Source organism: Mumia xiangluensis, from assembly GCF_010994095.1.
Lineage (GTDB): Bacteria > Actinomycetota > Actinomycetes > Propionibacteriales > Nocardioidaceae > Mumia > Mumia xiangluensis.
In genome coordinates this window covers 400,824-455,837 of sequence record NZ_WJYO01000002.1, presented here as the reverse complement: position 1 = coordinate 455,837, position 55,014 = coordinate 400,824, and the positions used below count along the sequence as shown (strand labels likewise).

Sequence of the window (55,014 nt, the reverse complement as noted above, 5' to 3'; positions counted from 1 at the left end):
CGGAGACGATCGGGGTCGCGACGAACAACGTCGCCGAGTACTCCGGGCTCATCGCGGGCCTCGAGCTCGTCGCGGAACACGCCCCGGGTGCTGAGGTCGAGGTGCGGATGGACTCCAAGCTCGTCATCGAGCAGATGGCCGGCCGCTGGAAGATCAAGCATGCGTCGATGAAGCCGCTGGCGGCGAGGGCCAAGGAGCTCGCGCCCGCCGGTGTCGTCTGGACGTGGATCCCGCGCGAGCGCAACACCGCTGCCGACGCGATCCTCAACGAGGCGCTCGATGCGGCGAAGCGTGGCGGGCCTGCCACTGCGCCTGCTGCCGCTGCGGGACGAGCCGTCGAGCCCTCCGCCGTGCCCGCGGACACGGGGGCAGACACGGGGACCCGCAACCCGATGGTCGGGTGGCGCGACCCGCTCGCGGACCCGCCGACGACGCTGACCCTCGTCCGCCACGGCGCGACCGACAACACGATCGCCAAGGTGTTCTGCGGGACCGGCGGCTCGGATCCCGGGCTGAACGACGAGGGTCGGGCGCAGGCGGCGCGAGCGGCCGCGTACGTCGCTGCCGAGGGGGCCGACGTCGTCGTGTCGTCGCCGCTGCGTCGGTGCCGCGAGACCGCGCAGGTGGTCGCCGACGCGTTGGGACTCGACGTCGTCGTCGACGGCGGCCTGCAGGAGACGGAGTTCGGCGAGTGGGACGGCCTCACCTTCGCGCAGGTGAAGGACCGCGACCCGGTGACCCTCGACCGGTGGCTCGCGTCCACCGCGATCGCACCGCCGGGCGGGGAGTCGTACGACGAGGTCTTCGCACGGGTCCAGCGTCTGCAGCGGCGCCTCGTGGCGGCGTACGGGGGGCGTCGTGTCGTGCTCGTGAGTCACGTGACGCCGATCAAGATGTTCGTCCGGCTCGCGCTCGACGCGCCGATGCCGGTCATCCACCGCCTCGAGCTGCAGCCCGCGTCGGTGAGCACGGTGCGGATCTGGCCGGACGGCATCGCGACGCTCCGCGCGTACGACGTCGTGCCACCCGCCTGACGCCGCCCCCGCCCGCCCGGAGGGGACGCTCAGACCTCGGTCACGATGACGTCGAGGCGGCTGCCGTGCTCCTCGACGGTCCAGCCGAGGTCGCGCAACGTGGCCGCGAGCCCGCCGACCGTCCGCGGCGATGCGCCCTCGGCGAGGAGCGCCCGCACGATCCGGCCCTTGGTCGCCTTGTTGAAGTGGCTGACGACCGTACGACGTCCGCCGGCCTCGTGCAGGACGCGCACCGTCGCGAGCCGGTCCGCCGGTCCGGTCGGCTTCCAGAGCGCGGCGTAGGTCGAGGAACGCAGGTCGACGAGCAGACCCGACCCTCTCGCTTCCTCGACCGCCGGGCCGAGCTCGCCGCGCCACTGGCTTGCGATCGTGCCGAGCCCCGGCAGGGTGACGTTGCCCGAAAGCCGGTACGCCGGGATCCGATCCGCCGGTCGCAGCAGCCCGAAGAGCGCGCTCGCGAACGCCAGCGACCTGCTCGCCCGGCGCCGGGCGGCGGGATCGAGGGTGTCGAGGTCGAGCGCGGCGTACAGGACGCCGTCGTACACCGCGTCCGCGCGTGCTGTCGGCTGCGTCCACAGTCCGGCGTCGCGATCGAGCGCATCGGTCTGGGTCGGCCCGAGACCGAGCACGTCCGCAGCCTTCTCACGATCGTCGACGCAGAGCGCCACGAGCGCCTCCGCGATGCGGCGCCGCGTGTCGGTCAGCGCCGGGAACGCGAGCGTGTCGAGATCGAGCGGGCGACCCCGCCGCGGGACGGACTTGCCTTCGGACGGAGGGAGGAGGACCAGCACGCAGCGATCCTACGGAGCGTACGTCGGCCCGTCCGCGTCGACCTGCACGAGCGCTGCGCTTCTCTAGGGTGGACGGCATGACGCGCGCGTACTTCTCGATCGCCCCGGAGGCCGTTCCCGAGCTCGAAGGCCGCATCGACGCCATCGCGGACGAGCTCGAGGTGCGCCAGGGCTTCTCGCCGGAGGTCCTCGCCGAGGCCGAGGCGGCCGCCGGGCAGGTCGACCTGCCGGCCCTCGACCGTACGGACCTGCCGCTGCTCACCATCGACCCGCCTGGAGCGAAGGATCTCGACCAGGCGATGTTCATCGAGCGCAGCGGCGACGGGTGGACGGTGCACTACGCGATCGCCGACGTGGTGTCGTACGTCCGGCCGGGCGGGGCCGTCGACGCCGAGGCGCACCGCCGGGGACAGACGCTGTACGCGCCGTCGCGGCGGATCCCGCTGCACCCGCCGGCGCTGTCCGAGGACGCGGCGAGCCTGCTCCCCGAGGTCGTACGTCCTGCCGTGCTGTGGTCGATCGACCTCGATGCCGACGGTCGCCAGCGTGACGTGCGGGTGGAGCGGGCCCGGGTCAGGAGCACGGCGCAGCTCGACTACGAAGGCGTGCAGGCCCAGGTCGAGGCCGGGCGCGGACCGGAGACGCTGGCGCTCCTGCGTGAGGTGGGCGAACGACGCGAGGCTCTCGAGGCCGAGCGCGGCGGCGTGAGCCTGCCGTTGCCCAGCCAGGAGATCGAGCGGGCTGCCGATGGCTCGTGGTCGCTGACCTACCGGCAGCTTTTGCTGTCGGAAGGCTGGAACGAGCAGATCTCGCTGATGACGGGGATGGCGGCGGCGGGGTTGATGCTCGAGGCGGAGGTCGGGCTCGTACGCACCCTGCCGCCCGCCGACGAGCACGGGCTGCGCCGGCTGCGGCGAGCGGCGCGCGGACTCGGGATCGAGTGGCCGGCCGACATGGCGTACCCGGAGCTCGTCCGCACCCTCGATCCCACGTTGCCGCACCACCTCGCGATGCTCGACGCGTGCACAGGGCTGCTGCGCGGTGCCGGCTACGTCGCGTTCGATGGCGACGCGCCGGCCGACGCCGAGGCCGAGCACAGCGCGATCGCCGCGCCGTACGCTCACGCGACAGCGCCGCTGAGGCGGCTCGCCGACCGTTACGTCAGCGAGGTGTGCCTGGCCGTCAGCGGCGGGAGCGAGGTCCCGGCCTGGGCGCGGGAGGGACTCGTGGCCCTCCCGGACGTGATGGGAGCGACGGGTCGGGTCGCCTCGCGCTTCGATCGAGCCGTCCTCGATCTCGTCGAGGCCGTCGTGCTGTCCGACGCGGTCGGCCGGTCGTTCGGCGGCGTGGTGATCGACGCTGACGACAAGGACCCCGCGAAGGGCTCGATCCTGCTGGACGATCCGGCCGTCGAGGCACCCGTCGTCGGGACGGCGCCGCTGCCGCTCGGCGAGCTCGTGCGCGTGACGCTCGAGGAGGCCGACGTCGACGCCCGGAGCGTCCGATTCCGCCTCGCGTAGACCGTCGCGTTGGTCAGTGCGTGGTCACCGTACGCGCGCCGGTGACTACGCAGGCACCGATGGAGCGGTGGCTCAGAGCCAGCCGACCCCGTCGGCGATCAGCAGCAGGCCGAATCCGGCGAACAGGAGAGCGGCGCCGTACCGGATGACCTTCTCCGGCAGCTGACGACCGAGCCACGCGCCGAGCAGGATGGCCAGGGCGTCGGCAGCGACCATGCCGAGCGTGCTGCCGATCCACGTGCCGAGCCAGTTCTCCTGCGTCGCCAGCGTGATCGTGGCGAGCATCGTCTTGTCGCCGAGCTCCGCGAGGAAGAACGCGCCGCCGACCGCCCACACGGCGGCGCCGGAGCTCCGCTGAGCCTTCGAGCGCTCCTCGACGGAGAGCTCGTCGCCGCGAAGCGTCCACGCGGCAAAGCCGAGGAAGGCGATGCCCGCGACGAGGGTGATCCAGTGCTGCGCGTCCGCGAACGCCTCACCGACCCAGAAGCCGATGCCGACGGATGCGAGGTGCACGACGGCGGTGGCGACCGTGATGCCGATCAGGACGTCGCGAGGACGGTAGCGAGACGCGAACGTCATCGCCATCAGCTGGCTCTTGTCGCCGAGCTCGGCCACGAAGATGACCACCGTGCTCAGCAAGAACGCGTACAGCATGAAAAAAAGCTCCTCGTCACCTGGACGAAGAGCCTGGGAGCGCCTTCGACCAGGCACGTCCGTAGGGTCGTGTCACTGGCCGAAAGTCTCGTCCGCGCCACCTGAGGTGACGCCTTCCGTACCGGACCCGAAGGTCAGTGTGTCGACACGGATGTTGGGGACTACTCCCTTTCGCGTGCTCGAGTCTACGCGGTGGGACGGCGGTCCACCAAATGAGGCTGGACTCCCGGCGGTCGGCTACCCTGTCGAACGCGGATGAGTCGGCCGGGCGGCCGCGTCGTCGTCGGTGCGCACCGACGATGCCGAGGAAGGTCCGGACTCCACAGAGCAACGGTGGTGGGTAACACCCACCCACGGTGACGTGCGGGACAGTGCCACAGAGAGCAAACCGCCAGCGGCCTCACGCGAGTGAGGTGCGGGTAAGGGTGAAAGGGTGGGGTAAGAGCCCACCAGCGCCTCGGGTGACCGGGGCGGCTAGGTAAACCCCACCGGGAGCAAGACCAAGAAGGGCCTCCGGGCCCGCGCAGGCGTCGAAGCTGCTCGCCGAGCCTGCGGGTAGGTTGCTGGAGCGTCGCGGCGACGCGGCGCCGAGATAGATGGTCGCCGGGGTGGGGAGACACCCTGACAGAATCCGGCCTACAGGCCGGCTCATCCGCCCCCTGGGGATTCCAGCTGCTGGCAGGCTACGGGCATGACGACTTTCAAGGTTGCAGACGCCATCGGGTCGGTCACCGAGTACACCGGGGACTACTTCATCAACGACGCCGGTGTGCTTGCCGTCAGGCCCGACGCCGGCCGGTCAGTCATCTACTCCCCGTCCGGCTGGCGGTCGTTGGTGGTCGTCGACGGCCCGGACCAGAACGTGGTCTGGCGCGAGTGAGTCCCGGGCAGATCGACAGTCTGATCTGCGCAGTTTAGACTGTCGATATGCCGCGCGATCAGTTCGCTCCCGTCTCTGCATCGGCCCAGCGTCTGTCCGTCGACCTCCGCGTGATCTTCGGTCGCCTTCGACGCAGGCTCCTCGAGGTCACCGACTCCGACGACCTGACGCCCTCGCAGGCCTCGGTGCTCGCGCGTGTCGGCAAGGGTGAGGCGGTCACTGCGAGCGGCCTGGCAGCCGTGGAGCGCGTGCGTCCGCAGTCGATGGCGACGCTCCTTGCCTCGCTCGAGCAGCGCGGGCTCGTCGTCCGTACCGCCGACCCGACGGACGGCCGCCGCCAGATCGTCGGACTCACCGAGGACGGTCGCCGGCGGGTCGACGGTGGCAGAGCTGCCCAGGAGGCCTGGCTGCCGCACCTGATGCAGGAACGCTTCACCGAGGCGGAGCGACAGACCCTGCTCGAGGCTGTGGCCCTGCTCGACCGGCTGACCGAGTGACATCACGGCCGTGACCGTCATCGCTGCGACCCCGTCGGCAACCTTCGACCGGCGGCTCCTGGCGCCGATCATGATCGGCGCCGTCCTCAACCCCGTCAACACCTCGATCATCGCCGTCGCGCTGGTCCCGATCGCCGTCGCGTTCGACGCGCCGACGTCGCAGGCGATCTGGCTCGTGTCGGCCCTGTACCTCGCGACCGCGGTCGGTCAGCCGCTCGCCGGCCGGCTCGTGGACGCGTACGGCGCACGCCCGGTCTACCTCGTCGGTGCCGCCCTGACCGCAGCTGCCGGGCTCGTCGGGACGTTCGCCCCGAGCCTGGCGGTGCTGGTCGGGGCACGGGCGGTCCTCGGGCTCGGCACCTGTGCCGCGTACCCGGCAGCGATGTCGCTCGTGCGCAGCGAGGGCGACCGGACGGGGCACCGGGCGCCCACCGGCGTCCTGACGATGCTCGTCGTGACGTCGCAGATCGTCGCCGTCGTCGGTCCGACCCTCGGTGGCGTGCTCGTCGACGTCGGCGGGTGGCGCGCGACGTACGCGGTCAACGTCCCGCTCGCGCTGGCCTGCATCGTGCTCGGCGCCGTCTACCTTCCCCGCCGTGACCGCGCGCGCTCGACCGGGCGCCGCTCGCTCGACGTCCTCGGGATGACGTGGTTCACCGTCGCCCTGCTCGGCGTCATGATCTTCCTGACCGTGCCACGGCTCTCGCTCGTGTGGCTGCCGGTGGTGGGTGCGCTCGCTGCGGTCGCGTTCGCCGTCCGTGAGATGCGCTGTGCCGAGCCCTTCATCGACCTACGGGTGCTCGCGGGCAACCGGCCGCTGCTGGCGACGTACGTGCGGACGCTCGCCGGCTACACCGTGTCGTACGCCTACATCTACGGGTTCGTGCAGTGGCTCCAGGCGGGGCGCGGCCTGACGCCGTCGCAGGCGGGGTTGCTGCTGCTCCCGACGTTCGCGACAGGGATCGTGGTGACGGTGCTGACCGGCCGGCGACGGGGGATCAGGGTCAAGCTCGTCGTCGGCGCCGTCGCTCAGATCACGGTCAGCGTCGCGATCCTGCTGCTGGCCGACGACCGGACCCCGGTGGCCGTCCTCGTGGGGATCGCCGTCGTGGCCGGTGTCTCGCAGGGGCTCGTGAGCCTGGCGAACCAGAACGCCCTGTACGACCAGGCGGACCCGCGGCGGATGGGTGCGTCCGCGGGACTGTTCCGCACCTTCGGCTACCTCGGCGCGATCATCACGGCGGTCGTGACGGGACAGCTGTTCGGCGACGGCGCCAGCACCACCGGCGTCCGCGAGCTCGCGGTGTTCATGACCGGCGTGGCCGGGGCATCCCTCGCGCTGGCGGTCGCCGACCGCTCGCTCGGCCGGGAGGTCAGGCTCAGCGAGCGGCGCGGCCGAGCAGACCGCGGCGGTCGGCCCAGACCTCGAAGAGGAGCGTGAAGAACGGCGGGATGCTCGACGCCAGCGCAGCGACGGCGACCTTGAATGACCAGCCGAACGACCGCCACGCCACGAGGCACATCACGACGTACAGGACGAAGATGCCGCCGTGGATGGGCCCGAAGACCTTCACGCCGACCTCGGTGGTCTCGAGGACCCACTTGAAGAACATCCCGATCAGGAGTCCGGCCCACGACACCGCCTCGGCGAAAGCGACGACGCGGAACGCCGTACGGGTGCGTGAGTGGCTGGTCTGCGGGGGCGTGGCGATCGTGGTCACGGCATCGACCGTACCGGGCGGCGAGGCGGAGTCCGTCACCGGCTACGACATTGCGTCGTAGATCACGGCAGGGTGAGGATCTCCGCACCCGTGCCGGTGACGAGGAGCGTGTGCTCGAACTGCGCCGTACGGGCCTTGTCCTTCGTCGTCGCCGTCCAGCCGTCGTCCCACATGTCCCACTCGATCGTCCCGAGGGTCAGCATCGGCTCGATCGTGAACGTCATGCCGGGCTTGATGACCGTGTCGTAGCGCGGGTCGTCGTAGTGGGGGACGATCAGCCCGTCGTGGAACGCCGGCCCCACCCCGTGGCCGGTGAAGTCGCGGACGACGCCGTACCCAAACCGCTTCGCGTACGACTCGATGACGCGCCCGACGACGTTGATCTCGCGCCCGGGCTTGACCGCACGGATCGCGCGGGCGAGCGCCTCCTCGGTGCGCTCGACGAGCAGACGCGACTCCTCGTCGACGTCGCCGACGAGGTACGTCTTGTTGGTGTCGCCGTGCACGCCGCCGATGTAGGCGGTGATGTCGATGTTGACGATGTCGCCGTCCTCGAGCGGCCGAGCGTCGGGGATCCCGTGGCAGATCACCTCGTTGACGCTCGAGCACAACGACTTCGGGTAGCCGCGGTAGCCGAGCGTCGACGGGTACGCGCCGTGGTCGACGACGAACGCGTGCCCGATCGCGTCGAGCTCGTCGGTCGTCACTCCGGGGGCGATCGCTGCCTCGACGGCGTCCAGCGCCTGCGCTGCGATCCGTCCGGCGACGCGCATCGCGGCGATCGTCTCGGCGCTGCGGACCTCCGGCCCGTCGTACGGCGTCGGCGCGGTCTTGCCGACGTACTCGGGGGCCTCCACGGACGGGGGGACGCTGCGGCGAGGGGACTGGGAGTGGGCGGTCAGCACGGTCACGGATCGAGTGTAGGTGGGGGCGCGCGTCACGGTCGGCACGTGTCGGCGCTCTCGGGCAGGATGGGGGAAGGAGGTCGAGATGGCGGACGGCACGTTCTACTACTGCATCAAGCACCATGCGGTCGAGGGTGAGGAAGGCTGCCGGGCGATCGATCGCCTCGGCCCGTACGCCTCGCGCGAGGAGGCCGGGCGCGCGCTCGAGATCGCCCAGGAGCGCAACGAGAAGTGGGACGAGGACCCCGACTGGAACGACGACGCGCCGGGTGGATGATGGGGCGTCGATCCCGCCGCGCCCCGAGGAGCCCGTGATGCCCGCTGCACCCCGCCCGTTCGACGACGTGAGCGCCGTCCACCCGTGCGGCGAGGGTGAGTACGCCGCGACCGTCGATGCACAGTGGGGTGTCTCCAACAAGCCCAACGGTGGCTACCTGCTGGCGATGCTGGGCCGCGCCGCCGTCGCTGGCGCGGGCCACGAGCACGTCGTCACCGCGTCGGCGCACTACCTGCACTCGCCCGACGCGGGCGCCGTGACGATCGAGACGACCGTGCTCCGCAAGGGGCGCAGCGCCGACCACGTGCGCGCCACCCTGCGCCAGGACGGCCAGGCGTGCGTCGAGGCGGTGTTCATGATCGGTCATCTCGACGAGGCGACGTCGCCGTACTGGGACGCCGGCGCAGCGGGCCGCCCGAGTGGCGACCGCGATGCCGCGGTGCGCGTGCCGAGCACCAGCCCCACCGGGATGCGCGTGCCGCTGATGGACCAGATCGACCTGCGGCTCGACCCGTCGTGCCTCGGGTTCGCGGTCGGCAGTCCCAGCGGCTCCGGCGAGCTGCGCGGCTGGCTCGAGCTGCTCGACGGTGCGCCGTTCGACACGACGGCGCTGCTGTTCGCGGTCGACGCACTTCCACCCGCGACCATGGAGGTCCGGCCGACGGGCTGGGTGCCGACCCTGGAGATGACGGCGTACGTGCGCGCGCTTCCCGTGCCTGGACCGCTGACGATCCTGCACCGCGCCGGTCTCGTCGAGGCCGAGCGCGTCGACGAGACCACCACGGTCTGGGACAGCGCCGGCCGGCTGGTCGCGCAGGCGACGCAGCTCGCAGGCATCCGGCTGGGCTGACCCCGATCGGCGGTGACCCTGGTCCCACCACGAGCGTGCCGGGTGGGACCAGGCTCACCGCTGCGGCGAGCGGGCGGGAACAGGCTCACCGCTGTGGGACTAGAAGGTGTGCTCCTCGCCGGGGAACGCACCGCTCTCGACGTCGGAGACGTACGCCCGAGCTGCGTCGAGCATCGTCGTCCGCAGGTCGGCGTACTTCTTCACGAAGCGCGGGAGCCGCCCCGCGTTGAGGCCCATCATGTCCTGCCAGACGAGGACCTGGGCGTCGGTCTCGACACCGGCGCCGATGCCGACCGTCGAGATGTGCAGCCGCTTGGTGATCTCGGCCGCGACGTCGCCCGGCACCATCTCCATCACCACCGCGAACGCGCCTGCCTCCTCGACCGCAAGAGCGTCGTCGATCGTCTTCTGCGAGGCGTCGCCGCGGCCCTGGACGCGATAGCCGCCGAGCGCGTGCTCGGACTGTGGCGTGAACCCGATGTGCGCGCACACCGGGACGCCACCCTCGACGAGGCGGCGGATCTGCGGAGCCATCTCTGCACCGCCCTCGAGCTTGACGCCGTGGGCGTGGCCTTCCTTCATGAAGCGCACCGCTGTCTCGTACGCCTGCTCCGGCGAGCCCTGGTAGGAGCCGAACGGCAGGTCGGCGAGCACGAACGCGTGTGGGGCCGAACGGGAGACGGCACGTACCAGCGGGATCAGCTCGTCGACGCTGACGGGGAGCGACGACTCGTACCCGTAGACGTTGTTCGCTGCCGAGTCCCCGACGAGCAGGACGTGCACGCCCGCCTCGTCGAAGATCTGCGCGGCGTACTGGTCGTACGCGGTGAGCATCGTCCACTTCTCGCCGCGCGCCTTCATCTGCGCGAGCGTGTGGGTCCGGACGCGCTTGCGCGCCGCCGGAGCGGTCGCTGCGTCCGGTGCGGACGGGCGGGAGCCGGTGCCGTACGGGGCTGGCTCCTCGGCCGGGCTGCCACCTGTGGTGGCGGAGGGGTTCTCGGACATGATCATCCTTCGTTCTCGCAGCTCCCCGATGGAGTCCACGGACCTCTTCAGGGTGCCACGGAGCAACCGGGCGGACGAACCCCTCAGGCTCGGCCCGCAGTGTGTGATGCGTTACACGGAGGTAAACGCCTCAGTCGTCGGCGAGGTGCTCGCGCCAGCGGTGCGTGATGGGCACCCGGCGGTCGCGACCGAAGTTGCGGCGGGTCACCTTCGGGCCCGGCGGGTACTGGCGGCGCTTGTACTCGGCGCGATCGACGAGGGTCACGACACGCTCGACCAGCGCGGCGTCGTACCCCTCGGCGACGACCGCCTCGGCGGAGAGGTCACGCTCGACGTACGCGTCGAGGATCCCGTCGAGGATCTCGTACGGCGGAAGGGAGTCGGTGTCGAGCTGGCCGGGGCGCAGCTCCGCCGAGGGCGGCTTGCTGATCGCGTTCTCCGGGATCGGCGGCTGCTCGCCGCGCGCCTCGGCGTACGCGTTGCGCCAGCGGGAGAGCTCCCAGACGAGCGTCTTGCGCACGTCCTTGATCGGGGCGTAGCCGCCGACGGCGTCTCCGTAGATCGTGGAGTAGCCGGTCGCGACCTCGGACTTGTTGCCGCAGGCGAGCACCAGGTGGCCCTCCTGGTTGGACAGGCCCATCCAGACGACGGCGCGCACCCGCGCCTGCAGGTTCTCCTCGGCGAGGCCGGTCAGACCGAGCGCACCCTGGAAGGCGTCGACCATCGGTGCGATCGGGACCGTGCGCAGGTCGAGCCCGGTGCGCCGCGCGAGCTCGGCGGCGTCGGAGCGGGAGTGCTCCGTGGAGTACTCGCTGGGGTTGGAGACGCCGAAGACCCGCTCCGGACCCAGCGCGTCGACCGCGATCGCGCCGCACAGTGTCGAGTCGATGCCGCCGGACAGGCCGAGCAGCACCGAACGGAACCCGTTCTTGTCGACGTAGTCGCGCAGTCCGACGACGAGAGCGCGGTAGATCTCCTCGAGGTCGCCCAGCCGCGGCAGGATCGGCGGCGTCACCGGGGCGTACGGAGCGACCGGCTCGCTCGAGATCACGGTGCGGACGACCCGCAGGCCGACGAACCGCGTGTCCGGCGGCGGCATCAGGCGCCGTGCGGCCGGGAGGTCGAGGTCGACGACGATCAGCTCCTCGACGAACTGCGCCGTGCGAGCGACGAGCGTGCCGGAGGCGTCGACGACCAGCGAGTCGCCGTCGAAGACCAGCTCGTCCTGACCGCCGACGAGGTTCACGTACGCGAGGGCGACGCCGCCCTCCACCGCGCGGCGGGTGCACAGGTCGAGGCGGACGTCGTCCTTGTTGGCCTCGTACGGCGAGCCGTTGGGGACGACGAGAAGCCCGGCGCCGGCGGCGCGGACCGCCGAGGCGATGCCGTCACGCCACAGGTCCTCGCAGATCACGGCCGCGACGTCGACGCCGTGGATCTCCACGACGTGCAGGACGTCGCCGGGGACGAAGTTGCGGATCTCGTCGCCGACGCCGTAGTTCCAGAGGTGGATCTTGGACTGGCGCGCGACGATCGCGCCGCCGTGCATGACCGCGATCGCGTTGAGCGGCGCGTTCTTCGGGATGCCGGGACCGTCGGGAACCCCCTCGGCCTGGTCGAGGAAGCCGACGATCGCGACAAGCTCGCCGAGGCCCTCCTCGGCCAGCTGCGCGGCGACCTCCTCGGCCTTCGCGCGCGACGCGGCGATCATCGAGGCACGCATCGCGAGGTCCTCGACCGGGTAGCCGGTGAGGACCATCTCCGGGAAGACGACGAGGTGCGCGCCCGCGGCGTGGGCCTCGCGACAGCGGCTGAGCACGAGCTCGGCGTTGAAGTCGAGGTCTCCGACGCGGGCATTGACCTGGGCGAGAGCGACACGCAGCTGAGGCACGCCCCGAGCCTAGCGTCCGCGATTTGTGGAGTTCGTCCAGGAATTGCGGACCGGATTCCTTGACCAACTCCACAAATCGGGGAGGGGCGGCGGACGCGGCGGACCCGGTTCACCCGCCCGTCACGATTCACGGGCACACTAGGCCCATGGGTAAGCAGGAAGACTTCGTGCTGCGCGCGCTCGAGGAGCGTGACGTCCGCTTCGTACGCCTCTGGTTCACCGACGTTCTCGGGCACCTGAAGTCGGTCGCCGTCGCGCCGGCCGAGCTCGAAGGCGCCTTCGACGAGGGCATCGGGTTCGACGGCTCGGCGATCGAGGGCTTCGCGCGCGTCCACGAGGCCGACATGCTGGCGAAGCCGGATCCGTCGACGTTCCAGATCCTGCCGTGGCGCGGCGAGACGCCGGCCACCGCGCGCATGTTCTGCGACATCCAGCTCCCCGACGGCAGCCCCTCGTACGCCGACCCACGGTTCGTCCTCAAGCGGACGCTCGCGAAGGCCGCCGAGATGGGCTTCACGTTCTACACGCACCCCGAGGTCGAGTTCTTCCTCTTCAAGGGCAAGCCCGCCCCGGGTGAGCGGCCGATCCCGGTCGACGACTCCGGCTACTTCGACCACACGGCGCAGGGCGGCGGCCAGGACTTCCGCCGCGAGGTCATCACGATGCTCGAGGCGATGGGCATCTCCGTCGAGTACAGCCACCACGAGGGCGGGCCCGGCCAGCAGGAGATCGACCTCCGCTACGCCGACGCGCTCACCACCGCCGACAACATCATGACGTTCCGTACGGTCGTCCGTGAGGTCGCGCTGTCGCAGGGGCTGTGGGCGAGCTTCATGCCGAAGCCGTTCACCGAGCACCCGGGCTCGGGCATGCACACGCACATGAGCCTGTTCGAGGGCGACGAGAACGCCTTCTACGAGGCCGGCTCCGAGTACCAGCTGTCGCGCACCGGCCGCTCGTTCATCGCCGGGATCCTGCAGCACACGCCGGAGATCACCGCGATCACGAACCAGTGGGTCAACTCGTACAAGCGCCTGATCTTCGGCGGCGAGGCTCCCTCGTACGTCTGCTGGGGCCACAACAACCGCTCCGCGCTGGTCCGGGTGCCGATGTACAAGCCGCACAAGGGCGGCTCCGCCCGCATCGAGCACCGGGCGATCGACTCGGGGTGCAACCCGTACCTCGCGTTCGCCATGGTGCTCGCCGCCGGCCTCAAGGGCATCGAGGACGGCTACGAGCTGCCGCCGGAGGCCGAGGACGACGTGTGGGCGCTCACCGAGGCGGAGCGTCGTGCGCTCGGCATCGCGCCGTTGCCGCGCAACCTGGACGAGGCGATCCGCGAGATGGAGAGCAGCGAGCTGGTCGCGGAGACGCTCGGCGAGCACGTCTACGACTTCTTCCTCCGCAACAAGCGCACGGAGTGGCACGACTACCGCACGCAGGTCACCCAGTTCGAGCTCGACCGGCTGGTCACGCGGGTCTGAGCGTGCCGGACGACCAGAGGCCCCAGCGCGTACGCACGACGTCGGGGTGGCTCGCCCGCCTCGGGTTCGCCGATCCCGACGAGGCGGCGACGCTGCTCGAGGAGTGCGAGCTGCGGTCGACGGCTGTCGTCGAGCGCGTCGCGCAGGGCGCTGATCCCGATCTGGCCCTGCGGCGCCTGTGCGAGATCGCCGGCGCGTTCGCGTCGCGGGCCGGGACGGGGGAGCACCTCGTCACCCACCTCGAGGCCGACCCTGAGCTGCTGACCCGGCTCGTGGCTGTGCTGGGCGGCAGCCACGCGCTGGGGGAGTTCCTGGTGCTGCATCCTGAGGCGGTGCTCGACCTGCGTGCGTCGACGATGCCGGTGGAGCCGCGCGACCAGGCGGCCTTCGAGCGTGTCCTCGGCGACGTGACCGACCGCGACTCGCTGCGCGTCGCCTATCGCCGCCAGCTCCTCCAGATCGCTGCCCGTGACCTGACGCGTCGGAGCAGCTACGAGACGACGGCGGCCGAGCTGTCCGACCTCGCTGGGGCGACGCTCGCGACCGCGTTGCGCCTCGCGCGCGAGGAGGTCGACGACTCCGAGACCGCCCGTCTCGCCGTGATCGCGATGGGCAAGTGCGGTGGCCGGGAGCTCAACTACGTCAGCGACGTCGACGTCGTCTTCGTGCATGCGGCCGCCGACGGCGCCGACGAGCAGAAGGCGACGCGGGTCGCGACGCGGCTGGCATCGACGCTGATCCGGATCTGCGGGGAGCACACCCGCGAGGGCACGATCTGGGAGGTCGACGCGAACCTGCGGCCGGAGGGCAAGGACGGCCCGCTGGTCCGTACGCTGCCCAGCCACGTCGCGTACTACGAGCGCTGGGCGAGCACGTGGGAGTTCCAGGCCCTCCTCAAGGCGCGCCCCGTCGCCGGTGACGCCGAGCTCGGCCGGGAGTACGTCGAGGCGCTCGCGCCGATGGTGTGGGACGCCGCGACCCGCCCGAACTTCGTCGCCGACACGCGCGCGATGCGTCGCCGGGTCATCGACAACATCCCCGCGCCACAGCTCGACCGGGAGCTCAAGCTCGGCCCCGGCGGGCTGCGCGACGTCGAGTTCGCCGTGCAGCTCCTCCAGCTGGTGCACGGCCGGACGGACGAGCGTCTCCGCGTGCGGTCGACGACGGAGGCGCTGCGTGCGCTCGTCGACGGCGGGTACGTCGCGCGTACCGACGGCGCCTCGATGACCGAGGCCTACACCTTCCTGCGCATGTTCGAGCACCGCATCCAGCTCGACGGACTCCGCCGCACGCACCTGGTGCCGAGCGACGACGAGACGCTGCGCATGATCGGCCGCACCCTCGCGTACCGCACCGATCCCGCACGCAACCTCCTCAAGGACTGGCAGGCGCAGCGGCGCGAGGTGCTGCGGCTCCACCAGAAGCTGTTCTTCCGCCCGCTGCTCGATGCGGTCGCCGCCATGCCGTCGGACGCGCTGCACCTCACGCCGGAGGCGGCGCAGGCCAGGCTCGAAGCCCTCGGGTACGCCGACCCGCGTGCCGCGCTGACGCACCTGCGGGCGCTGACGTCGGGGATGCGCCGGTCGGCCGCGATCCAGCGCCAGCTGATGCCCGCGATGCTCGCGTGGTTCGCCGAGTCGCCGAACCCCGACGGTGGTCTGCTCGCGTTCCGCAAGGTCTCGGAGAGCCTCGGCGGGACCCACTGGTACCTCCGCAAGCTGCGTGACGAGGGCAGCGGCGCCGAGCAGCTCGCGAAGATGCTCGCCGGCAGCGCGTACGTCACCGACCTGATCCAGCGTGCGCCGGAGTCGGTGGCGATGCTGGGTGACGACAACGAGCTCGAGCCACGGACGTACGACCGGATCGTGACCGAGACCCGCTCGGCCGCGCGCCGCCACGACGACCCTGCCGAGGCGACCCGCACCGTGCGCCGCGTGCGTCGGCGTGAGCTGTCGCGGATCGCGATGTCCGACGTGCTCGGCCGGGTCGACGTGGTCGAGGTCGGGCACGCGCTCAGCGACCTGACCACGGCGACCCTCGAGGCCGCGCTGGACATCGCGACGCGCGCGGTCGAGCAGCAGCGCGGCACGTCGCTGCCCACGCGCGTCGCGGTCGTGCTGATGGGGCGCCTCGGGGGCCGGGAGATGGGGTACGGCTCCGACGCCGACGTGATGTTCGTCCACGACCCGTTGCCTGGTGCGGACGAGTCGGCGGCGAGCCAGGCGGCGACGGCCGTGGCGACCGAGCTGCGTCGCCTCCTCGGCACCGCGGGCCCGGACCCGGCGCTCGAGGTCGACGCGGACCTGCGGCCGGAGGGGCGGTCCGGTCCGCTCGTCCGCACGCTCGCCTCGTACCGCGCCTACTACGCCCGCTGGTCGATGGTGTGGGAGGCGCAGGCGTTGCTGCGTGCCGCCCCGGTCGTCGGAGACCCCGAGCTGTGCGCCGCGTTCCGCGCGCTGATCGACCCGTTGCGCTGGCCGGGGGAGGGCATCTCCCAGGCAGACGTGCAGGAGGTCCGCCGGATCAAGGCACGCGTCGACGCGGAGCGGCTGCCTCGCGGCGCGGATCCGGCGACGCACCTGAAGCTCGGTCGAGGCGGCATCGCCGACGTCGAGTGGACCGTGCAGCTGCTGCAGATGCAGCACGCCCACGCGGTGGAAGGCCTCCGGACGACCGAGACGCTCCCGGCGCTGCATGCTGCGGCGGAGGCTGACCTGATCGGCTCCGAGGACGCGGCCGTGCTCGGAGACGCGTGGCGGCTCGTGAGCCGGATCCGCAACGCATACGTCCTGCTGCGCAACCGCGCCGGCGCGTCGCTGCCGGAGAACGCCAACGACCGTGCGGGCGTCGCGTGGCTGCTCGGCGGCGGCATCGACGGCGGCGAGCAGATGGTCGACGACTACCTGCGTACGACGCGACGTGCGCGTCAGGTCGTCGAGCGCGTGTTCTGGGGCTGATCAGCCGGGGCTGAGCCCCCTGCGTTGCCCTACGAGGTCCAGGTGACCGGGTCATGGTCGGCCGGTGCGGGGCCGGCCGACCATCTCGGTCGATCCATTACCCTGCGGACCGCTCCCCAGTGATGAGTGCGGCCCGTTCGCCTGTCGTCAGACCACCCCAGACGCCGTACGGCTCCTTCACCTTGAGCGCGTGCTGCAAGCACTGGTCGCGCACCGTGCACCGTGCACAGTACGTCTTCGCCAGGTGCTCGCGAGCGTGCCTGCGAGGGCCGCGCTCGGACTCAGGAGAGAAGAACGTCTCGGGGTCGGCCTCACGGCACGCTCCCTCGTACTGCCATTCGTAAGCCTCCATCAGAGGCATTGGAAGGCGGGCAATGCTTGCCATGTTGGTACCCCCTAGTGAACAACGCGGCATGCAACTGGTTCAGAACTTATCCAAATCTGATTCATCGCACAAGATCCATGTGGCGGATTACATTTCTGGGGGTCACACTCGGAGCGAGATACTCCTTCGGTGGGCGAAGGAAGAGAGTCGGCATCGGTGATGCACGTCGAGCCGACAGGACTGGGATCCCTGTCCGGGCGGGGTCTGGAGACGAGCATGGACGAGGAATCCGAGCTCCTCTGGGGCGTGGGGGCGGTGGCCGAGCGTGTCGGTGTCGCGACCCCCACCCTGCGGACGTGGGAGCGCCGCTACGGCATCGGGCCGAGCCGGCGCACCGACGGCGGTCATCGGAGGTACAACGAGACCGACATCCGTCGCGTCCAGCTGATGAACCGCATCGTGAGCAGCGGTGTCCCGGCGCAGTCCGCGGCGCGGGTCGCGCTGTCGCTCGACTCCGGCGGGCTGGTCGCGGCGCTCGCCTCCGACGAGCCGTTGTACGGCGCGCCTGGGCAGGTGATCGCGACGCCTGCGGAGACGGTCGGCCGGATCATCGACACCGGTGCGACGCTCGACGTCGTCGGGCTCACCACGCTGCTCGCCGAGACGATCCGCGACTGGGGGGTCCTCGGCGCCTGGGTCAACGTCCTGGCGCCGGCGTTGCAGGACGCGGCGTTCGCCGTCGCCGACCACAAGCTCGGCGAGGAGGCCGAACGCGTCATCCGCGAGCGGCTCGAGGTCGAGCTGCGGTCGGTCGCGAGGTCGTACGCGCCGCGGTACCTCGGCGGGCGTCCCCTCGTGCTCGCGTCGGTGGACGCCGAGGCCGAGTCGCTGGCCGTGCTGGCGCTGGAGGCGGCGCTGGCCGGCAGGGGAGTGGCGGTCCTGTCGCTCGGCTTCGAGGTGCCCGCGAGCGCGCTGCTCGGGCTCCTCGACCGTGTGACGCCGGCCGCGGTCTACCTGTGGGCGAGCCACGTGCCGACCGCGGCGCTCGTCGACGCCGTGGATGCGTCGGCCGGGGACACGCCCGTCCTCGTCGGCGGCCCCGGCTGGGTCGGGCTCGACACGGGCCTGCTGCAGGTCGAGCTCGTCGCGGCACCCGACCTGCTCGCGGTGGCCGACCGGCTGCTCGGCCTCATGCAGGAGACTCCGGTCGCGCGTCGGTGAGACCGGCGGCGCGACGGCGATCCACAACGGCGCCGACCCGCGCTCGCCTGCGGGCCGAGGCCCGCGCCGCGGCCGCAGGCTGAGCGGCGGTCAGTCTGCCTCGAGCCCCGTCATCGGGTCGCCGTACCGCTCCAGGCGGTCCGCCATGTCCCCGAGCAGCACCTGGCGGACGCTCGCCGGGTCGTCGAGCTCGTCCCAGGTGCGCGGCGCCGCGACCCAGGGACGGGACCGGCCACGCAGCGAGTACGGCGTGACCGTGGTCTTCGCGCGGACGTTCTGGCTCCAGTCCAGGAAGACCTTGCCCCGCCGGTCGGCGCGGCGCATGGCCGACAGCACACGGTCGGGGTGCTTCCCAGACAGCTCGTCGGCGATGCCCCGGGCGTAGTCGCGCAGGGCATCGGGTGAGGAGTCGCGGCCGTGCGACGCGTACAGGTGGAGCCCTTTGCTGCCGCTGGTCACCGGAACGGTCCGCCACCCGTCCGCGTCGAGACGATCGCGTACGAGGTGGCCGACGGCCACCGCCTCCTCGAGGCCGGCGGGCTCACCGGGGTCGAGGTCGATCACGAGCCGGTCGGCGTCACGCACGCCGCCGCGGGGCCCGACCGTCCACTGCGGCGTGTGCAGCTCGAGCGCCGCGAGGTTCGCGAGCCACACCAGGTCCGAGCGGTGCTCGACGATGGGGAACACCAGCGAGTCGCGACCGGTCGAGGAGCCCGGCGTCGCGACCTCGACCGTGCGTACCCAGTCGGGCGTGCCGCGGGGGACGTTCTTCTCGAAGAACGGGTCCTTCTCGACACCGTCGGGCCACCGCTTGCGCGTGCACGGCCGGTCCGCCAGCTGTTTCAGAAGGGGCTCCGCCACCGAGAGGACGTAGTGGATCACGTCGAACTTCGTGGTCCCGTCCTCGGGGTAGAGCACCTTGTCGAGGTTGGTGACCTTGAGGGACCGCCCGTCCACGTCCAGAGTGCTCGACGCCATGCCCACACCATGACACGTGGACGTGCGACAAGCACGGCGCCAGCGGACCCCGCGGAGGTCTAGTCTCGGGCGCGAGGGGGTGGACGCGATGCCCGACGACGAGTGGGTGGAGCTGCGGGTCCACGGAGTCAGCGGTACGCCCGCCGGTTCGATGCTCGACCGGCCGTACGTCTCGCAGGTCGGTGGCGACGACGAGTCGCGCTACTTCCGTTCGGTCGACACCGCCGGCAACGAGCTCGCGGGCCACCACGGCCAGGTGCTCGAGGCGTACCACTGGGGGAGGCTCACCTCCGGGAGCAAGCTCAAGGCGCTCTGGCTGATCCTGCTGCCGTTCGGGATGGTCAACGGCGCCCACTTCATGCTGCCCGCGAGCGGACCAGGTCGTACGGCGCGGGCCCTGCACGCGACCTGCGACGCGCTGCTGCGACTCGTCGGCGTGCTGCTGACCTCGATGTTCGCCTTCGCCGCCGGGCTGGTGCTCATCGACCTCATCGCGTGGCGCTGGGCACCCCAGGCACGATTCATCGGGTCGCTCGAGCCGAGCGTCGTCCTGGGCGCCGCCGTCCTCCTCAGCGCCGCGGTCGTCGTCGTGCTCGCGTTCCTCGGCCGCGGCTACCGTGAGGGTCGCATCATCCAGCTGCGCCAGCGGATCCGTGCCTGGCGCACGCACACGCCGCTGCCCCCCACACCGTCGGTCGAGCCACCGAAGGAACGCGCTGTCACGCCCCTCGCGCAGGAGTCGTTCTACTCGGGCGACTCGCGCACCCCGACGCTGCGTGACCTGCACATCGCCGCGGGCCTCTTCGTCGTCGCGGCGATGGGCGTGTGGGTCGCCCACCCGTTCGCGTGGGAGCGCGAGATGACGTCCCTGCAGCTGGCGATCGCCGGGTGGGTCCTGGTGGTCGTGGTCGTCACGCTCCTCGGTGACCCCGAGCGCGGCACACGCGACCGGATGACCGAGGGGCCGGCATGGCAGGGGCTCTGGAAGGCGGCGACCTCGGTCCTCGGCATCGTCGGTCTCGTCGGCAGCGTCGCGGTGCTCGTGGCCGCCGTCGCCGACATGGGAGGCGTCAACCGGGTCGAGTGGACGGCGCTGCGCGAACGACCCGAGCGGTTCGACGTGATCGCCAACTGGCTCCTCGTCCTCGGCGTCGCGGCACTCCTCGCGCTCTTCGTGGTCAACCTCGCGCTCGTCGTGGTCCGTCGGACGGACCGCCCCCAGAAGGGCAGTCCCGAGCGCTACTTCGCGCCGTACGCGTGGGGGATGGCGGCCGCGCTGTTCACGGCGATCGGCGCCTTCATCGGCGTGGGGTTCTCGGCCGCCGTCGCCACCGGGGTGTCGTCGGCGCTGGATCTGTCGACGCCCGTCACCGGCAGCTCGAACGGCGCGCAGGTCACCGTCGGGACGACGCCGATGCTCGACCGCGTGGCGTACGCATGGGGGCTGAACGTCGTCATCCTCGTGGTCATCATGCTCGTCGTGGTGGCGTGGCGGATGCGGCGGCGGCGCCGTACCGACGAGCGGGTCACCGCGATGTACACCGCGGACGGGTCGCTCCTGGTCCCGCCCCGCTGGGTCTCGCGGGTGCGCTTCGCGGTGCAGAAGGCTCGCGTCAAGAACGCGATCGGCCCGATCTGCCTGGCCTTCGCCAGTGCGGGCATGATCCTGGCCGTCGCGCTCGCCGTCGAGCTCGTCCCGTGCATGAACTCACGCGACCCCAGCACGTGCGGCCACCTCCCTGGCCGTCTCGACCTTCTCAGCCAGCCGAAGTACGTGGTCGGGGTGGACGGCGTCGCGAAGTCCAACCTCGTCGCGCTGTTCGGCGCCTGGCTGCTGATCGCCGCGGCCGGCTGGCTGCTGCTGCAGAGCCGCAAGGCCGTCGCCGAGGAGGGCAAGCGCCGCGGACTCAACGTCGTCTGGGACGTCCTCGCCTTCTGGCCGCACGCGGTCCACCCGTTCTCGCCCCGTGCGTACTCCAAGCGCTGTGTCGAGGACCTTCGTGAACGCATCCGCTGGCACCTCGACCGCCTGCCCGAGGGCGGCACACGTCGTGACCTCGTCCTGTGCGGGCACAGCCAGGGCAGCCTGATCAGCTTCGCGACGATGATGCTGCTCGACGAGTCGGAGCGTGACCGGGTCGCGCTGGTGACGTTCGGGTCCCAGCTGCGGGTGATCTTCCCGAAGGCCTTCCCTGCGTACGTCAACTTCGCGGCGATCACCCGCTTGTACGACGACCTCGACGGTGCCTGGATCAACCTCTACCGGACCACCGACCAGCTGGCGGGGCCGGTCCTCTCGTGGAACCACCAGATCGACACCGACGGGGCGCGGTCGGAGCACTTCCCGAAGCCGCGCGACGGTGCTCGTGCCGACGAGTACGCCGACCCGTACCGCACCCGCCGCTGCGGGGCCGACTGGCGATTCGCCGACCCCGTCGCGTACGACCCGAAGCTCCAGGACGGTGCGGTCGCCGAGATCTACGGCCACTCGTGGTTCGCGCGCAACCCCGACTGGCACGAGTGCATGGCGACCGTGCGAGCGGTCCCGCCACCCGATCGTGGGGCGAAGCTCTCGCAGGCCGAGGAGGAGGCGTGGGAGCTCGCCCGGTCGGCCGGTGCACGGACACGTCCGGACGACCCGCTGACCGAGTAGCCCACCCGCGGCGAGCACTCGGGCCGTACAAAGGCGTCGTCGTCTGGTGGGCGCCGTCCGGCAGGTGATTGACTGACGCCATGGATCTGCTGTCGGGGCACAGGAGGCGGTGCGACGCCGGTGCTGACTGACCCTACGCCTGCGTCGAATCCACCCACGCGACCGCGAAACCGCCGGCAGCTGATCGTCGACGCTGCCGGCCGCGTCTTCAACGAGCGCGGATACCACGCCGCCTCCATGGAGGAGATCGCCGCCCACGTCGGGATCACCGCGCCCGCCCTCTACCGGCACTTCCCGAACAAGTACGCGCTTTTCGCGGAGTGCGCGAACCTTATGGCGGACCGGCTCGTCGAAGCGCTCGACGAGCTGCCCGCCGATGCGAGCCTCGACGCGCTCTTCTCCGCGGCGGCGCGCGTGACGATCGCCCATCGTGCCTCCGGAGGCGTGTACCGGTGGGAGGCGCGCTATCTCAACCCGGACGATCGTCGGATCCTGCGGCTCAAGTTCGCGCACGTCGTCGACCGGGTCGCCGAGTCTGTCCCGGCCGCGGAAGGGACGATCGGAGCCGAGGTTCGCTCCGCAGCAGCGCTCGGCGCCATCGGGTCGATCACCATGCACCACACCCGGATCTCCTCGCCGCGCGCCGAGAAGCTCCTGGTCCGAGCCTCCATGAGAGTGGTCGAGACCGAGTCCCCGAGCGCAGTCTCTGACTCCAGCAGCGGTGTGCCGTCGCCGCCGGTCCCCCGAACCCGACGTGCGGAGATCCTGGCGGCGGCGATCCCGATGTTCGCCCAGGACGGCTTCGCCAACGTGAGCCTCGGCCGCATCGCGGAGGCCGTCGGATTGGCGCCGTCGGCGATCTACCGCCACTATCCCGGGAAGGTCGACATCCTGGCCGCCGGGTGCCTCCAGGCCGCCGGCCTGCTGTCCCAAGCCGCCGAGCAAGCCTTGGCGGGGTGCTCCGACCCGCGTGACGCGCTCGCTGCGTTGGCGTCGACGTACGCCGCCTACAGCTTCGAGCACCGGGCGCTCACCAGCGTCGCCGCCGCGGAGATCGTCGGTCTGCCTGCTGACCTGCAGCGGCCGCTCGTCCTGGCGCAGCGCGAGCACATCGCGATCTGGGGGCAACAGCTGCGGGCGGTCCGGCCTGACCTCAACGACCGGCAGGCGCGGGTGCTGGTCCACGCCGGCTTCGGGGTCGTCGTGGAGGCGGGGCGTCAGCTGCACTGGCACGACTCCGACGACCACCGCCGCGTCGTCGCCGCGCTCATGCTCAGCGCGCTGGGCTGGCAGGCCTGAGCCCCGCTGCCGTACGCAGCGGGGCTCAGGGTGGGTGATCAGCCCGCGCGGTTCCCGGTCGGGATCGTGATCGGGGTGGTGAGACCCGACTCGCCGCGGTTCAGGAACGCCATCGCGATCGCCTTGATCAGCTGGTCGAAGAGGTAGAAGTTCGCCGGCACCAGCGGCAGCAGCCCCTCACGGAACGCGATGTACGCCGGCCAGCCGACCCGGATGAGGCCCGCTGACACGTAGTCGCGCTTGAGCTCCAGCCAGTCGCCGATCTCGTTGCCGAGCTGGTACCGGACGAACTCGTTGAGGAAGCCGCGAGTGACGCCGAGGTCGACCTGGGAGATGAGACCGAGGAGGACCTCTGCGAGCGCCTTGCCCTCCGGCGTGAGGCCGAGGATCGGCGTGAGCACCTGAGCCGACTGGGCGTGGGCAGCGTTCCAGCTGGAGGGAATGTACTCGTCGCGCACACCCAGCATGTGGAGCGCGACCTGCCAGGAGTGCAGGAACGCATCCTGGTCTGCCGACAGCATCGGGATGCCCCACTCCTTCATCTTCTTGTGCGCGAAGGTGCCGGTGCTGTGGAACGTGACGAGGATGTCGGCGTTGCTGATCGGGATGGTCTCGTCGGCCACCGCCTTCCAGTGCGGCGACTGGGGGAGCAGGTGCCGGACGGCGGCGTGGACGAGACGCGTCTTGTTCGAGGTGACCAGGAACTGTCCGGACGTCTCGAAGGCGTTGATGTCGCTGAGGTCGTATCCGAACGAGAAGGTCTTCGCGGCACGGTCCTGCATGTCCGCACCGCCCGCCGACCAGTACACCGACTTGGCCTCTCGGGGGATGACGGTGCTCATGATGCCGCCGCCGAGCCCGTACAGGAAGAACAGGTACATGTCCTTCTTGCGGTTGAAGTTCGCCGCTCGGCGGAGCTTGGCCATGTCCGCCCAGGCGGGGAGCTGCTTCTCGCGCTGGAGGAACGCAGCCAGCTCAGGCGGCAGACCGCTGGGCACCGCCTGTCCGTTGTTGACCCACGGCAGGATCGCGTCGTTGATCGCGGGGACCTGGCCGTTGTCGAGCGCCGAGGCCATGATCTGGTCGATCTCGTCGTCCCAGACCCACTGCGGATCGACCCCCGTCCCAGCGCCGGCGATCGAGCCCGACGGTGACCACGACCATGCGGCCGATGGCGTGACGACGCTGGCGAGGCCGAGGGCGGCTCCGAGTGTCAAGACACCGCGTCTGTTCATGTCGACCATGTGTGCACCTGCTTCCCAGTGAGGATGGGCTCCACCGCGGCGGCATCCTGTCAGCCACGTCGGCATCCGAGGTCCATCGATGATGTGATTCGTGATTAACATAGGGATGTGAGCCGGGTCACGCAACCCCTAGGGCCAGCCTGTCTTTGCTGGGGTCTCACCACCACGACATCGGCACGTCATGGGCAGAGGATGCGGCCCCAGGTTCACTTGGTCTCAGGCGACGTCGCACGCCCGCAGCCCCGTGGCATCGGATATCGTCGAGCTCCGACGAACGGCCTCACGATCCGTCCTGGAGGAAGCAATGACCCATCCCGTGATCGAGACGCCGACCACCGAAGGCGTCGAACGCGCTGCCGCGCTGGCTCGCCGCTGGCTGCCCGCGTTCCTGGCCGGACGCAGGGCCGAGGACGACGTCTACGCGGCCGGCGCGAGCACCTGGCACAACGTCGGCGAGTGGGAGGCGGAGATCCAGGCGACACCCTCCCGGACGCGGACGGTGCAGGCGGGCGCGGACCTGCGTGTCGAGGACGTCCGCGTGAAGGTCTTCGACGGCGGCTGGGTCCTGCAGTCCGTCGCGGTCGGCGTCAACCCTGACGGGGATCCTGTACGGATCCCCTCGTGCCTGGTGGTCACGTTGCGTGACGGGAGGATCGCGCGATTCGAGGAGTACGCCGACTCACGGGCGGCCGAGCGGCTGTTCGGGTCGTCCACGACGGCGAACAGCCCCGGATCGGGGGAATCCGGGGCCGTTCAGGACTGAGGAGCAGGCGGGGGCGGCATGCCCCTCAGCGTCTGTGTTCAGTTGTGGGTTGTACGACCGGCAGATGACTCTGTCCTTCGTACGACCGACAGATGACTCTGTCTTTTGTACGACCGACAGATGACTCTGTCTTTTGTACGACCGACAGATGACTCTGTCCTTTGTACGACATCTTGCGGGGCTCGCCTCCGGGGACCGCTCGTACCTCGCGATCCCCTTCGGCTCACTCCTCAGATGTCGTAGTAGTAGCTGACTCCGCACGAGGGGCGACGCCGTCTCCATGTTTTGCCTGGTCAGGGGGTTGCGCGCGATCGGCGTCGCCCAGGCGTAGGCGCTATTCACGGGCTCGGTAGGCACCCAGTCGGGGGAAAACTGGGGGAATGGCAGCATGCAGTTGAGTCTGCGTGCGGGGGCGCCGCGTGTCCAGCGCCTCGGGTGAACCGGCGGGTGTCTGAGGGTTGGCGGTCGTTCAACACTCCGGGTCGAACTCGACCAGGAGACGACTCTGCGAGCCACATGCTGCGCGGGTGCGTACGACCCTTCGGCCCGAAGGGGCTCCGGCGACGCGGGTGCGGGCCGGCAGTTCAGAGCCGGACGTAGGGCCGACGCATCGGCACGAGCCGGAGGTTGCGTTCGATGACCTTCTTCGTAGTGCCCAGGCGCCGCGCGACCCAGACTCGGAACAGGAGGCGGGTCTCGCGGAGGAGGTTCAGCAGGTCTAATGAGTCCACGTCGGGGTGCTCGGGGTGCTTGACCATCCGGTACTTGTCGGCGACGTCGAGGCGCCAGGTGTTGAGGTCGAAGCCGAGGTCCACGTCGATCTCGTCGACGATGCGGCGCAGGTGTTCGCGGATCTGTTTACCAGGTACGTCGCCTCGCTCGACGGCGATGTTGTAGCCGATGTCCTCCATGGCGGCGGCTGCCTCGGAGAAGAGGGTCTCGAGGGCGGCGTCGGGGCTGCTGACTGAGTGAATCATGCCGGCGATGCCGCGGGTGTGACGCTCGCGCAGCTTGAACCAGCGACGGACGCCGGCCTCGCCGATGTCGTCGAACTCGAACAGGTAGCGACTCCTCTCGACGTCTCCAGGTGCCTGTAGATCGTGGGTGTAGACAGGTGCCCATCGATCCCACACGGGGTGGTCGTCGAGGGCCCGTTCCGGGTCGCGTCGGCTTTGGACCTCGACGTGTTCGAAGCCGTACGCCTGCCAACCGGCGACGGTGAGGAGTTGACGGATCGCGTTGTGCACGTCCAGGTGTTCGGCCCAGGTCCGAGGCCGGAGGACATTGGTGGAGACCCGCACGCCATCCGCGATCATGCTGACGCCGGCCTGACTTCTGTCGGCCAGGGACCAGGAGTGCCAGCCTTCCAGCCTCGCGTTGAGTCGCGGCGAGATGTTCAGCGGTTGAGGCGCCTGGAGGTAGACCGCAGTCCGCCGGCCTCGGTCGTGTCGTGTGACCTCATGGTCCACCGAGCCGAGGCGTGTCCACTCGTTCAAGCCCTGGAGCCTCGTGTGCATCCCGTTGATGCGGGTGTAGTCGATGCCTTTGCGCCCGGCCGCGACGGCGAAGCGGAAGTAGGCGCCGCCTTCCTCGAGGCCCCCACCGAGCGTGGTTCGCGATCGGTAGGGGTCGAGCAGGCATAGATGGCCGTGGGTGTCGGCGAACCAGACCACCTCTGGTACCTCGTAGTCGTGGAGCTTGTAGTCGGGGTCGTCACCGAAGCTGACGCCACGGCCGGCGAATCGTCGGCGGTGAACGTCGTCTTCGCGGAAGTGCGGCACGACGAGCTCGATCTCCCGGCCGGTGTTGCGGAGCATCGCCGGATAGCCGTCCGGCAGCCCTCGGTCCCAGCAGAAGCCGACGCGGGCGCTGTCAGGCTCGAGCACGTTGGGCATGTTCCATCATGCGGGTCGCCGGGGTCAGCGGCGCTGCTCTCCTATGGCGCGCGCAATACTCTGACCGAGCCGGTAGAACGCCAGCTTGTCGCCTGACAGGCGGTGTCCAGACGGCCCCGCCTCTGGAATGGGCCACAGCCCCGAGTCTTCGACCATCACGTGGAAGTCGTCGCTGTAGTGCGGTGCTTCCAGGTCGGAACTCCGGTAGGCCACGGTGATCCTGCCGTTCTTGCCGAGACCGGCCGCAACGGTCCCGTCGTCGAACTGGCTGTCGGGACCGGACTCGAGGCGCCACATCGCTCGAATGCTCGAGCCGGGTGCCAGCGTCCGGGCGGTGGTGAAGAAGGTTCTCACGGACTGCGCGATGTCATCCGGTCTCTCGGGCCAGTCCGAGTAGTCGAGGCGGAGATCGAGGGCTGCGGACTTGCCGACGTTGACGACGCGGACGTCCCAGTTGGGCGAGCCAGCGAGGCTCGGTACGACCTCGGCGTAGACGTAGGGGCGTGTCTGCTCGATGCTGTCGCGCTTCGTCTGAATGTTCGCGTCGCGGGAGGCGCGAAGTGCCTGCCGAGCAGTGCGCCACGTCGCGAGCGCAATGAGGAGGACGAGAAACGAGAACACCGTGCCAGTGAGTTCCGACCACGCTGAGACCTGGTCGGTGAAGGTGGGTTCGCGCATGGACAGGATCCAAGCACGACCCGATCGTTTCAACCGCTGTTGATGCGGCGAGTTCGGGTACGGACTCCTGGACTGCTAGTCGGCCGCCAGGGTCAGGGTAGGGGTGCAGGCGTTGGATCTGAGACGTCGGATTCGCGTGAAGCATAGGCGGTGAAGAGGGCCTGGTGGAGCCGTCCGCGCGTGCCGACCGCGTAGCCGTTGTCCCTGGCCCACTGCCGGACGACGGCAGGGTCGGCGCGCTCGGCGAGCGCGGGGCTGGCGGCTCCTGTGGGGCTGACCGACGGCGCGGATCCCGTCTGCGGCACCTTCTTGCGCTCGCGGACGGCGGCAGGCTGGAGGTGTTGCAGGAGGGTCGCGAAGTCGTTCGGGTGGACGACGCGGCACCCGACGCGAGCGGCGTCGGCGGCCTTGCCGCCGGAGAAGGTTCCGTCGGTGACCAGCAGGAAGGTCTTGGTGGACACGCTGTTCATGACGCGAACGCCGAGGGCCTCGGCTCGGCGCTCGAGCTGGTCGCGCAACGCCTCGTCGCAGCCGGTGAACGCGACCTTGTGGCCGACCCGCAGCGGTTCACCGAGGGTCCACGGGTCCGGCAGGGGCCCGAGTCCGGCGGAGAGGCGTTCGTGCCGGGCGGCTTCTGCCTGATCCAGGGTGTGCGTCAGGAGCGTGGCGGGTAGGCCGAGCAGCGTGCAGACGTTGACGAGCTCGGCCTTCTCGGCGCGGCTGACGACGCCGTCCTCGAGCGCCAGGTGGGACAGAGCCAGCAGCAACGACCGGTTCGCGGCCGCACGGTCCTGCTCGCTCTGGTCGAGGGTGGTGGCGACGTCGTCAAGGGCTTGAGCCTCGGCGGTCGAGATCTCGCCGTCCTCGAGCGCTTCGGCCAGCATCTCGACATAGGGCAGCGTCGATGCCGGTGCTCCTTCGTCCAGCGCGTCGACGAGGGAGAAGTCGGCGAGGAGCTGCACAAGCGCCGGTGGGGACGCTGCCTTCTTCGCCTGGTTGATCTGGATGCGTGCCCGGGTGTGGGTGATGGCTGCGGCCGGGCGGGGTGCGCGTGTCGGCGAGCCCGGCCAGACGACGGCAGCAGCCTCGGCGGTCAGGGCGAGGTGGTCGGGGTGGGGCGCGGTGCCGTTGCGGGGGTCGAGGTAGTGGCTCAACAGTCCCGCGGTGGCCCGCGCGTCGCCCAAGGCGGAGTGTGCGCCCCGAAGCGGCACTCGCGCCAGCGCGCAGCAGTCCGCGAGCCGACGGCGGTCCATGTCCGGCAGGTAGTAGCTGCTGGCCTCCAACGTGCACAACGTCGGCAGCCACGGGAGGTCCCAGCCGGCGTTGGAGTACTCGGCGCGGACGAACGCGGCGTCGAAGCGCGCGTTGTGAGCCACCAGCACCGTGCCCTGGATCGACTCATTCAAGTGGGGGATGAGGTCGCCGAACTTCGGGGCACCGCGACCACTCGCCGGTGATGCCGTGGATGTGGGTCGCGCCCACCGGTCCCTCTGGATCGACCCGGCGCGACCACTCGCCGGTGATACGGCCGGCCGCGTCGGTGCGCACCACGGCGATCTCCAAGACCCGGTGGTGCTGGGCACTCAGGCCGGTGGTCTCGACGTCGATGACGGTGTAGCCGCCAGGGGTGACGGCCTCGGCCGCCGTCGCGCGATGCTTGCCGGCCGGAGCAGAGCTCCGCCACCTGTCGAAGAGTCCCATGATCACCCCGGGTCCTGGCCTCGCTCCCTCGCGCGGCTGTCCGAGAACGGTAGGTGATGATCCTGCCCCGCACGCGAGAATCGAGTACGAAGACCAGTTGTCGGCTTGTCCGTGCTGGCCCACCAGCTGGGGTCGAGTCGGCGAGTCGTGCGCGGCGGGTGCCGTCGCCATACCAGCCATCGGTCGGCGCCAGCAGCGCTTGGCAGCGCTCCGCGAGAGATGGTCAGGACGCGAGTCCTACCTATTGGGCTGCTCGGATCGTAGGCTGGACGCGACAGATGGAGGTGCCGGCCATGTCGAACGAGCCCACGGTGAGCCGCGAGGTCGAGAGAGTCTTGTCCGGCGCGCTCGCCTACGACGACGCCAACGTCGATGCGCAGGCGCGAGTCCGACAAGCGTGGGACCAGCGCATGTCCGATCGTCGCAACGGCCTCGACCTTGCCACCGAGTTCCGTGAACGGGGCCGCAGCTGGTCCGAGTGCGACGCCGACGGCAAGGTGCTGCAGTGCCGGTGAACGAGCTCGCCGAGCTCCTGCGGCCATTCTGGTCCGAGGAGAAGGTTTGCCGCGAGCTGGCTCTCGCCGAGCATGAACTGCGCGACCTCGAGGCGCACGACGACATCCTCGCCCTACCGACCTCGGACCCGACTCCCGTGAACATCTACCCCGTGGAGCAGTTCGAGAGGGCCGACGGCCGTGTTCGCGTACGACCCGCACTCCAAGCCGTCTTCCGCGAGCTCCGCGCCACCGACCGCTGGACCGTGGCCATCGCGGCGCTCCGCACAGCCGCCCCGGAGCTCGACGATCGCACCCCGCTCGACGCGGCCCGTGACGGTGTCGCTCCCGAGCGGCTCGCAGCCTACGCGCGTCGTCTGGCGGCGGAGTGGCGCTGACTCCTGCGTCTTCAACGAGGCAGGACGGCGGTCTCCGCCGCACAGGCGACACCTCGGCTCGGTATCCCGTGCGGCGGGCGTCCGATGCATCGGCGCTGTAGGCGACAGCTCAGCCGAGCGGCAGGTTGATCGCGGCGATCGCGTCGCGCTGGCGTTGCCCCGGTCGCTTGTCGTAGCCGGCGGTGGTGGTGGGGTGCGCGTGCCCGACGGTCTTTGCCACGAGGGCGATGTCGTAGCCGTTGTCGAGGAGTGTGGTGATCACGAAGCGACGAAGATCGTGCACAGTGGTGCCGGGCAGGTCGGCGACCTCAGCGAGCCGGTGGACGAGCTTCCACACCTGATGAGTGCTCATGGGACCGTGGTCAATCAAGGCACGGCCGGTGCGCGAGAGCGGAGGGAACAGCGCCCCCTTTGCTGCTCCACGGAACTCGAGCCACCGCTCGAGAGCGTGGACAGTCGCGGGATGCAGCCAGGCGTTGCGAGGGAGGCCCGACTTCGTCTCCTGCAGGTGGACTCGCCGCTCTCCGAGGAAGGTGTGGTGAAGCCTGATCCGCGAGACCTCATGGCCCCTGGCGCCTGTGCTTGCGAGCGTCAGAACCAGCGCGAGGTCGCGGGTGCGCGTTGCCTCGTGCTGCGCCATGGATGCGGCGGCGCGCACGAGCGTGGCGACGTCGGCCTCGCTCAGGTACCGACCCGGTGGCCGCCTGGTCTGTCCACCGAGGACCTCGAGCTTGGTGACGCTGTCGTACTCGTCGTGCGTCACCAACCCGACCTTGCGGCAGCAGTTCAGCATCACGCGAAGCGCTGAGGCGTCCTTGACGAGCGTGGCGCGGGAGTACCGGTCCGCCACCGGCGCCAGGACTGCTTCTGCGATGGCCTCGTCAGTGATGTACTCCCAGGCGAAGGTCTGCTCGTCCTCGCGGCCCTGGCTGAAGGTGCTGGCGACGCGTCGCAGTGCTCCGATCATCGCCCGCTGGCTCTCCGCGTTGTGACGGTACCGCCTCTTGAACAGGGTGAGCGCAGCCTCGCGCATGGCCAGGCGCTCGCCCTCTTCGAGGGAGACAAGATGCAGTCCGGTCATCGTCGGCCGTCCGTCTCTTCGTCCTTCTCCACAGGGTTGGACGAGGGGAGGTCGAACGAAGCGATGGCATCGCGCTGCAGGTCATCTCCGGCCATGTCGTAGACGAGCGTCGACTGGAGCTTCTCGTGGTTCAGGAGCCGGCTGACGAGTGCATGGTCGTGGGTGCGGAGCATGAATGATGCGAAAGTCCGCCGGAAGTCGTGGGGAGTGAAATGGGCAAGGCCGGCATCTTTGGCTCGGCGATGGACCATCGTCCTGATGGTGGGCCCAGTCATGTGCGCGAATCCGAACACGTACAGGGAGCAGAACAGCGCACCAGGAAGCGCGCCCCGCACCTTCAGCCAATTGTCAAGGAGCAGGGCGACCTCTGGGTGTACGAAGACGGTGTGGTCACGTCCGTTCTTCGTGTGCAGGAGTGTCAGGGTGCTCGTGCTCCGGTTCCAGTCCCGCAGCTCCAGCTTGGCGACCTCGCCGACGCGCACCCCCGAGGAGTACATCAGCGCGATCATGGCGGTGTAGCGGGTGCGTGCGGCAGCGGATCCGGTCGTGCTGCACTGGCGAAGGAGTCTGCCGACCTCGTCCTCGGCCAAGGCCCGCCCCTTCGCGGACCGGCCGGGCATGGTCGTGGGGAGCTCGTCCAAGAGGAGATCGCGGCGAAGAGGACTGATCAGGCGGGCCTTTGCGCAGGCGTGCACGACACTGCGCACGGTGACCATGCATTCGTTCCGAGTCGACTGCAGGTTGAACATCTTGTGGATGTCGCGCCGGTAGTCGGCGAGGTCGTCAGGAGTCAGCTGATGCCAGGAGAACGCCAGCACGTCCTCACGCGTCAAGCTCTTCGGCGGCAAACCTCGGAGGCGTTCGCACGCTCGCCGCAGCTGGAGATAGAAGTCGGGCCGCCGGTGCTCAGCACGCCTGGCCAGGCTTCGTTCGATCGGATGTGCGGCCGGCGGTAGTTCGAGCGCAGCAGCGGGGTTGGGGTCACACCAGTCCTCGTTCGCCGTACGGACGGTCCCCCGTGTGGAGGCGTGGTGTTCGCCAGCGCGCCGGAACATCTCGAGAGCATCCGGTGGTCCCGTCTGCCCACCATCGACGTCGTCGTCGACGTCGTTCTCGTTCGCGCGTCGTTCATGGTTCCCCGAGGGGTTCATCTGAGTCACTGTAGGTGCCGTTCTGCCCGAGATCACGGGCCTCGTTGAAGGGCAAGGGAATAGCTCTTCCCTTTCCCTTCGCACCCGATCTGGGTGCTGAACGGACCGTCCAGGCCGACCTGGGAGACGCAAGTAGTTGGCCGGGCAGGGCGGAGCGTTAGCGTCGCCGGCCACACCTGTTGAGCACCGGCCCGCAGGAGGTAGGCGAAATCGTCGAGGTGTCGAGGGCGGGACCCAGGGCGAGGAAGTGTGTAGAGGCAGGGACCGGATGAGGTGGGCGCCGGACCGGACGGAGGTCGAAGCCCAGGAGGTCCGCGACGTGCCGCGACGTTCAACCACCATCGAGCCCGACGTTCTGCGGCCAGCCCTGCGTTCACCCCGGCGGTCGTTCAGCGGTTGGGTCTGTGCAGGTCGGCGACTCAGGCAATCGTTGGGCGCGGGTGGGCCAGACCAACTCCTTACGAGAGGGATGGTCGGAATGTTGAACCGGTCCTGCAGTCCTTCACGCAGTGTCGTGCGCCACATCTTCGAACGCCTCGCACACCGGCCGACTCAACCTGTCGAAAGGCGCTGAGGAGTAAGGGCGGGTCGTCGTCGAACCGCGCCATCTCGCGCCCGTATGCGGGTGGAATCTAGCCGATTGCCTTTCAACCTCGATCGTGTGGAGGCGGCAGTAGGACTTCTGCAGCCGTCGCTCCTGGCGTTGCGCGTTCGGTGAGCGTGATGGTCAGGTTCGCGGACCTCAACTTCTCGGCGTAGTCGATCACCTGGAAACGGGAGGACACCAGCAGTGCTCAACACCGCCCACAGTGCGAACGCCCGGGTGCGACGACGAGCGACTACAGGTGCGACGAAGTGCGAGGCTTGGAGTCCGTCGACCAGCTGGCGAGCAGTGTGAGTGCGTCGTGCGAGGGAGTCCCAGGCTCGGGGAGGTAGGTCACCAGGCTGGTGCTGCCGTTCGACTCGAGCGCCAGGGACTCGAACGGCAGGTCCAGGTCTCCCACGACGGGGTGGCGGAGCTTCTTGATGCCGGTGTTGTGGATGCGGACGTCGTGCGCAGCCCAACGCACTCGGAAGTCCTCGCTGCGGGTGGACAGCTCGCCGACGAGGGCGGAGAGCTTCTTGTCGTAGGGGTCGCGGCCCGCTTCGGCTCGCAGGATGGCGACGGTGTCGTTGGCGACCATCTCCCAGTCGCGGAAGACGGTGGCGGCGGCTGGGTCGAGGAAGACGAGCCGGGCGTTGTTCACCGGCTGGTCGGTGTCGTACCACGGAGTGAAGAGGGCCCGGCCTAGGTCGTTCATGGCCAGCACGTCCAGTCGGCCGTTCATCACGACGGCCGGCACGGTTGGCATGGCGTCCGCGAGGCGTTGGATGGAGGGACGGACGCGGTTCGCGGTCGGTGTGCGACGGCGCCGGGCGCGGGTGGGGGAGTTGGCGGTGCGCAGGAGGTCGAGCAGATGAGCTCGTTCGGCGTCGTCGAGGCGAAGGGCATGCACGATGCCCTCGATGACGCTCTCGGACACTCCCGTGGCGTCGCCACGTTCCAGCCGGATGTAGTACTGCGGGGAGACACCGACCAGCAGGGCGGCTTCCTCGCGGCGCAGGCCGGGGACGCGGCGGCGATCGTCGCCGTAGGTGGGCAGACCTGCATCGGCGGGGCTGATCCGGGCTCGTCGAGTGCTGAGGAACTCCCGGATCTCTGCCCGGACGGCATCGCGTGAGCTCGGTTCACCGGTGGTCATGACGTCCACTGTACGAGCGGTCTGGCTCCTGTAGGGGTCCCTGTCAGTGACCCCTACGAGCAGGACTCCCGCCGACGGTTCTGCGCTGGTTGTGTGGTCGTTGGCGCCCGGAAAGGACGCCACCACGACCAGAAGGAATGACCATGAGCGAGCACACCCAGACTCTCCAGCCCACCGACAAGAGCGTGTGGCTCGTGACCGGAGCAGGCCGCGGCCTCGGCGTCGACATCGCCAAGGCCGCACTCGCCGCCGGCCACGCCGTCGTCGCCACCGCACGCAGCACCGACAGCATCGACCAGGCTCTCGGCAGCCACGACGCCCTGCTCGCCGTGCCGCTGGACGTCACCGACCCCGCCGCCGCCGAGGCCGCCGTCCGCGCAGCCGTCGAGCGGTTCGGCCGCCTCGACGTCGTCGTCAACAACGCCGGCAGCTTCCAGGCGGGCTTCTTCGAGGAGATGAGCCCCGAGGCGTTCCGCTCCCAGATCGAGTCGACCCTCTTCGGACCCGTCAACGTCACTCGTGCAGCTCTCCCGCAGATGCGCACTCAGCGTTCAGGCCTCGTCATCACGATCTCCTCGACCGCCGGCATCGCCTCCACAGGCGACTTCCTGACCGCCTACGCCGCCTCCAAGTTCGGCGTCGAGGGCTTCATGGAAGGTCTGGCGACCGAGGTCGCACCCTTCGGCATCGACACGATGCTCGTCGAGCCCGGTTTCTTCCGCACCGAGCTCCTGAGCCCGCAGTCCACCCAGTACGCGGCCCCGTCCATCGAGGACTACGCCGACCGCACCACCGCCACCATCCAGGCGTGGCAGGGCATGGATGGTCAGCAGGGCGGCGACCCCGCCAAGCTCGCCGCAGCACTCGTCCACCTCGCTGGTCTGCAGGAGCGTCCGTCGCGCTTCGCCGCCGGCGCCGACGCCGTCGAGCTCTTCGAGACCAAGGCCCAGGCCCTCATCGACCAGGCCAACGCCCACCGCGAGCTGTCCACCAGCCTTGCCCACGACAACGCCTGACCAGCTCGTTGGCAGACCCGAAGGAACCCCACCCATGAACAAGCACCTCGCTGGCACGGTTGCCATCGTCACCGGCGCCAGCAGCGGCATCGGTCGCTCCACCGCCCTCGAACTCGCCGCCCACGGCGCCTCCGTCGCGGTCGTAGCGCGGCGCCAGGACCATCTCGACGCTCTCGTCGGCGAGATTCAGAACACTGGAGGTACGGCGTTGGCCATCGCTGCTGACATCACCGACCGAGCCCAGGCGACGTCAGCGGTAGAGCGGACCGTGGCCGACCTCGGTCGCCTCGACATCCTCATCAACAACGCGGGCTTGATGCTGCTCGGCACGGTCTCCGAGCAAGACATCCAGGACTGGGACCGCATGATCGCGATCAACCAGACCGGCCTGCTCTCCATGACCCGGGCAGCCCTGCCGCACCTGCAGGCGGCCGCGACCCGCGAACCCCGCCGCGTCGCCGACATCGTCAACATCTCCTCCATCGCCGGACGTGTCGCCTGGCCCACCTTCGGCGTCTACAACATGACCAAGTTCGGCGTGAACGGCTTCACCGAAGCCCTTCGCCAAGAGGTCACGAAGTCTCACGTGCGCGTCGGTCTCCTCGAACCGGGTGCCGTCGAGACGGAACTGGTCTCCCACAACACCGACGACGTCAAGAAGGCGCTGGCCGCCTCCGACGACATCGCCGAGTGGCTCCAACCCCAAGACATCGCCGAGTCCATCGCCTACATGGTCACCCGCCCCCGCCGTTCGTCGATCGCCGAGCTCTGGGCCATGCCCACCGCCCAAGCTTAGACATCACTAGAGGGGAAACGACCGATGCGTAGCTTTCCCTTTGCCTTCGCACCCGATCTGGGTACAGGACGGACCGTTCGGGGCGACCTGGCAGACGTAAGTAGCTGGCGAGTGGGCCTGCCGGGCTCGGCGCAGCCGTCGCTATCAGGCATCAGAGCCGCTGGGCGCCTCGAGCCCATCGACTGTCCGCCACGCCGCGGCAGCGCACCGCCGTCGATCGTCGGCCAGTCCGCGTGCGTCGGAGCACCGGGCACGGGCACGTCCTGGCGTGCGACGTAGGTGAGCCGCTCGTGGACCCAGCCCGCCAGGTCGGCCAGGATCGGGGCCGTGATGCCGTGACCCCCGGGGGAGCGTCTCCCGACGACCGGTGCGCCCGAGGCCTCGTGGAGGTAGGTCCAGGTCCGGTCGAGCAGCTCGCGGGGTATCACCTGGTCCTGGTCGCCCTGGGCCACGAAGACCGGCAGGTGCGCGAGCCGGCTCGGCTCGACGAGTACCCCGGCCTCAAAGGGCAGCGTGGCGAACAGCACCGCGGCGCCGGCGAACCGTGCGGGGTCGTCGAGGACGAGACCGCCGGCGAAGGCGCCTCCTCCGCTGAAGCCGACCACGACGACGGGTCGCCACGCCGGAGCGATGTCGTCGAGCCAGGCCCGGAACCACGCCATCGTGTCCGCGAGGGACTCCGCGACAGGTCGGCCGATCCCACGGTTGGCGAACCAGGCGTACCCGCCGCCCTCGGAGATCGGGGCCCGGACCGCCGCGTAGGCGACGCCGCCGGGCAGGTGCGGGGCGAGAGCAAGGATGTCCTGCTCGTTCGACCCCCGCCCGTGCAGCAGCACGACGAGGGGCGCGTCGGGAGAGGTCTCGCCGAAGGTGGCGACGACCGGCGCGCCGAAGGACGAGACGGTCACGGCGCCTCCTCCAGCGGGACCAGCTCGGCAGCCGTGCGCACGCCACCCCACTGCGCGACCTCGGCAGCGATGTCCATGCGCTCCACGGGCGCCGCATCGGCGTACTCGCCCCAGGCGGACCGGGGCAGCATCCACATGACCTCGAACTCATTGCCGTCGGGGTCGATCCCGTAGACGCTCTTGGTGGCGCCGTGGCTCGACTCGCCCGTGTAGGCATTCAAACCGGCCAGCGTCATCCTGCTCTGCTCGAGCTCGTCGATGGTGTCGACCTGCCACGCCAGGTGGTAGAGCCCCAGCGAGCCCCGAGGGCGCGGGGGCTGGGCGCCAACCCCGAACAGCCCGAGGTCGTGGTGGTTCCCGGAACGGGGCAGCCGCATGAAGGCGGCATTGGCGCGCGGCTCGCGTGCGGCCACCTGCATCCCGAACGCGGCCTCGTAGAAGGACACGCTGCGGGACAGGTCGGCCACGTAGAGCACGGCGTGGTTCAGCCGGACGGCGTTGACGGTCATCGGATGCTCCTCTTCGCGGTCACCGTCAGGCGACGGTCGCGAAGCCACCGGTCCACGAGATCTTCTCGGCGGCCGCGAGCGTGAGCTGCAGGAAGCCGACGGCCTCGAGCTCGCGGGCGCGCTTGAGCGAGCCGGCGTCGACGGCCTTGAGGCCACCGGCCGTCACGACCGAGGCGAGGGTCGTCTTCGCGTCGGCATCGTCGCCGGCGATCAGCACCGTGGTCGTGGCGTCCCCGACGGAACCGGAGGACAGGGTCGCGGCGAAGGTGGTGTTGAAGGCCTTCAGGACGCGGGAGTCCGGCAGGGCCGCAGCCACCTCGGCCGCAGCCGAGCCGTCAGCCGGCACGGTGAGCGAGTCGAACGTCTCGAAGTTCAGCGGGTTCGTGATGTCGACGACGATCTTGCCCGCGAAGCTTGCGCCGCGCTCGGCGATGACGGCGGAGAGGGCCGGGTAGGGGACTGCCAGGACGACGATGTCGCCCGTGACCTGGGTGGTGGCGTCGTCCTCGCCGATGAGCTGGACGGTGGTCCCGCCCTTGCCCGCGACGGCGGAGATGGCCTGGCCCATGTTGCCGGTGCCGATGATGGAGATGGTGGTCATGGTGAGCTCCTAATTGGTTGTTGCTTCAACTAAAGAGTACACCGTTGCTTGTAGATTCAACTAATGCGATCATGTGACCATGGACACGAGGTGGCTGACCCCCGTCGAGCGCGCGGCCTGGGTCCGGCTCGTCGCCGTGGTGGAGCTCCTGCCCGGTGCGCTGGACGCCCAGCTGCGCGAGGACTCCGGCTTGACCCACTTCGAGTACTTCGCGCTCGCCATGCTGTCGGAGGCGCCGGACAGGACCCTTCGCATGACCGCACTCGCGCAGCTCTCCAACGCCACGCTGCCGCGCTTGTCCCACGTGGCCAAACGGCTCGAGGCGCGCGGGTTGCTGGTGCGCGAGCCGTGCGCGGAGGACCGGCGAGCGACGAACGCACGGCTCACCGACGAGGGCTGGGCCAAGGTCGTCGAAGCCGCCCCGGGGCACGTCGCAAACGTGAGACGGCACGTGGTCGACGCGCTCACCGGTGACCAGGTCCGTCAGCTCCACGAGATCGGTGACGCGCTGCTCTCCGCCCTCGATCCCGACGGTCGGATGACCGGCCTCTACGAACCTGGCACCTGAGCGCCACTGATCCGGCCCTACCGAAGCGCGGCGGCCATCGACTCACCAAGCGGCCGACGAGCACTGTCTTCGCGGCGGGAACCCGGCTACGGGCCGGAGGAGAGCACCACGGGGATGACGGCCAGGGAGACCCGACGACCCTCGTCGTCGGCGGTGACCACGTAGTCCGCGCGGTGAGTGGGGTTGGTGCTCGCCTTGGTCAGGACGTGACTGGGATGTGCTTCGACCGCTGCGTGCAGCTTCGCCACGGTCGCTGCCGAGTCGGCGGTCTTGATGAACATGACCAGCGCCGCCTTGCTGTCGCGCCACACGATGTAGCCGCGCAGCTGGTCGAGGGCCTCAGCGACGCCCTTGGGTCCGTGCCACACCTTGCACTCGCCGATGAAGACGTTTCGGTCGTCGTGGCGGATGAGGATGTCGGTCTTTCCGCTGCCGTTGAAGAGCTCGCCGCCGGCGCCGCCTTGCCAGTACGAGTTGAGGTTCGCCAGGAGCAGGTCGCGAAGTTCCTCCTCGTCGAGCTTCTCCGCAGTTCTCGGCGCACGCTCGAGCGAGTTCGACCAGGCCCGGACCGCGTCGAGGACGTCCTGGTAGATGGCGTCGTCGAGCACCGGCTCCGGAACGGATGCGGACTGCGTGGTGCGCGTCGAGAGCGAGACGTGCTTCCGTCGCGCCGGCACCGCTGGCGGCGGGCTGCCGGTAGATGCGACAGGGATCCCGAGGGATTCCTGCAAGGCGCGATCCGAAAGGACCCGAGCGCGCCGCTTCTCGACTGCGGCGCGGACGTTCTGCTCCGCGGAGACGAGGAACTGAGCCAAGTCGACGTTGGCCCATCCGATGCGTTTCGACACGTCGGTCCTCGCGCTTCCCACCACGCGCTTGATGCGGTCCGCGTCGAGAGCGCGATCGACGACCTCGACGTCGACTGAGGTCGACGAGATCTTTGCCTGGCCGGGTCCGCTCATGGAAAACGTCGACGCGTCGTAGTCGAGCATCGCCGATGTGCCTGTCAGCACATGGGACACGACGATGCGACTCGCCGCGACGTCGTAGGTCCGTTGGTCGAACTGGTCGCGGACCTGGGTGATGACCTCGGTGATCGGGGAAGCGGTCGGACTGTCCCAGTGGACGTCGATAGCGACAGGCATGTGTTTGTCCAGGACCGCCGCGACCAGCACGTCGACGTGCTCGGTGGTCAGCACGTCCTGGTCGACGCTGCTCACCTCACGAAGAGCCCAGTCCATCCGCTGCGCGAAGAACTCGCGCAGCGACTGCCGAGTGCCGAACATGTGGTCCCGTCGGAATCTGGGGCGAACGCCTGTCGGAAAACCAGCCTAGCGGCATGCTCCGACTTCGAACCTGCTGCACCGTACTGAAGGCCTCAGCCGCGCCGCCGCGACTTGGCAGCGGCTGACCTCCGGTTCTCGTCGCTGGACCGGTAGTACCGGTTCTTGACCGTGAGCTCGTTCTCCCATCCGCCTGCCACCATGAGCTCACCCGCTGTGTAGTCGAAGTCGTCGATGCAGATGCGGGCGTACCGGTGGCGCATGGAGTGCCAGGTCAGGTGGTAGACCGTCTTCGTCTTGCCGTCGCGGTCGTCGACCCACTCGGTGTAGGGCCAGTCGGCGGCCCGCATGGCGGCGTGCAGATGACGGGTGAACGTGGTGTGCCAGAGCATCTTGCCGGTGGCGCTGGGGAACAGAAGGGCGTCCGGGTTGCTGCCCTCCTCTTGCTCTCGAAGGGCTGCGTCGACTCGTGCGGCGAGCGCTCTCTCCAGCTCGAACCCGGTGAAGGAGATGTCGGTGACGGTGACGATGCGGCGCTTGTTGCCCTTGGGGAGGGTCAGGCGCGAGCGCCGGCTCCCGGCCTTCGCTCCCGAGTTCACCTGCCAGTCCACGTGGACGTGAGCCTCTTCCTGCTCACGGCAGCCGCGCAGGTGGACGTCGGACGGCACGAGCTGGAACTCCTCGCCCCACCGGAAGCCGAGGTTCGCGGCGGATTCTACCGCCAGCTGCCCCCAAGTCGGGTAGAAGGCGTCGAGCTCCCGCGCGAGGTCGATGACCTTGGCGCCGCTGGGCGCGTCTTCAGGGCTGATGTACTCAGCGGACTCGCCTGCGTTCCTGGCGCGGGTGTTGCGGCGCGGCCGTCGCGTGCTGGCCGCAGTCGCCGGTGCGGGATACGAGCCGCCCCGGACGAGCAGCTCGGACTGGACCGGGGTGAAGTACCTGGCCTGGTGCCCCCACCGCAGCATGCCCTTCAGGGCTGAGGTGTTGGCCTTGACCATGTTGTCGGTCCCGGCCTGTGATCGCATCACGTCGAGCATCGCGCGGTCGACCTCGAGAGCTTCAGTGCCCTCGAAGCCCTTGAGCACTCGCTTCAAGGTCCGCGCGAGCTGGGTCTTGTGGCCGTCCTGCCACAGGAGCTTCTCGCCGAACGGGCTGTGACCCTGAGCAAGGTAGGCCTATTTGATCGCTCCGAGCGTGGTGACTGCCTCGGGTCCAGCAGCTCGCGAGATGCGCGTGGCGATGTCGATGGCGGCGGACCTCGCCTTCTCCAAACTCGGGCCCCGGTCGGTCTCGCGCCGCTTTCCGTCCGGCTCGATCCACTTGAGCTTGTAGTAGCCGCTGGCCTTCGGTCCCGTGATGGTGACGCCGCCGATGACCTCCCGGAACCCTGCGGTGGCGCTCATGCGGCGACCGCCTTCCGAGCGCGGGGCTTGTAGGGCTTCGCCTTGGTCGACGCGGGCTCCGACGGTGCGGGCGCCGGTGCGGGCTTGGACACAAGCGGGTGGTTCCTGCGCCCAGCCGGTCGGACCCGGTCGGTCGTCGGCAGTGCCGCGAACCAGGCCAGCACGTCCTCGCGGAGCCACAGGTTGCTCGCGAAGCCGGCCTTCGGGGCCGGAAAGGCGGGGGAGTAGGTGTGCTCGCGAGCGCGGTCGGCGCTGAGGCCGAGCGCGTCCGCCAGGTGGTGGATGCCCCAGATTGGGGCGTTCAGGTCGATGTTCATGGCCGGGACCGTTCGGTCCGCGGGGGATCGTGCAACCGTGCACACAACGCAACGGCCCCCGCCGGGGGATTCCGGGGGGAACCGCCAGCGGGGGCCGTGTGTTTGCGCAGGTCAGGGCAGGTTTCTGCCCTCCTGATCAGATGTCGTAGTAGAGCTCGAACTCGTGCGGGTGCGGACGCTGCGCGATCGGAGCGATCTCGTGGTCGCGCTTGTACTCGATCCAGGTCTCGATCAGGTCAGGCGTGAAGACGTCGCCCTGGGTCAGGAACTCGTGATCGGCCTCGAGCGAGTCGAGCACCGCACCGAGCGAGGTCGGGACCGACTCGATCTGGTTGTACTCGTCCGGCGGCAGCTCGTAGATGTTCTTGTCGACCGGCTCTGGCGGCTCGATCTTGTTCTTGATGCCGTCGATGCCGGCGAGCAGCAGCGCGGAGAACGCGAGGTACGGGTTCGCCGACGGATCGGGGCAGCGGAACTCGATGCGCTTGGCCTTCGGGTTCGAGCCGGTGATCGGGATGCGGACGCACGCCGAACGGTTGCGCGAGCTGTAGACGAGGGCGATCGGCGCCTCGAAGCCCGGCACCAGACGGTGGTACGAGTTGACCGTCGGGTTGGTGAACGCCAGCAGCGAAGGAGCGTGCTTCAGGATGCCGCCGATGTAGTGGCGCGCCATCTCCGAGAGGCCGCCGTAGCCCGCCTCGTCGTAGAACAGCGGCTCGCCGTCCTTCCAGATCGACTGGTGGCAGTGCATGCCCGAGCCGTTGTCGCCGAAGATCGGCTTCGGCATGAAGGTCGCCGTCTTGCCGGCGGCCCACGCGGTGTTGCGGATGATGTACTTGAACTTCATGACATCGTCCGCCGCCTTGAGCAGCGTGTCGAAGCGGTAGTTGATCTCCGCCTGACCGGCCGTGCCGACCTCGTGGTGCGCACGCTCGACCTGCAGGCCCGCGTCCTCGAGGTTGAGGACCATGTCGTTGCGAAGGTCCGCGAAGTGGTCGGTGGGGGAGACGGGGAAGTAGCCGCCCTTGTAGCGGACCTTGTAGCCGCGGGCCTCCTCCTCGGCACCCGTGTTCCAGGCGCCGGCGATCGAGTCGATCTCGTAGAAGCCGCGGTTGGCGGACGTCTCGAAGCGCGCCTTGTCGAAGACGTAGAACTCCGCCTCCGGGGCGAAGAACGCCGTGTCGCCGATGCCGGTGCTGGCGAGGTACGCCTCGGCCTTGCGCGCGATGTTGCGCGGGTCGCGGGAGTACGCCTCACCCGTCAGCGGGTCGTGGATGAAGAACTCGAGCGCGAGCGTCTTCTCCGGACGGAACGGGTCGAGGTACGCGGTGGTCGGGTCCGGGAACAGCGCCATGTCGGACTCGTGGATGGCCTGGAAGCCGCGCACGGAGGAGCCGTCGAACATCAGCCCGTCCTCGAACACCGCCTCGTCGAACGACGAGACCGGCACCGTGAAGTGCTGCTGAATGCCGGGAAGGTCGGTGAAGCGGACGTCGACGAACTTAACACCCTCGTTCCTGATGTAGGCCAAGAGCTCGTCGCGGTTTGAGAACATAAAGCCTCCTCGGCCAGAGCGCTGCTGCACAGGCCGGCCGTCTCGTACGTGGTCGAACTGGGGGTCACCTCGCTGTGCCCCCATGAACGTAGGCAGGGTCAGTTACCCAACCATGACCCGTATGTTTCAGCCATGTTACGAAGTTCCGGCGCACAACGGGAGAGCGGGTCTGACGACCGCGTCAGGTCTCTCGGGGCCCCTGGGGCGTGCCGAGTAGAGTTGGCGCCGTGTCCACGACTTCCCCCGATCCAGCATCGTCGATGCCGGAGGTGGCCGGGATCGGCCGCCGTTTCCTCGCCCTGCTGATCGACTGGTTCGTCGCCCTGTTCACGGCGTCCCTCGTCACCGGGTCCCCGGCGTTCGGCGTCGGTGCGGTGAGCGGTTGGTGGACGCTGCTGGCGTTCTGGATCGAGGTCTCCCTCCTCGACGCGACGCTCGGGTTCTCGATCGGCAAGCGGATCGTCGGCATCTGCGTCGTCGGCCCGAACGCGCGCCCGATCGGGCTGCGGGCGTTCGTCCGGACCGCGCTGATCCTCCCGATCATCCCGCCGCTCATCCAGAACCACGAGGGTCGCGGGTTCCACGACGTCGTGGCCCAGTCGGTGATCACCTACATCAGGCCGCGCAACGCCGTCACGCCGCCGGTCGACTAGCGGCGCCGCGGTCGTTCACCCGCCGGTTCCCCGTCGGTCGACCCGCCGGCCGACCAGCCGTCACCCCGCCGGCCGACCAGCCGTCGACCCGCCGGCCGACCAGCCGTCACCCCGCCGGTCGACCCGCCGGGTTCCCCGCCGGTCGAGGCGCGAAGCGATCGAGACCCTCAGCGGCCCTGCATCATCTTGCGCGAACCCTTGGCGCTGGTCGGCACCGGGCCCCGCGGGATCGGCGCCTGCGGACGCATCGCGTCGAGGGCCTTGAGCTTGTTGATGATGGGCGTGATCTGAGCCGGCTTGAGCGCGCGCTTCGACTTGCGGATCGTCGCGACCAGCTTCGGGAGGGGCACCTCGCCCTTGTCGGTGTCGCGGCCGACCACGATCGTCGAGATCGGGACCTCCTCGCCGACGATGCGCGCAGTCTTCTTGCGCTCGACCGTCAGCAGGTTGCGGACCCGGTTGGCGTTGCCCTCGCCGACGAGCACGATCCCCGGGGGACCGACGACACGGTGCACCACGTCCTGGCTCTTGGTGAAGGCGACCGCCTGGTCGACCTTCCAGCCGCGCTTGAGCATCCCGAGCGCGCCGGCACCTGCGCCCACCTGGCCCTCGACCTGCGAGTACGCGGCCTTCTCGGCTCGACGTCCGAAGACGATCAGCGCGGCGAGGATGCCCGTGAGCAGGGCGAGGAGCGACATGAAGACGATGCCGAGCAGGCTGCCGCTGCCGCCGAGGAGCCAGCCGAGGGCGAAGACGAGGCCGCCGGTGACCAGGAACCACGCGAGCAGGCGCAGGCCGATCGTACGGTCGGAGCGCTTGGTGATCTTGTAGGCGGACCGGATCTGCGCGATGCGACCCTGCGGCGGCGAGTCAGGAGTGGACATGGCTCCCAGGGTACGCGGTCGCCGACCGTGGCGGACCGTCAGGCCGTGGCAGTCGTGCGCGCCTCGATCGCCTGCTTGTAGAGGCGTCCGGCGCGGTACGACGAGCGGACCAGCGGGCCGGAGAGAACCCCGGCGAACCCGATGTCCTCGGCCTCCTGGCCCATCTCCACGAACTCCTCCGGCTTGACCCACCGCTCGACGGGGTGGTGCAGCGGCGAAGGACGCAGGTACTGGGTGACGGTCAGCAGCTCGCAGCCCGCGTCGTACAGGTCCTGCATGGCCTGGCTGATCTCCTCGCGGGTCTCGCCCATGCCGAGGATCAGGTTGGACTTCGTCACGAGCCCGTACGCCCGGGCCTGGGTGATCACGTCGAGCGAGCGCTCGTAGCGGAACGCCGGCCGGATTCGCTTGAAGATGCGCGGGACGGTCTCGACGTTGTGCGCGAGCACCTCGGGGCGGGAGGCGAAGACCTCCTCGAGGAGCTCCGGGATGCCGTTGAAGTCCGGGATGAGGTTCTCGACGCCCGTATCGGGGTTGAGCTCGTGGATCTTGCGGACGGTCTCCGCGTACAGCCAGGCACCGCCGTCGGGAAGGTCGTCGCGGGCCACGCCGGTGATCGTGGCGTAGCGCAGGCCCATCGTGCGGACGCTCTCGGCGACGCGGCGGGGCTCGTCACGGTCGAGGGCGGCGGGCTTGCCGGTGGCGATCTGGCAGAAGTCGCAGCGGCGCGTGCACTCCTCACCACCGATGAGGAAGGTGGCCTCGCGGTCTTCCCAGCACTCGTAGATGTTGGGACAGCCCGCCTCCTGGCACACCGTGTGCAGGCCCTCGGACTTCACGAGCTGCTTGAGCTCGGTGTACTCGGGGCCCATCTTGGCGCGGGTCTTGATCCAGTCCGGCTTCTTCTCGATCGGGGTCTCGGCGTTGCGAGCCTCCAGCCGGAGCAACTTGCGTCCTTCGGGTGCGATCGTCACGTCCACCACCCTACGTGCCGGGTGGGGAGCACCGGGGACGGGTCAGGCGAGGTGCGGTGCGAGACCGTACGTCACCGCGCCCGCCGCGGCCGCCTGACCGAGGTCGGGGCTGACCGTGAACGGCTCCCAGGCGAGGAGGTCGCGCAGGTGGGGCTCGAGGGCGTCGGCAACCTCGGCGGTGCTCACCCGCCGGTCGAGCTCCAGCGACAGGGACGTGACCCCGGCGTCGGCGATGCCGCAGGGCACGATCTTCGCGAACCAGTCCATGTCGACGTCGCAGTTGAGGGCCAGCCCGTGCATCGTGACGCCGCGGGCGACCCTGATGCCGAGCTGGCCGAGCTTGCGCTCGGGGCCGCGGTCGTCGGCGGCGATCCAGACGCCGGAGCGCCCGCCGACGCGTCCGCAGGTGACGCCGAGGTCGCTCACCGTCCGGATCATGGCCTCCTCCACGCGGCGTACGTAGTCGACGACGAGGACGTGGGCGGGCAGCGCGACGATCGGGTAGCCGACCAGCTGGCCGGGGCCGTGGAAGGTGATGTTGCCGCCGCGGTCGATGTCGACGACGCGGCTGCCGTCGGTCGGACGCTCCCAGCCCTCGGTGCGGGTGCCGGCGGTGAAGACCGGTGCGTGCTCGAGGAACAGCACGACGTCGTCCCCGACCCCGGCTGCGCGCTCCGCGTGGAGCTCGCGTTGCAGCGCCCACATCTCCTCGTAGTCGGTCCCCTCCGAGCCGAGCCCGATGCGGCGGATCTCCAGTGCGCTCACGTCCGCCACCCTAGTACGGGCCTGTGGACGACGGACGCGCGCGACCGGCGGTCCCGGGCATGCTGGCGCGATGGACCCTGTGAGCCTGGCGTGCGCGGCGATCGCCGTGGCGGGTGCGACGACGCAGAGCGCGGACTGGATGGACCGGCTGGACGTCCTTGACGACAGCCGTTCCGCGGCGTTCGTCCGAGCCGACCCGAGCCTGCTTGACGACGTGTACGCCGCGGGCGGCCGGTTGCGCGACGACGACGCGGCGATGATCCGCCAGTACGCCGCTCGCGGGCTCGAGATCGAGGACGTCCGCTTCGACGTGCTGCGGTTCGGCGTCCTGCAGGCGAGCGAGCGGCGAGCGGTGCTTCGGGTGGTGGACCGCATGCGTCCGGTCCGCGTACGCCGCGCAGGGGGTGCGTGGCGCGCGTTGCCGAGCGATCGCCCGACGGAGCGGCGGATCGTTCTCGTCCGTACGCCGCTGGGCTGGCGCATCTCCGCCGTCGAGCGGCTCGCGGGCTGAGGTTCGCCGGCGCTCGGCGCCCGACGACCTGGCGCTCAGTGCCTGGCCAGCGCCGTCGCGACGATGTCGTCGACGGTCCGGTCCGCGAAGACGTGGCCCTCGGCCTCGAGACGGGCCGGCACCGCCCGCAGCGACCCGAGGGCGAGCGCCGAGAGCCCGCCGAGCGCCGCGCGCATCGCGAACGCAGGCGCTGGCACGATCGACGGCCGGTGCAGCGCACGTGCGAGCGCCCGGGTGAACTCCGCGTTCGTCGCGGGCTCGGGGGCGACGACGTTGTACGGGCCCGACGCGTCGTCGGTCTCGGCCAGGTGCACGATCGCAGCGAGCCAGTCCCGCAGGCTGACGACCGCGAAGTACTGCTGGCCGGACCCCAGCCGCCCGCCGATGCCCAGCCGCAACGGGATCGCGATCACCCGCAGCAGGCCGCCCGACGCGTCCAGCACCGGCGCCGTACGGATGAAGCAGACCCGTGCGCCTGCCTCCGCCGCCGGCGCTGCAGCCGCCTCCCAGCGCTCCACCACGTCGGCGAGGAAGCCCGGAGCGCGGGTGCTGTCCTCGTCGAGGAGCGTGCTGCCCTGGTCGTCGCCGTAGGCGTTGATGCCGCTCCCGCTGAGCAGGACCGGGGGAGTCTGCGACCGGGCGATCGCCTCGGCCAGCGTGCGCGTCGGCGCGACGCGCGAGTCGAGGAGCTCGCGGCGGTACGCGGGGGTCCACGGCCAGTGCGCGATCGGTGCACCCGACAGGTTCACGACCACGTCGGAGTCGTCCACGACCTGCTGGTCGACCTCTCCGGCGGCGGGGTCCCAGGAGACCTCGAACGGCCCCTCTGCCGGGCGCCGCACCAGTCGGACGACCTCGTGGCCCCGCTCGCGCAGGTGCGCGGCCAGGGCGGTGCCGAGGAAGCCGGACGCCCCGGAAAGACAGAACCTCATGCGCCCATCCTCACGGGCGCACGAGGTTCTGTCAGGAGGCGGTCCTGGCCGCCGGGATCAGCTGAGCTCGGCCTCGAACGCACCCTCTTCGAGGCGCTTCTTGACGGTCGTCAGGAAGCGGCCCGTGTCGGCGCCGTCGACCAGGCGGTGGTCGTACGTCATCGGCAGGTACGCCATCGACCGGATCGCGATCGACTCGTTGCCGTCGGCGTCGGTCACCACGACCGGCTTCTTCACGACCGCACCGGTGGCCAGCATCGCTGCCTGCGGCTGGACCAGGATCGGCGTGTCGAACAGGCCGCCGAAGCTGCCGATGTTGGTGATCGTGAACGTGCCGCCCGACAGCTCGTTCGGCTTGATGTCACCGCTGCGGGCACGCGACGCGAGGTCGTCGATGCGCTGGGCGAGGCCGGCGAGGCTGAGGTCGCCCGCGTCGTGGACCACGATCGACAGCAGGCCGCGCTCGGTGTCGACGGCGATGCCGAGGTTGATCGCCGCGTGGTACGTGATCTCCTTCGACTCCTCGTCGTAGGAGGCGTTGACGTTCGGGTGGGCCTTCAGCGCCTCGACCGTCGCCTTCGCGATGAACGGGAGGAACGTCAGCTTGACGCCCTCGCGGTCGAGGAAGGCCGCCTTGTGCTTCTGGCGCAGCGCCGCGACGCGGGTGAGGTCGACCTCGTGCACCTGGGTCAGCTGCGCCGCGACCTGGAGCGACTCCTTGGTCTTGATCGCGGTGAGCTGCCGGATGCGGTTGGCCTTCTTGACCGTCCCCGCGAGACCCGACACGTCGGGGCCGCTCGCGGCCGCAGCCGGAGCAGCGGCAGGTGCTTCGGCAGCAGCACGGGCCTTGGCTGCCGCGTCGAGGATGTCCTGCTTGCGGATACGGCCGCCCACGCCGGTGCCCTCGACGTCGTCGAGGGAGACTCCCTCGCGCTCCGCGAGCTTGCGGACGATCGGGGTGACGTACTGGCGTCCGTCGGGCTTGACCGCGCTCGGCGCGGCGGCAGGTGCTTCGGCGGCGGCCGGGGCCGGCTTCTCGGCCTGAGGCGCCTGCTTCGGCTCAGCGGGTGCCTGCTGCTGCTCCTGCTTCGGCTCCGGCTCCGGCTCGGGTGCCTGCTCCGGCTCGGGTGCTGCCTCGGGCTCGGGTGCCTGCTCGGCCTCCGCCTCGGGAGCGGAGTCCTTGGACGGGGCAGCGCCACCCGCCGCCCCGATCAGCGCGAGCTGCCCGCCGACCGCGACGGTCTCGTCCTCGGCGGCGGAGATCTCCAGGAGCGTGCCGGCGACGGGCGACGGGATCTCGGTGTCGACCTTGTCGGTCGAGACCTCAAGGAGCGGCTCGTCGACGGCGACCTCGTCGCCGATCTGCTTGAGCCAGCGGGTGACCGTGCCCTCGGTGACGCTCTCGCCGAGCTCGGGCAAGGTCACGGGAGTCGCCTCGCCCTGGGGGGCGTCGTCAGCGGGGGCGGCGTCGTCCGAACCGGCCGGGGCTCCACCGTCCTGCTCGGCGGCCACAGCAGGGGTCGTCTCGTCGCCCTCCGGGGTGCTCGCCTCGCCGGCAGGCTCCTCGGGAGCCTCCTCGGACGGCGCGGCGGAGTCCTCGGCGGGTGCCTCTTCGGCAGACGCCTCCTCGGCCGGTGCCTCTTCGGCAGGCGCTTCCTCGGCGGGTGCCTCCTCAGCCGGTGCTGCGTCGCCGGTGGACTCGCCCTCCTCACCGATGGTGGCGAGGACGGCGCCGACCTCGACGGTCTCGTCCTCGGCGGCGGAGATCTCCAGCAGGACGCCGGCGACGGGCGACGGGATCTCGGTGTCGACCTTGTCGGTCGAGACCTCGAGGAGCGGCTCGTCGACGGCAACCGTGTCGCCGATCTGCTTCAGCCACCGCGTGACGGTGCCTTCGGTGACGCTCTCTCCGAGCTCTGGAAGCGTGACGGGCGTTGCCATGGGTTGACCCCTGTCTGATCTCAGGCGTGTGCGTGGAGTGGTGATCCGGCGAGAGCCAGTGCGGCCTCACCGAGTGCTTCGTTCTGCGTGGGGTGGGCGTGGACGAAAGCGGCGACGTCTTCGGGGAAGGCGTCCCAGTTCACCCACAAGGATGCCTCGCCGACCTGCTCGCCCATCCGCGACCCGATCATGTGGACCCCGAGGACGGGGCCGTCGACCTCACGGACGACCTTCACGAGGCCCGCCGAGCGGAGGATCTGGGACTTGCCGTTCCCAGCGAGGTTGTACTCGTACGTCGCCACGCCGGCGTCGCCGTGCGCGGCGCGGGCCTGCGCCTCGGTCAGGCCGACCGAGGCGAGCTCGGGCTCGCAGTAGGTGACTCGGGGGATTCCGCTGTCGACGACCGGCTGCGGTGCGCGCCCCGCGATCTCCTCGGCGACGAAGAGGCCGTGCGCGAAGCCACGGTGCGCGAGCTGCAGGCCGCGAACGACGTCGCCGACGGCGTACACGCCCTCGACCGACGTCCGCAGGTGCTCGTCGGTGACGACGAACCCGCGGTCGAGGTCGATCCCGTGGTCGGCGAGGCCCAGGCCGTCCGTGCGGGGACCGCGGCCGACCGCGACGAGGACCAGGTCGGCCTCGAGCGTCTCGCCGCCCTCGAGCGAGACGTACGCGGAGGTGTCGTCCTGCTTGACGCCCGTGATGGCCGTGCCGGTGCGGAAGGCGATCTTGCGCTTGCGGAAGGCACGCTCCAGCTGGACGGAGAGGGCCTCGTCCTCGAGCGGCACGAGGTGGGGGAGGGCTTCGACGATGGTGACCTCGCAGCCGAACGAGCGCCACACCGATGCCAGCTCGACGCCGATGACGCTGCCGCCGACCACGACGACCCGCTGGGGGAGCTCTGCGAGGGCGAGTGCGCCGTCCGAGGTCACGACCCGGCCGCCGATCTCGACGCCGGGGATCGTGCGGGCGTACGAGCCGGTGGCCACGACCAGGTTGCGTCCGGTGACGACCGAGTCACCGACCGCGACAGACCGCGGCCCGACGAGGCGGCCCGTGCCTTCGACCACGTCGATGCCGGCGCCGCGGACCAGACCCTGCAGCCCGCGGTAGAGACGGTCGACGACACCCTCGCGGTAGCGGGCCACCGCGGCGAGGTCGACCCCGTCGTACGTCGCGCGGACACCGAACGCGGAAGCCTCGCGGGCTGCGTCGGCGACCTCGGCGGCGTGCAGCATCGCCTTCGTGGGGATGCAGCCCTGGTGCAGGCACGTTCCACCGAGCTTGTCGGCCTCGACGAGGGCGACGCTCAGGCCGAGCTGGCGGGCACGGAGGGCGGTCGCATAACCCCCGCTCCCTCCACCGAGCACCACGACGTCGTGGTCGTGGGGGGCGGGCTGGGTCACGGATTGCCTCCAGGTGGTGAGGGCGGCGAGATCTTCGCTGCCTGCTGCCGACCTCATCTTGTCACTGCGCATCAGGCGGCGCACACAGTGGGGCGCTACCCGTCGGTACGGCAGACTGGAGGAAGATCGCCGCAGCGACAACCTCGCTCACAAGCCGCAGGAGCACACTCGATGGGCCTCTTCCGACGCAAGAAGCAAAACCGCACACGCGGTGGCGCCGTGGTCTCCGACCGCGCATCGGACAGCGCCGACCGCGCGCATCTCGAGAAGTTCGTCGACTCCCGCATCGGCGTCGAGGGGTTCGTGGAGCCCCCGACGGCGGTGTCGCAGGTGACGCTCCTCCTCGTCGCGAAGGACGGCGAGTGGACCCGCCGCCGCGTGCCGTCGGCGGCGTGGGCGCACGAGTTCGGCAACAAGCACCGGGTGCCGACGTACGACGCGGGTGTGGTGGGCTACCCGCAGCGGATGCGCGAGTACAACCGCCGCGTGGCCGCCGAGCGCAAGCGGCGCGACCGCGAGGCCCAGGCCGGGGACTGACGGCCGTCGGGCGGGGCTCGCCGGGCCGCGCCGGCCGCGGGCGTCAGCCGACGCGGCGCCCGAGCTGCTCCGCGACGCCGATCAGCGTGCGTACGCTCATGCCCGTGCCGCCCTTCGGCACCTCGTCGTAGGCGCCGGCGTCGTTGAACGCCGGGCCCGCGATGTCGAGGTGGGCCCACGTCGTGTCGCCGACGAACTTCTGGAGGAATGCCGCCGCGAACAGTGCGCCGCCGGCCGGCTTCGGGTTGTGCTGACGCACGTCGGCGATGTCCGAGCTCGTGACGCGCGCGGTGACCTCCTCGGTGATCGGCAGCGGCCAGAACGACTCGCCGGCCACCTCCGCCGCGTCGAGGATCTGCTGCCGGAGCACCTCGTCGTTGCCGAGCACCGCCGCGGTGCGGTCGCCGAGCGCCACCATCGCGGCGCCGGTCAGCGTCGCGACGTCGATGACCACGTCCGGCTTGGCCTCGACCGCGACCACGAGCCCGTCGGCGAGGACGAGGCGGCCCTCCGCGTCGGTGTTGTGGACCTCGACCGTGGTGCCGCCGCGGATCGCGATGACGTCGCCCGGACGCATCGCCGTACCGCTCGGCATGTTCTCGGCCATCGACGCGATGCACGTGACCTGGATCGGCAGCTCGAGCGCGGCGATCGCCAGCGTCGCGGCAACCACCGACGCGGCACCGGCCATGTCGCACTTCATCGTCATCATGCTCGCGCCCGGCTTCAGGCTGAGACCGCCCGAGTCGAACGTGATCCCCTTCCCGACCAGCGCCAGGTGGGCGGCGGGCTTCTTGGGCTTGTACGTGACCTGGACCATCCGGGGCGGGTTGGCCGACCCCTGCCCGACGCCGAGGATGCCGCCGCACTCCTCCTTCGCGAGTCGCGCCTCGTCCCACACGGTGACCTTGACGCCCGTGGCGCCGTCCGCCTTGGCGATCTCGCTGACGCTGTCGGCGAAGGCCGCCGGCGTCAGGTCGCCGGGACCGGTGTTGACCCAGTCGCGGACGCGGTTGACGGCCGTCGACGTCGTCTGCGCGGCCTCCAGCGCCGCGAGCGCGCTGGTGTCGCGGGACAGGCGGGTGAGGATCACGATGCCGTTGGGCCGGTCCTCGGCGGCCTGCTTCGCGTCGTCGGTCGTCCGGTAGCGGTCGAAGCGGTACGCGCCGAGCTTGACGCCCTCGGCGACGGCCCGCACCGCGTCGGCGTCGGCCGTCGGGAGGGCGTATGCGACCGTCGACGCGTTGTGGACGGCCTTGATCGCCTTGGCCGCCGCCTTGCGGAGGTCGGTGGTCGTCGGCTCGGCGTCGAGGCCGACCGCGACGACGACGGCGGCCTTGATCGCACCGCCGGACGGGAGGACGGCGACGTCGCCCTTCTTGCCCTTGAACCCGAGCGCGGTCAGCGTGGGCCTGAACGAGCGCCCGAAGGCCTTGCTCACGCCGTCTGCGGGCTCGATCGCCTTGAGGTCACGCCCGACGCCGATGACGACGACGTCGGCACGGGTGGTCGTCGGCGACGCGGAACTGAGGGTGAACGCGGGCTCTGCGGTCTTCGGGGCCATGCGTGTCACCCTACCGACGCTCGGGATAGGTTTCCTGGCATGACGCTCGCGCACTCACCGCTGCACGCACGCCACCTCGAGCTGGGAGCCAAGCTCGCCGAGTTCGGCGGGTGGGAGATGCCGCTGGAGTACGCCGGCGGCGGCGTCCTGGCCGAGCACAAGGCCGTCCGTGAGGGAGTCGGCGTGTTCGACGTCAGCCACCTCGGCAAGGCCACCGTCACCGGGCCGGGCGCCGCCGCGTACCTCGACCGGTGCCTCACCAACGCGCTCGACCGCATCGGGCCCGGGCAGGCTCAGTACACGCTGTGCTGCGACGACGACGGTGGCGTGGTCGACGACCTGATCGTCTACCTGCGCGACGCCGACGACGTGCTCCTCGTCCCGAACGCCGCCAACACGGCGGAGGTCGTACGCCGGCTGGTCGAGCGTGCCCCCGACGGTCTGACCGTCACGGACCGCCACCACGACTTCGCCGTCCTCGCGGTGCAGGGGCCCCGCAGCGACGAGACCCTCGCGGCGATCGGTCTGCCGGTGTCGCACGACTACATGTCGTACACCGAGGCCGAGCTCGGCGGAGCCACGATCACCGTGTGCCGCACCGGCTACACCGGCGAGCGCGGCTACGAGCTCGTCGTCCCCGCCGCATCCGCCGTGGCGGCGTGGGACGCGATCATCGCGGCGGGAGAGCCGTACGCCGTCCGCGCCTGCGGCCTCGGCGCCCGTGACACCCTGCGGACCGAGATGGGCTATCCGCTGCACGGCCAGGACCTGTCGCGCGAGATCTCGCCCGTGATGGCTCGCCTCGGCTGGGCCGTCGGCTGGGACAAGCCGGAGTTCTGGGGGAGGGACGCGCTGCTGGCTCAGCGTGAGGCCGGCACGGTGCCGCTGCTGCGCGGGCTCGTCGCCTCGGGCCGCGGGATCGCACGCCCGCACATGGCGGTCGCCGCCGGCGGCACCACGGTCGGCGAGGTCACCTCGGGGACGTTCTCGCCGACGCTGCGCAAGGGCGTCGCGCTGGCGCTGCTCGACCGCTCCGTCGCGGTGGGCGACGAGGTCACCGTCGACGTCCGAGGCCGGACGGAGACGTTCGTCGTGACCGCGCCGCCGTTCGTCCAGTCGTCCACCCGGTAGCCCGGCTGGCTAGGCTGCTCCCATGGTGTGGACGTGGCGTTTCGAGACGGCCGACGGATCCGCTGTCTCCCCGCAGGACGACGGCGGCACATTCGCGAGCCGTGGCGACGCGGAGTCGTGGGTGGGGGAGTTCTACCCAGACCTGGCCGACCAGGGTGTCGACCAGGTCTCGCTGCTGGAGGACGGTCAGGTCGTCTTCGGCCCGATGTCCCTCCACCCCTGAGGGATCAGTAGGAGTCGCCGCGGTTGACCTGCGGCTTCGGCAGCCGCAGCCGGCGGATCTGCGTGCTCCGCATGATCGTGTACGTCGTGACGCCGCGCGTGCTCGCGTCCGGGTAGCGCGCCGCGACCTCGCGCTTGACCCGGCGCACGAGGAAGATCGAGTCGACGATCGCGCCGACGATGGTGACGACCCACAGCAGGTAGATCGCGCTGACCGCCCACGGCGCGCGGATCAGGCTCACCAGCAGGATCACCACGAGCACCGGCATCAAGTACTCGCCGACGTTGCGGCGCGAGTCGACGACGTTGCGCGCGAGCGCCTTCACCGGACCCTTGTCACGGGCCGGCAGGTAGCGGTCGTCACCGGTGTTCATCGCCTCGCGGACCTTGCCGCGCTCCTTCGCGCGACGGTCACGGTCGGCGCGGGCCAGGTCCTTGCGCGTCGCGGG

54 protein-coding genes, 1 other RNA gene and 1 pseudogene (2 of these 56 running past the window's edge) are annotated in these 55,014 nt (G+C 70.2%); 24 read left to right on the top strand and 32 right to left on the bottom strand.

Translation table 11 applies throughout. The features are described from left to right. On the top strand, positions 1-1,034 hold the 3' portion of the coding sequence (locus GH747_RS08320) for a bifunctional RNase H/acid phosphatase (RefSeq protein ID WP_149769111.1). The gene continues 121 nt to the left of window position 1, outside the view; only the last 1,034 of its 1,155 coding nucleotides appear in the window; its start codon lies beyond the left edge, outside the window; the stop codon is at positions 1,032-1,034. 29 nt (positions 1,035-1,063) lie between these two features. Here GH747_RS08320 and GH747_RS08315 read toward each other — a convergent pair whose 3' ends face one another. Then, positions 1,064-1,825: a YaaA family protein gene (locus GH747_RS08315; protein ID WP_149769110.1), complete on the bottom strand. Its 762-nt coding sequence runs from the start codon at positions 1,823-1,825 to the stop codon at positions 1,064-1,066. Between the two features lie 77 nt (positions 1,826-1,902). Here GH747_RS08315 and GH747_RS08310 point away from each other — a divergent pair, with 77 nt between their 5' ends. Further along, complete coding sequence (locus GH747_RS08310; RefSeq protein ID WP_149769109.1) at positions 1,903-3,345, top strand: RNB domain-containing ribonuclease; 1,443 nt, start codon at positions 1,903-1,905, stop codon at positions 3,343-3,345. A gap of 72 nt (positions 3,346-3,417) precedes the next feature. On the opposite strand, the gene GH747_RS08305 is transcribed toward GH747_RS08310, so the two are convergent. Continuing rightward, the gene (locus tag GH747_RS08305) at positions 3,418-3,999 is read right to left on the bottom strand and encodes a TMEM165/GDT1 family protein (protein WP_149769108.1); all 582 of its coding nucleotides are present in this window, start codon (positions 3,997-3,999) and stop codon (positions 3,418-3,420) included. Positions 4,000-4,255: 256 nt separating this feature from the next. Between GH747_RS08305 and rnpB the strand changes: the two genes are divergently transcribed. The 4 genes from rnpB to GH747_RS08285 all read left to right on the top strand — a co-directional run bounded on the left by rnpB (position 4,256) and on the right by GH747_RS08285 (position 6,817). After that, positions 4,256-4,654, top strand: an RNA gene (gene rnpB / locus GH747_RS08300) — RNase P RNA component class A. Between the two features lie 36 nt (positions 4,655-4,690). After that, positions 4,691-4,879, top strand: a complete 189-nt coding sequence (locus tag GH747_RS08295) for a hypothetical protein (RefSeq protein ID WP_149769107.1) — start codon at positions 4,691-4,693, stop codon at positions 4,877-4,879. Positions 4,880-4,926: 47 nt separating this feature from the next. Continuing rightward, positions 4,927-5,376, top strand: coding sequence for a MarR family winged helix-turn-helix transcriptional regulator (locus tag GH747_RS08290; RefSeq protein WP_149769106.1), 450 nt, complete (start codon positions 4,927-4,929; stop codon positions 5,374-5,376). Between the two features lie 10 nt (positions 5,377-5,386). Next, the gene (locus GH747_RS08285; protein ID WP_205602848.1) at positions 5,387-6,817 is read left to right on the top strand and encodes an MFS transporter; all 1,431 of its coding nucleotides are present in this window, start codon (positions 5,387-5,389) and stop codon (positions 6,815-6,817) included. Here GH747_RS08285 and GH747_RS08280 read toward each other — a convergent pair. Both GH747_RS08280 and map read right to left on the bottom strand, forming a co-directional pair. After that, a complete protein-coding gene (locus GH747_RS08280) occupies positions 6,756-7,097 on the bottom strand; it encodes a DUF3817 domain-containing protein (RefSeq protein WP_205602847.1) in 342 nt (113 codons plus the stop codon). The two genes, GH747_RS08285 and GH747_RS08280, sit on opposite strands and share 62 nt — an antisense overlap. 62 nt (positions 7,098-7,159) lie before the next feature. After that, on the bottom strand, positions 7,160-8,008 hold the full coding sequence (map, locus tag GH747_RS08275; RefSeq protein WP_149769105.1) for a type I methionyl aminopeptidase: 849 nt from the start codon (positions 8,006-8,008) through the stop codon (positions 7,160-7,162). 79 nt (positions 8,009-8,087) lie between these two features. On the opposite strand from map, the gene GH747_RS08270 reads away from it, so the two are divergent. Together GH747_RS08270 and GH747_RS08265 are read left to right on the top strand one after the other, a co-directional pair. Further along, positions 8,088-8,279, top strand: a complete 192-nt coding sequence (locus tag GH747_RS08270; RefSeq protein WP_149769104.1) for a hypothetical protein — start codon at positions 8,088-8,090, stop codon at positions 8,277-8,279. Between the two features lie 37 nt (positions 8,280-8,316). Continuing rightward, positions 8,317-9,129 (top strand): thioesterase family protein, encoded by an 813-nt coding sequence (locus GH747_RS08265; RefSeq protein WP_149769103.1) that lies wholly within the window; start codon positions 8,317-8,319, stop codon positions 9,127-9,129. Positions 9,130-9,228: 99 nt separating this feature from the next. Here GH747_RS08265 and panB read toward each other — a convergent pair whose 3' ends face one another. Continuing rightward, positions 9,229-10,134: a 3-methyl-2-oxobutanoate hydroxymethyltransferase gene (gene panB / locus GH747_RS08260; protein WP_163695406.1), complete on the bottom strand. Its 906-nt coding sequence runs from the start codon at positions 10,132-10,134 to the stop codon at positions 9,229-9,231. A 130-nt stretch (positions 10,135-10,264) separates the two neighbouring features. Continuing rightward, complete coding sequence (locus tag GH747_RS08255) at positions 10,265-12,025, bottom strand: NAD+ synthase (RefSeq protein ID WP_149769101.1); 1,761 nt, start codon at positions 12,023-12,025, stop codon at positions 10,265-10,267. A gap of 146 nt (positions 12,026-12,171) precedes the next feature. Between GH747_RS08255 and GH747_RS08250 the strand changes: the two genes are divergently transcribed. Together GH747_RS08250 and GH747_RS08245 are read left to right on the top strand one after the other, a co-directional pair. Next, positions 12,172-13,509 carry a glutamine synthetase family protein gene (locus GH747_RS08250; RefSeq protein WP_149769100.1) on the top strand — a complete coding sequence of 446 codons (1,338 nt, stop codon included), beginning with the start codon at positions 12,172-12,174 and terminating at the stop codon, positions 13,507-13,509. A 2-nt stretch (positions 13,510-13,511) separates the two neighbouring features. Further along, positions 13,512-16,466 carry a bifunctional [glutamine synthetase] adenylyltransferase/[glutamine synthetase]-adenylyl-L-tyrosine phosphorylase gene (locus tag GH747_RS08245; protein ID WP_149769099.1) on the top strand — a complete coding sequence of 985 codons (2,955 nt, stop codon included), beginning with the start codon at positions 13,512-13,514 and terminating at the stop codon, positions 16,464-16,466. Between the two features lie 97 nt (positions 16,467-16,563). On the opposite strand, the gene GH747_RS08240 is transcribed toward GH747_RS08245, so the two are convergent. After that, positions 16,564-16,818 (bottom strand): WhiB family transcriptional regulator, encoded by a 255-nt coding sequence (locus tag GH747_RS08240; protein ID WP_323740628.1) that lies wholly within the window; start codon positions 16,816-16,818, stop codon positions 16,564-16,566. Between the two features lie 249 nt (positions 16,819-17,067). Between GH747_RS08240 and GH747_RS08235 the strand changes: the two genes are divergently transcribed. Continuing rightward, positions 17,068-18,012, top strand: a complete 945-nt coding sequence (locus tag GH747_RS08235; RefSeq protein WP_163695403.1) for a MerR family transcriptional regulator — start codon at positions 17,068-17,070, stop codon at positions 18,010-18,012. Between the two features lie 90 nt (positions 18,013-18,102). Here GH747_RS08235 and ligD read toward each other — a convergent pair whose 3' ends face one another. Continuing rightward, entirely contained in the window at positions 18,103-18,990 is an 888-nt protein-coding gene (ligD, locus tag GH747_RS08230) for a non-homologous end-joining DNA ligase (protein WP_149769096.1), read from the bottom strand. A gap of 88 nt (positions 18,991-19,078) precedes the next feature. On the opposite strand from ligD, the gene GH747_RS08225 reads away from it, so the two are divergent. Then, entirely contained in the window at positions 19,079-21,643 is a 2,565-nt protein-coding gene (locus tag GH747_RS08225; protein WP_149769095.1) for a hypothetical protein, read from the top strand. 120 nt (positions 21,644-21,763) lie between these two features. After that, positions 21,764-22,942, top strand: a complete 1,179-nt coding sequence (locus GH747_RS08220; protein WP_228552835.1) for a TetR/AcrR family transcriptional regulator — start codon at positions 21,764-21,766, stop codon at positions 22,940-22,942. Positions 22,943-22,980: 38 nt separating this feature from the next. Here GH747_RS08220 and GH747_RS08215 read toward each other — a convergent pair whose 3' ends face one another. Beyond that, entirely contained in the window at positions 22,981-24,159 is a 1,179-nt protein-coding gene (locus GH747_RS08215) for an oxygenase MpaB family protein (RefSeq protein ID WP_228552834.1), read from the bottom strand. Positions 24,160-24,490: 331 nt separating this feature from the next. Here GH747_RS08215 and GH747_RS08210 point away from each other — a divergent pair, with 331 nt between their 5' ends. Continuing rightward, positions 24,491-24,949 (top strand): nuclear transport factor 2 family protein, encoded by a 459-nt coding sequence (locus GH747_RS08210; RefSeq protein ID WP_149769092.1) that lies wholly within the window; start codon positions 24,491-24,493, stop codon positions 24,947-24,949. Positions 24,950-25,533: 584 nt separating this feature from the next. On the opposite strand, the gene GH747_RS08205 is transcribed toward GH747_RS08210, so the two are convergent. From GH747_RS08205 to GH747_RS22230, 4 genes and pseudogenes are all read right to left on the bottom strand, one after another. Further along, positions 25,534-26,844: an ApeA N-terminal domain 1-containing protein gene (locus tag GH747_RS08205; RefSeq protein WP_149769091.1), complete on the bottom strand. Its 1,311-nt coding sequence runs from the start codon at positions 26,842-26,844 to the stop codon at positions 25,534-25,536. 24 nt (positions 26,845-26,868) lie between these two features. Further along, on the bottom strand, positions 26,869-27,522 hold the full coding sequence (locus GH747_RS08200) for a hypothetical protein (RefSeq protein WP_149769090.1): 654 nt from the start codon (positions 27,520-27,522) through the stop codon (positions 26,869-26,871). A 92-nt stretch (positions 27,523-27,614) separates the two neighbouring features. Further along, on the bottom strand, positions 27,615-28,406 hold the full coding sequence (locus GH747_RS22235) for an Lsr2 family DNA-binding protein (RefSeq protein ID WP_228552868.1): 792 nt from the start codon (positions 28,404-28,406) through the stop codon (positions 27,615-27,617). A 330-nt stretch (positions 28,407-28,736) separates the two neighbouring features. After that, positions 28,737-29,223, bottom strand: a pseudogene (locus GH747_RS22230) (3'-5' exonuclease); the annotation flags it as partial. Positions 29,224-29,516: 293 nt separating this feature from the next. Here GH747_RS22230 and GH747_RS08185 point away from each other — a divergent pair. Further along, positions 29,517-29,738 carry a hypothetical protein gene (locus GH747_RS08185; RefSeq protein WP_205602846.1) on the top strand — a complete coding sequence of 74 codons (222 nt, stop codon included), beginning with the start codon at positions 29,517-29,519 and terminating at the stop codon, positions 29,736-29,738. After that, positions 29,729-30,115, top strand: coding sequence for a hypothetical protein (locus GH747_RS08180; RefSeq protein WP_149769087.1), 387 nt, complete (start codon positions 29,729-29,731; stop codon positions 30,113-30,115). The genes GH747_RS08185 and GH747_RS08180 overlap by 10 nt, the downstream gene beginning before the upstream one ends. A gap of 109 nt (positions 30,116-30,224) precedes the next feature. Here GH747_RS08180 and GH747_RS08175 read toward each other — a convergent pair whose 3' ends face one another. From GH747_RS08175 to GH747_RS08165, 3 genes are all read right to left on the bottom strand, one after another. After that, entirely contained in the window at positions 30,225-31,196 is a 972-nt protein-coding gene (locus GH747_RS08175) for a tyrosine-type recombinase/integrase (RefSeq protein WP_149769086.1), read from the bottom strand. Next, positions 31,193-32,383 carry a tyrosine-type recombinase/integrase gene (locus tag GH747_RS08170; protein ID WP_163695398.1) on the bottom strand — a complete coding sequence of 397 codons (1,191 nt, stop codon included), beginning with the start codon at positions 32,381-32,383 and terminating at the stop codon, positions 31,193-31,195. Before GH747_RS08170 ends, GH747_RS08175 begins: the two co-directional genes overlap by 4 nt. Positions 32,384-33,186: 803 nt before the next feature. Further along, positions 33,187-34,089: a helix-turn-helix transcriptional regulator gene (locus GH747_RS08165; protein ID WP_149769084.1), complete on the bottom strand. Its 903-nt coding sequence runs from the start codon at positions 34,087-34,089 to the stop codon at positions 33,187-33,189. Between the two features lie 143 nt (positions 34,090-34,232). Here GH747_RS08165 and GH747_RS08160 point away from each other — a divergent pair, with 143 nt between their 5' ends. Next, a complete protein-coding gene (locus tag GH747_RS08160) occupies positions 34,233-35,105 on the top strand; it encodes an SDR family NAD(P)-dependent oxidoreductase (RefSeq protein WP_149769083.1) in 873 nt (290 codons plus the stop codon). 34 nt (positions 35,106-35,139) lie between these two features. Further along, positions 35,140-35,901 carry an SDR family NAD(P)-dependent oxidoreductase gene (locus GH747_RS08155; protein WP_149769082.1) on the top strand — a complete coding sequence of 254 codons (762 nt, stop codon included), beginning with the start codon at positions 35,140-35,142 and terminating at the stop codon, positions 35,899-35,901. Here GH747_RS08155 and GH747_RS08150 read toward each other — a convergent pair. Genes GH747_RS08150 through GH747_RS08140 form a run of 3 tightly spaced genes read right to left on the bottom strand, consistent with a single transcriptional unit; the run spans position 35,898 to position 37,919 of the window. Then, complete coding sequence (locus GH747_RS08150) at positions 35,898-36,809, bottom strand: alpha/beta hydrolase (protein ID WP_149769081.1); 912 nt, start codon at positions 36,807-36,809, stop codon at positions 35,898-35,900. The genes GH747_RS08155 and GH747_RS08150 overlap by 4 nt on opposite strands. Then, on the bottom strand, positions 36,806-37,318 hold the full coding sequence (locus GH747_RS08145) for a VOC family protein (protein WP_149769080.1): 513 nt from the start codon (positions 37,316-37,318) through the stop codon (positions 36,806-36,808). The genes GH747_RS08150 and GH747_RS08145 overlap by 4 nt, the downstream gene beginning before the upstream one ends. Before the next feature lie 25 nt (positions 37,319-37,343). Further along, positions 37,344-37,919 carry an NADPH-dependent F420 reductase gene (locus GH747_RS08140; RefSeq protein ID WP_149769079.1) on the bottom strand — a complete coding sequence of 192 codons (576 nt, stop codon included), beginning with the start codon at positions 37,917-37,919 and terminating at the stop codon, positions 37,344-37,346. 79 nt (positions 37,920-37,998) lie between these two features. On the opposite strand from GH747_RS08140, the gene GH747_RS08135 reads away from it, so the two are divergent. Beyond that, a complete protein-coding gene (locus GH747_RS08135; protein ID WP_149769078.1) occupies positions 37,999-38,487 on the top strand; it encodes a MarR family winged helix-turn-helix transcriptional regulator in 489 nt (162 codons plus the stop codon). An 86-nt stretch (positions 38,488-38,573) separates the two neighbouring features. On the opposite strand, the gene GH747_RS08130 is transcribed toward GH747_RS08135, so the two are convergent. The 5 genes from GH747_RS08130 to glnA all read right to left on the bottom strand — a co-directional run bounded on the left by GH747_RS08130 (position 38,574) and on the right by glnA (position 43,045). Then, complete coding sequence (locus tag GH747_RS08130; protein WP_149769077.1) at positions 38,574-39,773, bottom strand: hypothetical protein; 1,200 nt, start codon at positions 39,771-39,773, stop codon at positions 38,574-38,576. 92 nt (positions 39,774-39,865) lie between these two features. Then, positions 39,866-40,864, bottom strand: a complete 999-nt coding sequence (locus GH747_RS08125; RefSeq protein WP_163695395.1) for a hypothetical protein — start codon at positions 40,862-40,864, stop codon at positions 39,866-39,868. A gap of 81 nt (positions 40,865-40,945) precedes the next feature. After that, positions 40,946-41,173 (bottom strand): hypothetical protein, encoded by a 228-nt coding sequence (locus GH747_RS08120; RefSeq protein WP_149769075.1) that lies wholly within the window; start codon positions 41,171-41,173, stop codon positions 40,946-40,948. After that, positions 41,170-41,490, bottom strand: a complete 321-nt coding sequence (locus tag GH747_RS08115) for a hypothetical protein (protein WP_149769074.1) — start codon at positions 41,488-41,490, stop codon at positions 41,170-41,172. The genes GH747_RS08120 and GH747_RS08115 overlap by 4 nt, the downstream gene beginning before the upstream one ends. A 136-nt stretch (positions 41,491-41,626) precedes the next feature. Then, positions 41,627-43,045 carry a type I glutamate--ammonia ligase gene (glnA, locus tag GH747_RS08110; protein ID WP_149769073.1) on the bottom strand — a complete coding sequence of 473 codons (1,419 nt, stop codon included), beginning with the start codon at positions 43,043-43,045 and terminating at the stop codon, positions 41,627-41,629. A 227-nt stretch (positions 43,046-43,272) separates the two neighbouring features. Here glnA and GH747_RS08105 point away from each other — a divergent pair, with 227 nt between their 5' ends. Then, positions 43,273-43,698, top strand: a complete 426-nt coding sequence (locus tag GH747_RS08105; protein WP_149769072.1) for an RDD family protein — start codon at positions 43,273-43,275, stop codon at positions 43,696-43,698. A 167-nt stretch (positions 43,699-43,865) separates the two neighbouring features. Here the strand turns inward: GH747_RS08105 and GH747_RS08100 are convergent, their stop codons facing one another. From GH747_RS08100 to lipB, 3 genes are read right to left on the bottom strand one after another with little or no spacing between them, the layout of a single operon-like run. Continuing rightward, positions 43,866-44,582, bottom strand: coding sequence for a DUF4191 domain-containing protein (locus tag GH747_RS08100; protein WP_149769071.1), 717 nt, complete (start codon positions 44,580-44,582; stop codon positions 43,866-43,868). A gap of 38 nt (positions 44,583-44,620) precedes the next feature. Further along, positions 44,621-45,556 carry a lipoyl synthase gene (gene lipA, locus GH747_RS08095; protein WP_149769070.1) on the bottom strand — a complete coding sequence of 312 codons (936 nt, stop codon included), beginning with the start codon at positions 45,554-45,556 and terminating at the stop codon, positions 44,621-44,623. Between the two features lie 42 nt (positions 45,557-45,598). Continuing rightward, a complete protein-coding gene (gene lipB / locus GH747_RS08090) occupies positions 45,599-46,321 on the bottom strand; it encodes a lipoyl(octanoyl) transferase LipB (protein WP_228552833.1) in 723 nt (240 codons plus the stop codon). Positions 46,322-46,391: 70 nt separating this feature from the next. Here lipB and GH747_RS22225 point away from each other — a divergent pair, with 70 nt between their 5' ends. Further along, complete coding sequence (locus GH747_RS22225) at positions 46,392-46,832, top strand: hypothetical protein (protein ID WP_228552832.1); 441 nt, start codon at positions 46,392-46,394, stop codon at positions 46,830-46,832. Between the two features lie 35 nt (positions 46,833-46,867). Here GH747_RS22225 and GH747_RS08080 read toward each other — a convergent pair whose 3' ends face one another. The 3 genes from GH747_RS08080 to lpdA are packed head-to-tail and all read right to left on the bottom strand — an operon-like array spanning position 46,868 to position 51,111. Continuing rightward, positions 46,868-47,764: a TIGR01777 family oxidoreductase gene (locus GH747_RS08080; RefSeq protein ID WP_149769068.1), complete on the bottom strand. Its 897-nt coding sequence runs from the start codon at positions 47,762-47,764 to the stop codon at positions 46,868-46,870. A gap of 57 nt (positions 47,765-47,821) precedes the next feature. Further along, a complete protein-coding gene (sucB, locus tag GH747_RS08075) occupies positions 47,822-49,705 on the bottom strand; it encodes a 2-oxoglutarate dehydrogenase, E2 component, dihydrolipoamide succinyltransferase (protein WP_149769067.1) in 1,884 nt (627 codons plus the stop codon). 20 nt (positions 49,706-49,725) lie between these two features. Beyond that, the gene (lpdA, locus tag GH747_RS08070) at positions 49,726-51,111 is read right to left on the bottom strand and encodes a dihydrolipoyl dehydrogenase (protein WP_228552831.1); all 1,386 of its coding nucleotides are present in this window, start codon (positions 51,109-51,111) and stop codon (positions 49,726-49,728) included. 171 nt (positions 51,112-51,282) lie between these two features. Here lpdA and GH747_RS08065 point away from each other — a divergent pair, with 171 nt between their 5' ends. Further along, entirely contained in the window at positions 51,283-51,648 is a 366-nt protein-coding gene (locus GH747_RS08065; RefSeq protein ID WP_149769065.1) for a hypothetical protein, read from the top strand. Between the two features lie 43 nt (positions 51,649-51,691). Here GH747_RS08065 and GH747_RS08060 read toward each other — a convergent pair whose 3' ends face one another. Beyond that, complete coding sequence (locus GH747_RS08060) at positions 51,692-53,212, bottom strand: leucyl aminopeptidase (RefSeq protein WP_149769064.1); 1,521 nt, start codon at positions 53,210-53,212, stop codon at positions 51,692-51,694. Positions 53,213-53,251: 39 nt separating this feature from the next. Between GH747_RS08060 and gcvT the strand changes: the two genes are divergently transcribed. Together gcvT and GH747_RS08050 are read left to right on the top strand one after the other, a co-directional pair. Beyond that, positions 53,252-54,343 (top strand): glycine cleavage system aminomethyltransferase GcvT, encoded by a 1,092-nt coding sequence (gene gcvT, locus GH747_RS08055; protein ID WP_149769063.1) that lies wholly within the window; start codon positions 53,252-53,254, stop codon positions 54,341-54,343. A gap of 22 nt (positions 54,344-54,365) precedes the next feature. Continuing rightward, positions 54,366-54,566 carry a hypothetical protein gene (locus GH747_RS08050; protein ID WP_149769062.1) on the top strand — a complete coding sequence of 67 codons (201 nt, stop codon included), beginning with the start codon at positions 54,366-54,368 and terminating at the stop codon, positions 54,564-54,566. A 4-nt stretch (positions 54,567-54,570) separates the two neighbouring features. On the opposite strand, the gene GH747_RS08045 is transcribed toward GH747_RS08050, so the two are convergent. After that, a protein-coding gene (locus tag GH747_RS08045; RefSeq protein ID WP_149769061.1) for a DUF3043 domain-containing protein crosses the window boundary here: on the bottom strand, positions 54,571-55,014 show its 3' portion. Its footprint extends 135 nt past the window's final position; 444 of the gene's 579 nt are visible here — the last part of the coding sequence; the start codon falls outside the window, past its right edge; the stop codon is at positions 54,571-54,573.

What these genes read in the sequence shown, in the direction of transcription:
- GH747_RS08080 (WP_149769068.1), bottom strand. Translation starts at nt 47,764, where the DNA reads ATGAGGTTCTGTCTTTCCGGGGCGTCCGGCTTCCTCGGCACCGCCCTG.
- GH747_RS08050 (WP_149769062.1), top strand. Translation starts at nt 54,366, where the DNA reads ATGGTGTGGACGTGGCGTTTCGAGACGGCCGACGGATCCGCTGTCTCC.
- GH747_RS08160 (WP_149769083.1), top strand. Translation starts at nt 34,233, where the DNA reads ATGAGCGAGCACACCCAGACTCTCCAGCCCACCGACAAGAGCGTGTGG.
- panB (WP_163695406.1), bottom strand. Translation starts at nt 10,134, where the DNA reads ATGTCCGAGAACCCCTCCGCCACCACAGGTGGCAGCCCGGCCGAGGAG.
- GH747_RS08060 (WP_149769064.1), bottom strand. Translation starts at nt 53,212, where the DNA reads ATGGCCCCGAAGACCGCAGAGCCCGCGTTCACCCTCAGTTCCGCGTCG.
- GH747_RS08225 (WP_149769095.1), top strand. Translation starts at nt 19,079, where the DNA reads ATGCCCGACGACGAGTGGGTGGAGCTGCGGGTCCACGGAGTCAGCGGT.
- GH747_RS08185 (WP_205602846.1), top strand. Translation starts at nt 29,517, where the DNA reads ATGTCGAACGAGCCCACGGTGAGCCGCGAGGTCGAGAGAGTCTTGTCC.
- GH747_RS08240 (WP_323740628.1), bottom strand. Translation starts at nt 16,818, where the DNA reads ATGGAGGCTTACGAATGGCAGTACGAGGGAGCGTGCCGTGAGGCCGAC.
- GH747_RS08310 (WP_149769109.1), top strand. Translation starts at nt 1,903, where the DNA reads ATGACGCGCGCGTACTTCTCGATCGCCCCGGAGGCCGTTCCCGAGCTC.
- gcvT (WP_149769063.1), top strand. Translation starts at nt 53,252, where the DNA reads ATGACGCTCGCGCACTCACCGCTGCACGCACGCCACCTCGAGCTGGGA.
- GH747_RS08250 (WP_149769100.1), top strand. Translation starts at nt 12,172, where the DNA reads ATGGGTAAGCAGGAAGACTTCGTGCTGCGCGCGCTCGAGGAGCGTGAC.
- GH747_RS08115 (WP_149769074.1), bottom strand. Translation starts at nt 41,490, where the DNA reads ATGAACATCGACCTGAACGCCCCAATCTGGGGCATCCACCACCTGGCG.
- GH747_RS08130 (WP_149769077.1), bottom strand. Translation starts at nt 39,773, where the DNA reads ATGTTCGGCACTCGGCAGTCGCTGCGCGAGTTCTTCGCGCAGCGGATG.
- glnA (WP_149769073.1), bottom strand. Translation starts at nt 43,045, where the DNA reads ATGTTCTCAAACCGCGACGAGCTCTTGGCCTACATCAGGAACGAGGGT.
- GH747_RS08065 (WP_149769065.1), top strand. Translation starts at nt 51,283, where the DNA reads ATGGGCCTCTTCCGACGCAAGAAGCAAAACCGCACACGCGGTGGCGCC.
- GH747_RS08165 (WP_149769084.1), bottom strand. Translation starts at nt 34,089, where the DNA reads ATGACCACCGGTGAACCGAGCTCACGCGATGCCGTCCGGGCAGAGATC.
- GH747_RS08205 (WP_149769091.1), bottom strand. Translation starts at nt 26,844, where the DNA reads ATGCCCAACGTGCTCGAGCCTGACAGCGCCCGCGTCGGCTTCTGCTGG.
- GH747_RS08265 (WP_149769103.1), top strand. Translation starts at nt 8,317, where the DNA reads ATGCCCGCTGCACCCCGCCCGTTCGACGACGTGAGCGCCGTCCACCCG.
- GH747_RS08100 (WP_149769071.1), bottom strand. Translation starts at nt 44,582, where the DNA reads ATGTCCACTCCTGACTCGCCGCCGCAGGGTCGCATCGCGCAGATCCGG.
- ligD (WP_149769096.1), bottom strand. Translation starts at nt 18,990, where the DNA reads ATGGCGTCGAGCACTCTGGACGTGGACGGGCGGTCCCTCAAGGTCACC.
- GH747_RS08140 (WP_149769079.1), bottom strand. Translation starts at nt 37,919, where the DNA reads ATGACCACCATCTCCATCATCGGCACCGGCAACATGGGCCAGGCCATC.
- GH747_RS08270 (WP_149769104.1), top strand. Translation starts at nt 8,088, where the DNA reads ATGGCGGACGGCACGTTCTACTACTGCATCAAGCACCATGCGGTCGAG.
- GH747_RS08235 (WP_163695403.1), top strand. Translation starts at nt 17,068, where the DNA reads ATGGACGAGGAATCCGAGCTCCTCTGGGGCGTGGGGGCGGTGGCCGAG.
- GH747_RS08295 (WP_149769107.1), top strand. Translation starts at nt 4,691, where the DNA reads ATGACGACTTTCAAGGTTGCAGACGCCATCGGGTCGGTCACCGAGTAC.
- GH747_RS08120 (WP_149769075.1), bottom strand. Translation starts at nt 41,173, where the DNA reads ATGAGCGCCACCGCAGGGTTCCGGGAGGTCATCGGCGGCGTCACCATC.
- GH747_RS08175 (WP_149769086.1), bottom strand. Translation starts at nt 31,196, where the DNA reads ATGACCGGACTGCATCTTGTCTCCCTCGAAGAGGGCGAGCGCCTGGCC.
- GH747_RS08305 (WP_149769108.1), bottom strand. Translation starts at nt 3,999, where the DNA reads ATGCTGTACGCGTTCTTGCTGAGCACGGTGGTCATCTTCGTGGCCGAG.
- GH747_RS08155 (WP_149769082.1), top strand. Translation starts at nt 35,140, where the DNA reads ATGAACAAGCACCTCGCTGGCACGGTTGCCATCGTCACCGGCGCCAGC.
- sucB (WP_149769067.1), bottom strand. Translation starts at nt 49,705, where the DNA reads ATGGCAACGCCCGTCACGCTTCCAGAGCTCGGAGAGAGCGTCACCGAA.
- GH747_RS08135 (WP_149769078.1), top strand. Translation starts at nt 37,999, where the DNA reads ATGGACACGAGGTGGCTGACCCCCGTCGAGCGCGCGGCCTGGGTCCGG.
- GH747_RS08210 (WP_149769092.1), top strand. Translation starts at nt 24,491, where the DNA reads ATGACCCATCCCGTGATCGAGACGCCGACCACCGAAGGCGTCGAACGC.
- GH747_RS08290 (WP_149769106.1), top strand. Translation starts at nt 4,927, where the DNA reads ATGCCGCGCGATCAGTTCGCTCCCGTCTCTGCATCGGCCCAGCGTCTG.
- GH747_RS08145 (WP_149769080.1), bottom strand. Translation starts at nt 37,318, where the DNA reads ATGACCGTCAACGCCGTCCGGCTGAACCACGCCGTGCTCTACGTGGCC.
- GH747_RS08200 (WP_149769090.1), bottom strand. Translation starts at nt 27,522, where the DNA reads ATGCGCGAACCCACCTTCACCGACCAGGTCTCAGCGTGGTCGGAACTC.
- GH747_RS22225 (WP_228552832.1), top strand. Translation starts at nt 46,392, where the DNA reads ATGGACCCTGTGAGCCTGGCGTGCGCGGCGATCGCCGTGGCGGGTGCG.
- GH747_RS22235 (WP_228552868.1), bottom strand. Translation starts at nt 28,406, where the DNA reads ATGCTGGCCGAAGCGCTCGAGGACGGCGAGATCTCGACCGCCGAGGCT.